The organism is Chitinophaga filiformis (assembly GCF_900102545.1).
In the GTDB taxonomy this organism is placed as follows: domain Bacteria; phylum Bacteroidota; class Bacteroidia; order Chitinophagales; family Chitinophagaceae; genus Chitinophaga; species Chitinophaga filiformis.
On the sequence record NZ_FNBN01000003.1, the window covers coordinates 891,160 to 948,830 of the forward strand.

The 57,671-nt window shown below is 44.9% G+C and carries 48 protein-coding genes; 24 read left to right on the forward strand and 24 right to left on the reverse strand.

Translation table 11 applies throughout. From position 1 onward, the window contains the following. The first annotated feature begins 63 nt into the window (after positions 1 to 63). Positions 64 to 768: a hypothetical protein gene (locus BLR32_RS15810; RefSeq protein ID WP_089833424.1), complete on the forward strand. Its 705-nt coding sequence runs from the start codon at positions 64 to 66 to the stop codon at positions 766 to 768. A 17-nt stretch (positions 769 to 785) separates the two neighbouring features. Further along, entirely contained in the window at positions 786 to 1,706 is a 921-nt protein-coding gene (locus BLR32_RS15815) for a c-type cytochrome (protein ID WP_089833426.1), read from the forward strand. 4 nt (positions 1,707 to 1,710) lie between these two features. On the opposite strand, the gene BLR32_RS33790 is transcribed toward BLR32_RS15815, so the two are convergent. Further along, a complete protein-coding gene (locus BLR32_RS33790; RefSeq protein WP_143011485.1) occupies positions 1,711 to 1,935 on the reverse strand; it encodes a hypothetical protein in 225 nt (74 codons plus the stop codon). A 790-nt stretch (positions 1,936 to 2,725) separates the two neighbouring features. Between BLR32_RS33790 and BLR32_RS15825 the strand changes: the two genes are divergently transcribed. The 3 genes from BLR32_RS15825 (at position 2,726) to BLR32_RS15835 (ending at position 5,734) form a co-directional block, all read left to right on the forward strand. Further along, positions 2,726 to 3,622: a glycerophosphodiester phosphodiesterase gene (locus BLR32_RS15825; protein ID WP_089834180.1), complete on the forward strand. Its 897-nt coding sequence runs from the start codon at positions 2,726 to 2,728 to the stop codon at positions 3,620 to 3,622. Between the two features lie 213 nt (positions 3,623 to 3,835). Continuing rightward, complete coding sequence (locus tag BLR32_RS15830; protein WP_089833430.1) at positions 3,836 to 4,330, forward strand: hypothetical protein; 495 nt, start codon at positions 3,836 to 3,838, stop codon at positions 4,328 to 4,330. Positions 4,331 to 4,393: 63 nt separating this feature from the next. Further along, the gene (locus BLR32_RS15835; protein WP_089833432.1) at positions 4,394 to 5,734 is read left to right on the forward strand and encodes a DEAD/DEAH box helicase; all 1,341 of its coding nucleotides are present in this window, start codon (positions 4,394 to 4,396) and stop codon (positions 5,732 to 5,734) included. A gap of 53 nt (positions 5,735 to 5,787) precedes the next feature. Here BLR32_RS15835 and BLR32_RS15840 read toward each other — a convergent pair whose 3' ends face one another. From BLR32_RS15840 to BLR32_RS15860, 5 genes are all read right to left on the reverse strand, one after another. Next, positions 5,788 to 8,046: a sugar-binding domain-containing protein gene (locus BLR32_RS15840; protein ID WP_089833434.1), complete on the reverse strand. Its 2,259-nt coding sequence runs from the start codon at positions 8,044 to 8,046 to the stop codon at positions 5,788 to 5,790. Between the two features lie 178 nt (positions 8,047 to 8,224). Further along, complete coding sequence (locus BLR32_RS15845; RefSeq protein ID WP_089833436.1) at positions 8,225 to 9,559, reverse strand: MBL fold metallo-hydrolase; 1,335 nt, start codon at positions 9,557 to 9,559, stop codon at positions 8,225 to 8,227. Between the two features lie 20 nt (positions 9,560 to 9,579). Continuing rightward, positions 9,580 to 9,996: a DUF6691 family protein gene (locus BLR32_RS15850; protein WP_089833438.1), complete on the reverse strand. Its 417-nt coding sequence runs from the start codon at positions 9,994 to 9,996 to the stop codon at positions 9,580 to 9,582. 1 nt (position 9,997) lies between these two features. Then, positions 9,998 to 10,561, reverse strand: a complete 564-nt coding sequence (locus tag BLR32_RS15855) for a YeeE/YedE family protein (protein ID WP_089833440.1) — start codon at positions 10,559 to 10,561, stop codon at positions 9,998 to 10,000. A gap of 64 nt (positions 10,562 to 10,625) precedes the next feature. Continuing rightward, positions 10,626 to 11,264, reverse strand: a complete 639-nt coding sequence (locus BLR32_RS15860; protein ID WP_089833442.1) for a Crp/Fnr family transcriptional regulator — start codon at positions 11,262 to 11,264, stop codon at positions 10,626 to 10,628. 95 nt (positions 11,265 to 11,359) lie between these two features. Between BLR32_RS15860 and BLR32_RS15865 the strand changes: the two genes are divergently transcribed. The 4 genes from BLR32_RS15865 to BLR32_RS15880 all read left to right on the forward strand — a co-directional run bounded on the left by BLR32_RS15865 (position 11,360) and on the right by BLR32_RS15880 (position 15,230). Further along, on the forward strand, positions 11,360 to 12,208 hold the full coding sequence (locus BLR32_RS15865) for a hypothetical protein (RefSeq protein ID WP_143011486.1): 849 nt from the start codon (positions 11,360 to 11,362) through the stop codon (positions 12,206 to 12,208). Positions 12,209 to 12,236: 28 nt separating this feature from the next. Beyond that, complete coding sequence (locus BLR32_RS15870; protein ID WP_089833446.1) at positions 12,237 to 12,767, forward strand: isoprenylcysteine carboxyl methyltransferase family protein; 531 nt, start codon at positions 12,237 to 12,239, stop codon at positions 12,765 to 12,767. Between the two features lie 114 nt (positions 12,768 to 12,881). Then, on the forward strand, positions 12,882 to 14,201 hold the full coding sequence (locus tag BLR32_RS15875) for a cytochrome ubiquinol oxidase subunit I (protein WP_089833448.1): 1,320 nt from the start codon (positions 12,882 to 12,884) through the stop codon (positions 14,199 to 14,201). Positions 14,202 to 14,213: 12 nt separating this feature from the next. Continuing rightward, a complete protein-coding gene (locus tag BLR32_RS15880; protein ID WP_089833450.1) occupies positions 14,214 to 15,230 on the forward strand; it encodes a cytochrome d ubiquinol oxidase subunit II in 1,017 nt (338 codons plus the stop codon). 73 nt (positions 15,231 to 15,303) lie between these two features. On the opposite strand, the gene BLR32_RS15885 is transcribed toward BLR32_RS15880, so the two are convergent. After that, entirely contained in the window at positions 15,304 to 15,726 is a 423-nt protein-coding gene (locus BLR32_RS15885) for an immunity 22 family protein (protein ID WP_089833452.1), read from the reverse strand. 855 nt (positions 15,727 to 16,581) lie between these two features. Between BLR32_RS15885 and BLR32_RS15890 the strand changes: the two genes are divergently transcribed. Then, on the forward strand, positions 16,582 to 17,982 hold the full coding sequence (locus tag BLR32_RS15890; protein ID WP_089833454.1) for a right-handed parallel beta-helix repeat-containing protein: 1,401 nt from the start codon (positions 16,582 to 16,584) through the stop codon (positions 17,980 to 17,982). A 102-nt stretch (positions 17,983 to 18,084) separates the two neighbouring features. Here BLR32_RS15890 and BLR32_RS15895 read toward each other — a convergent pair whose 3' ends face one another. The 5 genes from BLR32_RS15895 to BLR32_RS15920 form a co-directional block, all read right to left on the reverse strand. Next, positions 18,085 to 19,434 carry a DNA/RNA non-specific endonuclease gene (locus BLR32_RS15895; protein ID WP_089834181.1) on the reverse strand — a complete coding sequence of 450 codons (1,350 nt, stop codon included), beginning with the start codon at positions 19,432 to 19,434 and terminating at the stop codon, positions 18,085 to 18,087. Between the two features lie 434 nt (positions 19,435 to 19,868). Further along, entirely contained in the window at positions 19,869 to 24,404 is a 4,536-nt protein-coding gene (locus BLR32_RS15905) for a TonB-dependent receptor plug domain-containing protein (protein ID WP_089833458.1), read from the reverse strand. A gap of 5 nt (positions 24,405 to 24,409) precedes the next feature. After that, positions 24,410 to 26,950 carry a TonB-dependent receptor gene (locus BLR32_RS15910; protein ID WP_089833459.1) on the reverse strand — a complete coding sequence of 847 codons (2,541 nt, stop codon included), beginning with the start codon at positions 26,948 to 26,950 and terminating at the stop codon, positions 24,410 to 24,412. Between the two features lie 245 nt (positions 26,951 to 27,195). Continuing rightward, positions 27,196 to 28,794, reverse strand: coding sequence for a c-type cytochrome (locus BLR32_RS15915; protein ID WP_089833461.1), 1,599 nt, complete (start codon positions 28,792 to 28,794; stop codon positions 27,196 to 27,198). A 130-nt stretch (positions 28,795 to 28,924) separates the two neighbouring features. Further along, a complete protein-coding gene (locus BLR32_RS15920; protein WP_089833464.1) occupies positions 28,925 to 29,779 on the reverse strand; it encodes a DUF4349 domain-containing protein in 855 nt (284 codons plus the stop codon). Positions 29,780 to 29,896: 117 nt separating this feature from the next. Between BLR32_RS15920 and BLR32_RS34055 the strand changes: the two genes are divergently transcribed. After that, on the forward strand, positions 29,897 to 30,070 hold the full coding sequence (locus BLR32_RS34055; protein ID WP_176842303.1) for a hypothetical protein: 174 nt from the start codon (positions 29,897 to 29,899) through the stop codon (positions 30,068 to 30,070). 1 nt (position 30,071) lies between these two features. Next, positions 30,072 to 30,353 (forward strand): hypothetical protein, encoded by a 282-nt coding sequence (locus BLR32_RS15925; protein WP_089833466.1) that lies wholly within the window; start codon positions 30,072 to 30,074, stop codon positions 30,351 to 30,353. A 1-nt stretch (position 30,354) separates the two neighbouring features. Here the strand turns inward: BLR32_RS15925 and BLR32_RS15930 are convergent, their stop codons facing one another. Next, a complete protein-coding gene (locus BLR32_RS15930; RefSeq protein WP_089833468.1) occupies positions 30,355 to 30,582 on the reverse strand; it encodes a hypothetical protein in 228 nt (75 codons plus the stop codon). Positions 30,583 to 30,649: 67 nt separating this feature from the next. On the opposite strand from BLR32_RS15930, the gene BLR32_RS15935 reads away from it, so the two are divergent. Next, positions 30,650 to 31,732 (forward strand): metallophosphoesterase, encoded by a 1,083-nt coding sequence (locus BLR32_RS15935; RefSeq protein WP_089833470.1) that lies wholly within the window; start codon positions 30,650 to 30,652, stop codon positions 31,730 to 31,732. A gap of 18 nt (positions 31,733 to 31,750) precedes the next feature. Here the strand turns inward: BLR32_RS15935 and BLR32_RS15940 are convergent, their stop codons facing one another. The 3 genes from BLR32_RS15940 to BLR32_RS15950 form a co-directional block, all read right to left on the reverse strand. Further along, the gene (locus BLR32_RS15940; RefSeq protein ID WP_089833472.1) at positions 31,751 to 32,734 is read right to left on the reverse strand and encodes an aldo/keto reductase; all 984 of its coding nucleotides are present in this window, start codon (positions 32,732 to 32,734) and stop codon (positions 31,751 to 31,753) included. A 92-nt stretch (positions 32,735 to 32,826) separates the two neighbouring features. Then, positions 32,827 to 34,992 carry an outer membrane beta-barrel protein gene (locus tag BLR32_RS15945; RefSeq protein WP_089833474.1) on the reverse strand — a complete coding sequence of 722 codons (2,166 nt, stop codon included), beginning with the start codon at positions 34,990 to 34,992 and terminating at the stop codon, positions 32,827 to 32,829. A 132-nt stretch (positions 34,993 to 35,124) separates the two neighbouring features. Beyond that, entirely contained in the window at positions 35,125 to 35,478 is a 354-nt protein-coding gene (locus BLR32_RS15950) for a hypothetical protein (RefSeq protein WP_089833476.1), read from the reverse strand. A gap of 100 nt (positions 35,479 to 35,578) precedes the next feature. Here BLR32_RS15950 and BLR32_RS15955 point away from each other — a divergent pair, with 100 nt between their 5' ends. From BLR32_RS15955 to BLR32_RS15965, 3 genes are all read left to right on the forward strand, one after another. After that, positions 35,579 to 36,136: an RNA polymerase sigma factor gene (locus tag BLR32_RS15955; RefSeq protein ID WP_089833478.1), complete on the forward strand. Its 558-nt coding sequence runs from the start codon at positions 35,579 to 35,581 to the stop codon at positions 36,134 to 36,136. Next, the gene (locus tag BLR32_RS15960) at positions 36,133 to 36,552 is read left to right on the forward strand and encodes a hypothetical protein (protein ID WP_089833480.1); all 420 of its coding nucleotides are present in this window, start codon (positions 36,133 to 36,135) and stop codon (positions 36,550 to 36,552) included. The genes BLR32_RS15955 and BLR32_RS15960 overlap by 4 nt, the downstream gene beginning before the upstream one ends. A gap of 198 nt (positions 36,553 to 36,750) precedes the next feature. Then, complete coding sequence (locus tag BLR32_RS15965; protein ID WP_089833482.1) at positions 36,751 to 37,770, forward strand: proline iminopeptidase-family hydrolase; 1,020 nt, start codon at positions 36,751 to 36,753, stop codon at positions 37,768 to 37,770. A 315-nt stretch (positions 37,771 to 38,085) separates the two neighbouring features. Here BLR32_RS15965 and BLR32_RS15970 read toward each other — a convergent pair whose 3' ends face one another. Further along, entirely contained in the window at positions 38,086 to 38,826 is a 741-nt protein-coding gene (locus BLR32_RS15970; protein WP_089833483.1) for a DUF4197 domain-containing protein, read from the reverse strand. A 257-nt stretch (positions 38,827 to 39,083) separates the two neighbouring features. Between BLR32_RS15970 and BLR32_RS15975 the strand changes: the two genes are divergently transcribed. Then, positions 39,084 to 39,923, forward strand: coding sequence for a DUF1266 domain-containing protein (locus tag BLR32_RS15975; RefSeq protein WP_089833485.1), 840 nt, complete (start codon positions 39,084 to 39,086; stop codon positions 39,921 to 39,923). A 69-nt stretch (positions 39,924 to 39,992) separates the two neighbouring features. Here BLR32_RS15975 and BLR32_RS15980 read toward each other — a convergent pair whose 3' ends face one another. After that, positions 39,993 to 41,966, reverse strand: a complete 1,974-nt coding sequence (locus BLR32_RS15980) for a heavy metal translocating P-type ATPase (RefSeq protein WP_089833487.1) — start codon at positions 41,964 to 41,966, stop codon at positions 39,993 to 39,995. Between the two features lie 98 nt (positions 41,967 to 42,064). Between BLR32_RS15980 and BLR32_RS15985 the strand changes: the two genes are divergently transcribed. The 3 genes from BLR32_RS15985 to BLR32_RS16000 all read left to right on the forward strand — a co-directional run bounded on the left by BLR32_RS15985 (position 42,065) and on the right by BLR32_RS16000 (position 43,997). Continuing rightward, a complete protein-coding gene (locus BLR32_RS15985) occupies positions 42,065 to 42,430 on the forward strand; it encodes a VOC family protein (RefSeq protein ID WP_089833489.1) in 366 nt (121 codons plus the stop codon). A gap of 73 nt (positions 42,431 to 42,503) precedes the next feature. Next, on the forward strand, positions 42,504 to 42,986 hold the full coding sequence (locus BLR32_RS15990) for a hypothetical protein (protein WP_089833491.1): 483 nt from the start codon (positions 42,504 to 42,506) through the stop codon (positions 42,984 to 42,986). A gap of 486 nt (positions 42,987 to 43,472) precedes the next feature. Next, complete coding sequence (locus tag BLR32_RS16000; RefSeq protein WP_143011487.1) at positions 43,473 to 43,997, forward strand: hypothetical protein; 525 nt, start codon at positions 43,473 to 43,475, stop codon at positions 43,995 to 43,997. On the opposite strand, the gene BLR32_RS16005 is transcribed toward BLR32_RS16000, so the two are convergent. The 5 genes from BLR32_RS16005 to BLR32_RS16025 all read right to left on the reverse strand — a co-directional run bounded on the left by BLR32_RS16005 (position 43,987) and on the right by BLR32_RS16025 (position 48,940). Continuing rightward, positions 43,987 to 44,667, reverse strand: a complete 681-nt coding sequence (locus tag BLR32_RS16005; RefSeq protein ID WP_089833497.1) for a helix-turn-helix domain-containing protein — start codon at positions 44,665 to 44,667, stop codon at positions 43,987 to 43,989. The two genes, BLR32_RS16000 and BLR32_RS16005, sit on opposite strands and share 11 nt — an antisense overlap. A gap of 66 nt (positions 44,668 to 44,733) precedes the next feature. Further along, positions 44,734 to 46,338 carry a T9SS type B sorting domain-containing protein gene (locus BLR32_RS16010; protein WP_089833499.1) on the reverse strand — a complete coding sequence of 535 codons (1,605 nt, stop codon included), beginning with the start codon at positions 46,336 to 46,338 and terminating at the stop codon, positions 44,734 to 44,736. 109 nt (positions 46,339 to 46,447) lie between these two features. After that, complete coding sequence (locus BLR32_RS16015; protein WP_089833501.1) at positions 46,448 to 47,203, reverse strand: class I SAM-dependent methyltransferase; 756 nt, start codon at positions 47,201 to 47,203, stop codon at positions 46,448 to 46,450. Between the two features lie 160 nt (positions 47,204 to 47,363). Next, positions 47,364 to 48,008, reverse strand: coding sequence for a PAQR family membrane homeostasis protein TrhA (gene trhA, locus BLR32_RS16020; RefSeq protein WP_089833503.1), 645 nt, complete (start codon positions 48,006 to 48,008; stop codon positions 47,364 to 47,366). Positions 48,009 to 48,160: 152 nt separating this feature from the next. Further along, positions 48,161 to 48,940 (reverse strand): M15 family metallopeptidase, encoded by a 780-nt coding sequence (locus BLR32_RS16025; protein WP_089833505.1) that lies wholly within the window; start codon positions 48,938 to 48,940, stop codon positions 48,161 to 48,163. 226 nt (positions 48,941 to 49,166) lie between these two features. Here BLR32_RS16025 and BLR32_RS16030 point away from each other — a divergent pair, with 226 nt between their 5' ends. The 3 genes from BLR32_RS16030 (at position 49,167) to BLR32_RS16040 (ending at position 53,717) form a co-directional block, all read left to right on the forward strand. Beyond that, complete coding sequence (locus BLR32_RS16030) at positions 49,167 to 50,513, forward strand: vanadium-dependent haloperoxidase (RefSeq protein ID WP_089833507.1); 1,347 nt, start codon at positions 49,167 to 49,169, stop codon at positions 50,511 to 50,513. A 358-nt stretch (positions 50,514 to 50,871) separates the two neighbouring features. Next, positions 50,872 to 51,912 (forward strand): Nif3-like dinuclear metal center hexameric protein, encoded by a 1,041-nt coding sequence (locus BLR32_RS16035; protein WP_089833509.1) that lies wholly within the window; start codon positions 50,872 to 50,874, stop codon positions 51,910 to 51,912. A 203-nt stretch (positions 51,913 to 52,115) separates the two neighbouring features. Beyond that, positions 52,116 to 53,717, forward strand: a complete 1,602-nt coding sequence (locus tag BLR32_RS16040) for a glycoside hydrolase family 99 protein (protein ID WP_089833511.1) — start codon at positions 52,116 to 52,118, stop codon at positions 53,715 to 53,717. Between the two features lie 136 nt (positions 53,718 to 53,853). Here BLR32_RS16040 and BLR32_RS16045 read toward each other — a convergent pair whose 3' ends face one another. Then, positions 53,854 to 56,265: an ABC transporter permease gene (locus tag BLR32_RS16045; RefSeq protein ID WP_089833513.1), complete on the reverse strand. Its 2,412-nt coding sequence runs from the start codon at positions 56,263 to 56,265 to the stop codon at positions 53,854 to 53,856. A 263-nt stretch (positions 56,266 to 56,528) separates the two neighbouring features. Between BLR32_RS16045 and BLR32_RS16050 the strand changes: the two genes are divergently transcribed. Continuing rightward, positions 56,529 to 57,650 carry a Gfo/Idh/MocA family protein gene (locus tag BLR32_RS16050; RefSeq protein WP_089834182.1) on the forward strand — a complete coding sequence of 374 codons (1,122 nt, stop codon included), beginning with the start codon at positions 56,529 to 56,531 and terminating at the stop codon, positions 57,648 to 57,650. Positions 57,651 to 57,671: the final 21 nt, after the last annotated feature.

Sequence of the window (57,671 nt, forward strand, 5' to 3'; positions counted from 1 at the left end):
CTGTTCCCCAAAGCAGCTATGTTATCCTTTTGCCGCAACAGGAGTTATCTAAATACTGCTGATATGGAAAATACAGACAAAGAGCTGTTCACGAACCGCCGTGACTTTTTGGGTAAGATGATGCTGGGTGCAACTGCACTTAGTTTACCCTCATTCGGAGCGTTGCCGCTGTACGCTGCAACGCCAGCTGCCACTGTTACTTCAGGTAGTGACGATCCTGAGGCCTGGATCAACAAGATCAAGGGAAAACACCGCCTCGTGCTGGATGTGCCTGAGCCGCATGAAATATTTCCATTTGCATGGGCGAAAGTCTTCCTGTTGACGAATGAGGCGACGGGTGTGCCTGAAAAAGACTGTGGTGTGGTTGTCGTATTACGGCACGATGCTATTCCTTATGCCATGAAAGATGAGCTATGGGCGAAGTATAAGTTTGGCGAGGTATTCAAAGCAAATGATCCTCTTACAAAAGCTCCTGCAACAAGGAATCCTTTCTGGCAGCCGAAAGCGGGCGATTTTAGTGTTCCGGGCATAGGTAATGTGGCTATTGGCATCAACGAACTGCAGGACAGTGGCGTCATGTTCTGTGTCTGTAATATGGCACTGACAGTCTATAGCGCTATTGTAGCCCAGCAGATGGGGACACAGGCTGAAGATGTTAAAAAAGAATGGATCGCCGGATTGTTACCTGGTATACAGATAGTACCCTCCGGTATATGGGCCATCAGTCGTGCACAGGAGAAGAACTGCGCTTATTGTTTCGCCGGTTGATCCGTTAATCATCACCTATGCGACTTCTTGTGATGATGCTGTTCGCCCTCTGGACAGTAAGTGTGATTGTCATGCCCGTGGCCTGCAGGAAGGGGAAGGCGTATTGGATACCCCCTGATACCGCTGATATTCCAGCTACTGCAGCCGGTGAACTGATCTTATATGGCCGGGAACTGATAGTGCATACCGCCGTTTACCTTGGACCATCCGGAAAGGTGGCCAATATCAGTAATGGCATGAATTGCCAGAATTGTCATCTTGAAGCGGGGACGAAATTCATGGGAAATAATTATGCTGCTGCGGCAGCAAACTTTCCCCGTTTCAGGGAACGCAGCGGGACTATAGAGTCGCTGGAAAAAAAGGTCAATGATTGTCTCGTCAGAAGTCTGAATGGCAGTCCGCTGGATAGCAGCAGCCGGGAAATGAGTGCAATGATAGCCTATATCAAATGGCTGGGAAAAGATGTAGCTAAGGGATATAGACCTCCCGGTAGCGGTATTAAAGAATTGCCTTACCTGGAAAGAGCGGCTGATACACTAAAGGGCAGGATAGTCTTTGAGCGTGAATGTGTGCAGTGTCATGCTCGTGACGGAAATGGGAAATATGATTCCTCGGGAATAAATTATTTATATCCGCCTTTATGGGGACCGCATAGTTATAATTCTGGCGCTGGCATTTTCAGATTGACGAAGTTAGCGGGGTATGTAAAAGCGAATATGCCTTTCGGTAACGCATATCTAAGTGAAGAAGAAGCGTGGGATGTTGCAGCGTTTGTCAATTCCCAGTCAAGACCTGTTAAAGTGTTTGAAGGTGACTGGCCTTTGTTATCCACCAAACCTGTGGATGTGGCGACAGGGCCTTTCCCTGATACGTTCTCTGTTTTGCAGCATAAGTACGGGCCATTTGGCCCGATCGTACAGAGTAGGAAAAAGAAATAACCGTTTAGGTACGGTTATTTCTTTTTCGTTCTTCCTGTTGCTCGAGTAAAATATCAATGATTGGTTTGGGTTGAAATTTATCCTCTACAACTCCCCATAGATACATTTTTCCTCGTATGCCCTCTACGGGGATCATATCTCTGGCATGCACGCCTCCTGGATAACCGTATTTCAAATGGTCGACCAGGTCATCATCGATCTCTTTGTATTTTGGTTTCTTCCACCACATATATGATTGGTTTTAGTAAAACTACTTAAATTATTAACTGCTTCTTTTTTAAGGATGATCTTTTTTTCGAAATTTATTTCCTGCCAAATGCAGTATAGATAGGGAATGCAAGCTATGATTGCAAAACGAAAAGCGCGATTGTAAAATAACATTTTGCGGTTTAGTTTCAACTTATTCGTAGAGATAGCTTTTTCAAGTTCTGTAATGTAATAGTTTTTAATCAAGGCATCAGATTGGGCGGGTGGAATACCTCCTGCTTCAAAGAATTGCTTGATCCTCCTATAATATACATTAGGTGCGACTAGGATATGTAATGCTCCTGGTGATAGAAGCATGATTGAATTGACAATAGAAACGATGAAAAGAATACAAAACAAATAGAATGAACAATAGTATGACCAGTGGCATAGCTTTGTACCAAAAAACAATGTCTGAACGAGTGGTATCAGAAAAATGCAGAATGCAGAATATATTACCAGTAATGTCGTAAACCGCTCGACACTCTTCTGATGAAGATTTGCATACTGCTCCAACCGTTGTTCGTTGATCTCAATAATGTAATCAAGATTATAAAATGATTTATTCCCCATAATTAATAATTAACAAACCAATAAATAAAATTCAGGGGAATTGAAGCGAAGGTGTACGCCGTAAACAGCAGTCTCAAAAATAAGGACATTTTGTACACCAAAATGAACTTACAGAAAACTATCTGAGAATTCTCTTAACATTTATATAATTTTAGTTTTCTCCTTTTAAATACCAACTTGCTTTGCATAACAGGATTATGATGAAACGTACTTTTCTTTTAGCAGCAATGATAGCAGCAACCGCACATGCTTCCGCCCAACAGAAAACAGATGTACAGGCACATCGTGGGGGAAGAGGGCTAATGCCGGAAAACACTATTCCAGTCATGTTACATGCCATTGATCTTGGTGTCAGAACATTGGAGCTGGATTGTGTGATCTCTTCAGACAATAAGGTAGTAGTGTCGCACGATGTATTTATGTCCTCAGCATTTGTCCGGAAACCTGACGGCTCAGATATTAAAAAAGAAGAGGAGAAACAGTACGCATTGTACACAATGACCTACGACAGCATCCGTAAATATGACGTAGGGACGAAACCGCATCCGCAATTTCCGGAGCAGGTGAAAATGAAAGCATATAAACCCCTGCTGGCAGATCTGATCGATAGCGTGGAAGCCTATGTGAAAAAGCATCATCTGAAGCCGGTATATTATAACATCGAGACGAAATGTTCTCCTGACGGAGATAATAAATACCATCCAAAGCCAGACGTGTTTGCCAAAATGGTCATGGATGTGATAAAGAAAAAGAAGATCGCTGACAGGGTCACCATACAGTCTTTCGACGTACGTACATTGCAGATAATCCACAAAACGGATCCTAAGCAAACGCTGGCGCTGCTAATCATGAATAAGGAAACTTTTGCCACTAATCTGGAAACGCTTGGATTCACACCTGCTATTTATAGTCCTTACTATTTAATGGTGACACCGGAACTTGTAAAGGAAGCACATGATAAAAAAGTACAGGTGCTACCGTGGACTGTGAATGAGGTGAGTGACATGGAGAAGATGATGTCTCTCCATGTAGATGGGATTATTACAGATTATCCGGACAGACTGGTAAAGGTAGCTGGAAGCTATCAGGGGAAATAAGAAGCTATCGGCAACAACAGGAAAGGGGGCTTTTAAAGCCCCTTTTTGATGTAGATAAGTTGTTCAAATGATTGATTTTCATAGATGATTCGGTGTTTCGGAGAGACTGTTAGCCCCCAAATGGACGATCGGGATAAGTTCTGTATAACTAAACGAGGGGTGGGAGTAATATATATCTTTAAGTTTATATATTTGTCATTAAATATTTCTTTAATGGCATTCCGTGGGTTTCTTCCTTATATCGGCATTGTTGTGGGGTTTGGTGTAATCTACTGGTTAACAATGATGATACCCAACAATATCTTATACCTTGGTTTCAAGAGCAGTCTGCTGGAGGCAGACAGGAAGACTATTTACCAGGAACACATTTTTACTTATGGCCTTAGCCTGGTCTTGATGTTACTGAATCTCGTGGAACTGTTATCCTCTAAAGAAGACCATTACTGGTTACGGATCATAAAATCCCTGCTGACAGTGATCTTCGCCTATGTGGCAGGGGCGGTGGTTTTTTTGTTGATGAATACACAGGAATGGAATATGTACCTGTATGCCAGGGAGATCCCCGCCTGGATATTCTGTTGCATTAGCCTGGCCATGACCATTGGAATCCTGTTGGTTTTGCAGCTATTGAGCCCCATACTCCGGGCAAAGGCCGGTACGGCTTTCCTGGAAGCTTATCTCCCTTCCTGGCTCCGTTTTGACAGATAATGCCCGCCCAATAATGAATGTGCAGGATTAGCAGTACCTTTGCCGTTCATTTTTATCTGAATTATGACTTTTGAAGAATTAAACCTGAGCAGGCCTTTATTGAATGCATTGAGTGATCTGGGATATACGACGCCCACCGTCATTCAGCAGAAGGTATTCTCAGTGGTGATGTCGGGATCGGATGTATGCGGAATAGCCCAGACCGGTACAGGAAAAACTTTTGCTTACCTGCTGCCCTGTTTGCGACAGTTTAAATTTTCCAAAGAACGTTTTCCGCAACTCCTGATCGTCGTGCCTACCCGCGAACTGGTGGTACAGGTGGTGGATGCCGTAAAACAGTTAACGCCCTATATGAGCGTGGAAGTAGCCGGCTTTTATGGAGGTGTGAATATGAATCCGCAGATGGACATTGCGGCAGGTAAACTGGATGTGGTGGTAGCTACCCCAGGGCGTCTGGTGGATATTGTGTTAAGCGGTACCCTGAAACTGAAGGCCATCAAAAGAGTCGTGATAGATGAAATGGATGAGATGCTGAATCTTGGCTTCCGTCCACAGATCCAGCATATTCTTGACCTGCTGCCGGCAAGACGGCAGAATCTGCTTTTCTCCGCTACCATTACTGAAGAGGTGGAGCAACTGATAGAGACGCATTTTAATTTCCCCGTGACCGTGGAAGCGGCTCCTGTAGGAACGCCACTGAAAAACATCAGTCAGACTGGTTACCATGTCCCTAATTTTTATACAAAAGTGAACCTGCTGGAGTTGTTGCTGGAGAGGGACAGCTCCATGACGAAAGTCCTGATATTTGTGGCTACCAAAGAAATGGCCAACGAGCTATACGAACAATTGGAAGCTAAATATCCTGAAAAGGCAGGTGTGATCCACTCGAACAAAGAACAGAACCATCGTTTTAATACGGTGAAAAGGTTCAAAGATGGCACCTACCGGTTTATCATTGCTACAGATATTATCGCGAGAGGGCTTGACATTGCAGAAGTATCACACGTTATCAACTTTGATACACCGGAAGTGCCAGAAAACTATCTGCATCGTATAGGGAGAACAGGCCGTGCCGATAAAAATGGTAACTCAATTATCTTTATCGCAGACAGGGAGAGGGACCGTCAGGAAAAGATAGAGGCGCTGATGAACTATCAGATCCCTATATTGCCCCTGCCGGAAGACCTGGTGATCTCGGATGTATTGACAGATGATGAAAAGCCGGAAGTAAAGATGAAGAACTTCCTGATAAAATTACCTTCCAGGGAAGAAGCAGGGCCTGCATTCCATGAGAAATTGGCGAAAAATAAAAAGGTGAATGTGAAGATCTCTCACGCGGACAAGATGAAGAAGAAGTATGGCAAGCCCAAAACAAGAGGAGCGAAACCTAAAAGGAAAAAATAAAGAAAAGGCGTTCAGCATCAGCGAACGCCTTTTTTATTGTGAGCTAGTGTATGTTAGGGCCAGGTATTTTCGCCTTTCTGCATTTTATCCATCACCACCTGGTAATCGGGTTGTTCACTTTCAGGCGCCAGTACAACTGCCTTATCCATCCATTTCAAAGCCTCTTCTTTGTTTCCCAGTTTATATAACAGATTGGCATAAGTACTCATTGTAAAGGAGTTCCTTTCCATATCTACGGCCTTTTCCATCCATTTTAAAGCCTGATGCAGCAAAGTAGTGTCATTGGTGCCTTCAAAAACCTTCTTTGAAATGCTGCTGATCTTAGCCGGAGAGAAACTGGTACCACCGTTGCGGAGGTAATCCGTCAGGGTATCTGTTAGTATTTTATAGTTCCCTGTCTTCTTTACATCAGCATCCATTTCCAGCAATGCAAGGAACTGCCGGCGATGTGGATCGGGTATGGAAGTAGTATCCGCATTTTTTAATGCGAGAGTTGGTAACAGCATTTTACTGCGTTCTTGGGCGGTGAAAGGGGCATGGAGCCGGCGTAATGTTTCCAGCGGTACTTTTACGACTTCTCTGTCGTACGTAATAAGACCATTTTCTTCTATTTCCACATCAAATGGTTCGGTATAGATAGAACCTGATTGTCCTGCGGTTTCGTAGGTCTTCAGACGTTTTACCATAGAAGCGTATTTATCAATCATCTCGGAAGGTGTGATCTTGACATATCCCCATCCGGCAGCGGCATTCCATTGATGGCCTTTAACCGGTACGCCTACGCCTCCCCATTCTCCCAGTACCCTGGCTTTGCCGGGGAGGGCAGGAGCAATCCCTGGACCGGGGTAGTCGTGTATATCAGCAAGGTCGCTGTTAGCCCATTTGCCTGCAAGGTCCTGCGGACCATCCTTACCATAGTTTTCACCGGTATGACCATTGATGAGCCGCGTATGATCCCTTTGCTGTAACCATTGCGTAAGGCGGGGCTGATCGTACGTGTACCATCCTTCATTGAACAACACCCAGCAGATGATGGACGGATGATTATACAGCTGGTTAACATTGGCTTCATTCTCAACTTCAAAAGCTGCTTTGGCATCCGGTTCCAGGCTGGCGCAGGTGACCATGTCCTGCCATACCAGCATGCCCAGTTTGTCTGCATGATAGTACCAGCGGGCCGGTTCTATTTTGATATGCTTACGGATGGTATTGAAACCCATTCCTTTGATAGCCGCAATGTCGAACCGGAGTGCTTCATCGGTGGGAGCAGTATAGATACCATCCGGCCAGAATCCCTGGTCAAGCACACCGAGATTGTATGTGTATTTGTTATTGAGGAATATACGTTCCTGTCCCTGGTCGTCTTTCTTTACTTCTATTTTCCGCATACCGAAATAAGACTTCACTTTATCCTTTACAGCACCGTTTTTTACCAGTCTGACAGAGAGGTCGTAAAGAAAAGGATCTTCGGGGCTCCAGAGATGGGCATTACGCAAGGGGAGTTTCAGTGGCTGATTGGCAGGACCTTTTACAGAACCTGCCATCTTACCGTTTGTACTGGCGATGGCTTCAATTGTATAATCTGTTTCACCTGAGGTATGAACCGTTAAAGACAGATGGTCTTCATCTACCTCAGGAGTGATCATCAGGTCTGTAATAGCGATAGCCGGAACAGTTTCTAACCATACGGTCTGCCAGATACCTGTAGTAGCGGTATAGCGGATCCCTTTGGGAGCAAGCACCTGTTTTCCATGTGGATTAGGCCCCTGATCGGTAGGATCATAGACATCGACTACCAGTTCATTCCGGCCGTTGACGAGGAGGGAAGTGATATCAAAAGAGAAGTTTTGATATCCACCTGCATGCTGGCCTGCTTCTTTACCGTTCACATATACCTTAGTTTGCCAGTCAACCGCGCCAAAGTGCAACAGTATCCTTTCGCCTTCTTTTGTAGCCGGACGGTCAAAGCTGCGTTTATACCAGAGCTGCTGGGTGGGTAGAACAGGCTTTTTGACACCTGACAGGGTCGACTCTACCGGGAATGGTACAAGGATCTCCCCATCAAAGGAAGAAGGCTGTTTTGCGTCTTTGTCAGTGATGGCATACTGCCATAGTCCGTTTAGATTGACCCATTGTTCACGTACCATTTGAGGACGTGGGTATTCAGGTAACACCCTGGCCGGATTGACCTGTTTCGCCCAGCGGGTCTGTATGGCTATAGGCTGCATCTTCCAGGAAGACTGGCTATGGCTGTCGGCGTAAAGCAAGCAGGAAAAGCCAGACAGCAAAAGGGTTTTTGCAAAACGTTTCATTATAAAGTGCAGGTGGTTTAAGTCTGGCAATATAACTGAGCATGCGGCAATACTGCCGCAGTGCAGAAGTTATATCGGCCGGTTGGGAAATATTCCGTGGTTGCACTGGTAATGAAATCGTAACATCATTTCTTCGAAAAGTATTGGTGTAATTCCACCTTAGTATATGACGGATTGGTTAGAAGGATTTGATATGTTCACCGATGTCAGTGATCTCCAGGTTATCCGGCAATGCTGCTTCGAGTATGCTGCTGGCGGCGGCGCTGCGATATCCTCCTGCACAGTGAACGGCGATAGGTTTATCCAGCGGTATCTCTTTAAGCCTTAGGCGTAGTTCTGACAGCGGAATACTGATGGCATGACGGAAGATCGGCTTCTTTTTTACTTCAGATGTATTGCGGACATCAACGATGGTATATTCGTCAGTGTGTTGCCCGAAGTAGTCTGCATCAAAAGGTGTCTGTTTTTCGGAGCCGGTCTGCATGACAAGTCCTGCTTTGATAAATGTCTCATAGCCGATCCTGGCTGTACGTTCCATTGCCTGTTGTAAAGAACGGGTATCCGCTGTCAGCAGGTAGAATGGTTCATGTGGTGGGAGTATGGCACCCAGCCAGGTCTCAAATTTTCCGTCAAGCATCAGGTTAAAGGAACCGGGCAGATGGCCTTCTTTAAAGTTCGCGGCAGGTCTTGTATCTATCACGATCTCTGAAGGGATAAAGTTTGCTGCCGGCTTTGTAATACGGATGCCCGATAAAGCAGCCTGCAAAGCAGGTGCTCCCTGGCGGTTAATCTCCACATCATAGGGGAAATACTGTGGAATAAATGGCTGATCTTCCAGTAATATGCTGACAAACTGGTCCAGCTCCATTTCCTGTACAGACCAGTTGTTTTTTCTTTCCTCGCCGATTGTAGACTGATTGGCATCGCGGAGGTCTTTACCGCATAAGGTGCCTGCACCATGGCCCGGATAAACAATCACATCATCTGCCAGTACCATCAGTTTCTCACGAAGAGAGTAGTACATCTGTCCGGCCAGTTCTTTGCGGAGCGCCTTAAGGTTACCTGAATTTTCCCGCAGGTCAGGTCTGCCACAGTCGCCGATAAAGAGCGTATCACCAGTGAATACAGCATGGTCTTCTCCATTATATGCAAGCAGAATAGAAATGCTGTCAGGCGAATGACCGGGCGTATTGAGCGCTTTAAAGGAGAGTGCTCCTGAAGTAATGGTTTGTCCTTCGTCAAAGGGCTGATGCGCATAAGCTGCGCCTGTTTGTGCCGAGCAATAAATGACAGCGCCGGTCAGCTCATGTAACTCCAGGTGACTACTGATAAAATCAGCATGTGGATGTGTTTCAATCACTGTGGTGATTTTCGCATTATTGGCCGTGGCATACTCTAAATAAGGACGGATATCCCTGGCCGGATCGATCAGGATGATGGCTGATTGATCTTCGTCGAGAATTGCATATGAATACTGTGAGAGTGCTTTATCTTCAAATTGTTGAACCTTCATGTTGTTGTTTTTAAATCCCTTTAATGAGGAAGACGATCTTTTATAACGCCATATGTATATGTACCCAGTAATGCACCTGCAATAACGAGCAGCATGACAGGAAAACCCTGGCCTAACAGTACAAATATTGGTCCGGGACAGGCGCCGGTAAGTGCCCAGCCTAATCCAAAGATGATGCCACCGGTGAAATAGCGTTTCCACTGCAAGGCTTTGTCCTGAAAGGTAATAGTGGTCCCATTGATATCTTTTAAACCGTAACGTTTGATCAGGAATATAGTAATGATCCCGGTGATAACGGCAGAGCCGATAATGCCATACATATGAAAGGACTGGAAGCGGAACATTTCCTGGATACGGTACCATGAAACCGCCTCGGATTTGCTCATAATAATGCCGAACAATATACCTGTGAGAATGTACCTGATACTTTTTATCATCTTAAAATATTAGCGGGTAAAAGAGATGCGTCATGATCAGTCCTCCGATGAAGAAACCGGTAACAGCAATCAGTGAAGGCAGCTGCAGGTTGGATAATCCACTGATGGCATGACCGGAAGTGCAGCCACCGGCGTAACGGGAGCCAAGCCCCACAAGAAATCCTCCGGCCACGGGAATAATCCAGCCTTTAGCGGTTAGCAGGACCCCGGAGCCAAATAACTGGGAAGGAGCAGTCAGGCCGTCAAAGTGGATGTGTAATGCCTGCAGGTCGCGGATAGTGGCAGCAGAAAGCTGTAATGCGCCGGGAGACGACAGCCAGTGGCTGGCAATGAACCCACCGGCGACAGCTCCTGCAAGGAAGAGCAGGTTCCAATACTGGGCTTTGTAGTCGAATTGAAAAAAGGGCACCTTTTTACCTGCTCCGGCCAGGCTGCATATTGTGCGGAAGTTGGATGAAACCCCGAATGATCTTCCGAAAAAGACCAGCAGCAGCATAATGGCTGCAATAGCGGGGCCGGAAGCATACCAGGGCCATGGTTGGCGAATGTAATCAAGGATTGTCATGAGCAACATTATATGTTTATAATGCAAAGCTCAGGGATCAATCAGACGATTTCGGTGACTAAGGTCACATAGGTAACATTTGTATATAATTTCTGTGCAATTGCAGTTTGTTTTGCTGCTCCATCTTCTTGAGCAGGCGGGATATCACTTCCCGGGAGGAATTCAGATCGATAGCAATCTCCTGATGGGTGATGAACAGTTTGTTGGTTTTCAGGGCCTTTTGCTGGTTGGCAAGGTAAACGACCAGTCTCTCATCCATGCCCTTGAATATGACCTGGTCTACTATACTTAGTAGTTCCTCAAAGCGGCTGCGGTAGGTTTCTACTACAAAGCTATACCAGCTTTTATACTCCTGCATCAGGTTTTCCATCATTTCCAGCGGTACCATGATGACAATACTGTCTTCTATGGCTTTGGCCATGATCTCGCTGGTCTGATGTGGCCTGGTGGCACACACCATAGACAGTGCACAGGCATCGCCGGGAAGCAGGTAATACATGAAGAACTCATGGCCTTCTTCGCCTTCGCGATATAACTTCAGGCGTCCATCCACTACCAACATGGTGGAGCGGAAATACTGGCCGGTCTGGATCATGGATTCACCTGCGGTGATTGATTTCGTAACACTGTTAGCTGCGATCTGTTCTTTTAATCCTTCTTCAAAGTGCGGAAAGTATTTGTCGAGATATGCCCTGGTATCCATGGTTGGTTGTTTACTGCAGGCAAGGTAAAGAATGTATTCAATAAGAGCTGGCTTATGGAGGAATTATATAATTTTGTGATATAAACAGGTAAGCAGTGAGACCCTTATTTTTTATTATTTGTTTAATACTGGCTGGTTGTCATGCGGGAATGCAGGCGGAACAGCAGAAAGATTCCCTGGCAACGACCAGACCCACAGATACGCTTTATGAAGACGCTAAGGGACCCGAGAACGTTGCTGAGAATGAGGGAGATCTGGATAATGATAGTATAATAAATATCGTTTGTTCAGAAGCATTAACGTATGCAGGCAAACATTTACAAGATGGCAATTATCATTACGAATTCGAACGCTTTTCAGTGAAAGCATCTATGGCTTTTGGACATCTGTTTGAAGCAGGCAAATCCCATTTGCATGTCAGGAGCAGTGCTGAAGGGGGAAATGTACTTGATAATGTTTATTTGCTGGAGAACAATAGCTTTAAATTAATTTCTACTGATACTATCGCATATCTGGAGTTTACATCAGATAGTATTGGGGATGTAAACGGGGATAAACTCAGGGATTATATGGTTGTAACCTATTCTTCTTCGGGATGTTGCCTACGATATGTATATAATGTGCGTACTTATGACGCTTCGACAGGCGGATTTAGCCATCTGTATAATTTCTACAATCCTGACTTTTTCCCGGAGGAAAAAGTAGTTCGTGGGGTGGGGTATGGCCATCCCGGCGAAGTAGAATTGTATAAATTCAAGTGGAATGATACCGTTTTGGAGACTATAGAACGTATTTATAGAGATCCGGAAAACAACAAGCAGTTTATCAGGATGCGTGGAGAAGATGGTGGTGAGCCTTCATCGCGAAACGGAGAAGTGTTGAAGGCAGTTCCTAAGGAATATCTTAATATCGATGGATACGACTGGTTTATGTATAAAGAATAGACTTTTCCAATAATATAATAATTACTCAATGAAGACCATTATCCTGACTGTATTTTTTCTAACTGTTCTGTTGCGTCTTATCAGCAGTGTCATTTCCGGTATCAACGAGCGTAAGCTTAAGAAAATGGGTGCCGTGGAGTATGGCAAGCGGAATTCCCTGCTGCTGATAGTTGCGCATGTACTGTTTTACCTGTCCTGTATTACAGAAGGCTCCATGAAAGGCGCTTTCTTTTACGACAATATCAGCTATACCGGATTGACGATCTTTGTGGCATCCGTTGCCATATTGTATTATGTGATCTATTCTTTACGGCATATCTGGACATTGAAACTGATCATTGCACCAATAGAATATCATACGATCAACAAATCCGCCTTATTCAGACTGGTTAAGCATCCTAACTATTATCTGAGTGTGCTGCCTGAACTGGTCGGATTTGCATTGTTCTTTCATGCCTGGATAACACTGGTAGCGGGAATGGCCATTTACCTGATCCCGCTGGTTACCCGGATAAGGGAAGAAGAAAAGGTCATGAAGTCGCAGTTTAACGATTATTAATATGAAGGCGCTAATACAAACAGCGCCTTTTTTATGCTTGTTTATGCCGAAATGATAATTGTCATAGTCGCCTGTTCTGTATTTAGTAGTTTTGAGGTGTAAATTGAATTTACGATGAATGATTTTATAGCCGCCAGGTCGCAGATGGCGCTGTCATTAGGGTTTCATATTGTATTCTCCTGTATAGGGATGGTGATGCCCTTTTTTATGGCGGTTGCGCACTTTTACTGGCTCAGGACAAATGATGTTGTATACAGGAATATTACCAAAGCGTGGAGCAAGGGAGTGGCCATCTTTTTTGCCACAGGAGCGGTATCAGGGACAGTGCTTTCTTTTGAGTTAGGGCTGCTGTGGCCGGAGTTCATGAAGCATGCGGGACCGATATTCGGTATGCCCTTTTCACTGGAAGGAACAGCATTTTTCATAGAGGCGATTGCGTTAGGATTCTTCCTGTATGGGTGGGGAAGGTTCAATAAATGGTTCCACTGGTTCACCGGTGTGGTAGTGGGTGTAAGCGGGCTGGTATCTGGTATACTGGTGGTTGCTGCCAATGCATGGATGAACAGTCCGGCAGGATTTGACTATGTGAATGGACAATACCTGAATATAGATCCTATAAAAGCCATGTTTAATGATGCCTGGTTCTCACAGGCGTTGCACATGTGTATTGCAGCTTTTGTAGCAACGGGATTTGCGGTGGCAGGTATTCATGCATTGATGATCCTCAGGAAAAAGAATGTGCGTTTTCATATGCAATCATTCAGAATAGCTGCTGTCTTTGCCTGTGTTGCGGCTTTGTTGCAACCGTTAAGCGGAGATATTTCTGCAAAGGATGTGGCCAAAAGACAGCCGGCAAAGCTGGCGGCTATGGAAGCGCATTTTCATACAGAAGCTGCTGCACCATTGATCGTAGGTGGTATACCTGATAGCAAGGCCAAGGAAGTAAAATATGCGCTTAAACTACCCGGTATGCTAAGCTTTATGGTGCATAGCGATTTCCAGACACCTGTGACGGGACTGGATAAAATACCTGAACAGGATCAGCCGCCGGTAGCAATCACACACTATGCTTTCCAGGTGATGGTAGGCTTAGGTATGCTGATGCTGGCGATTTCGCTGTGTTATTTTGTTGCCATCTGGAAGAAGCGAAGCTGGTTGCAGAACAACTGGTTGTTACGCTTATTTGTGCTGGCAACGCCAATGGGATTTATTGCTGTGGAGGCAGGATGGACGGTAACGGAAGTGGGGCGCCAGCCATGGATTATTAACGGCATTATGCGTACTGCAGATGCGGTTACGCCGATGCCGGGCATTGTGTATTCCTTCTATATTTTCACAGCAGTATATATTTCGCTGTCGCTGATAGTAACATTTCTGCTGTACCGGCAGATAAAAATGGTAGATAAATTATATGATGTTTCACCCTCCCTTTAAAATTTCAGTAGCATGATTTACGTAGTGATCGCATATTTATGGGCTGCCATTTTATTATATATACTGCTGGGCGGTGCAGATTTCGGGGCAGGGATCATAGAATTATTCACATCAAATAAGAATAAACAATATACACGTACCACGATGTACCAGGCAATTGGCCCGGTATGGGAGGCTAATCATATGTGGCTGATCATTGCAATAGTGGTGTTGTTTGTAGGTTTTCCGGAGATCTATACAACGGTATCCACGCATCTGCATATTCCGCTTGTGATCATGTTATTTGGTATTATCGCCAGGGGAACAGCTTTTACCTTCCGGCATTATGATGCGGTGGTAGACAATATGCAGAAGGTCTATAACAAGATCTTTGTATACTCCAGTTTTGTGACGCCCTTCTTCCTGGGGGTGATTGCAGCAAGTGCAGTTTCCGGCAGGATAGATACCGGTGCGGGGGACTTCCTTACCGCCTATATCTTCAGTTGGCTAAACTGGTTTTCGATAATGGTTGGCTTTTTTACGGTAGCCATTTGTGGTTACCTGGCGGCTATCTTTATTATCGGAGAAACAAAAGAGGATGCCAGCCGTATCCGTTTTATACGTAAGGCCAAGCAGATGAATGTAGCGGCTGTGGTATTTGGTGCGCTGGTGTTCTGGGCTGCGCATTCGGAAGGAATTCCACTCGACGAATGGTTGTTTGACAACGCAGTAGGGGTGATTGCACTGATAGCGGCATTACTTTCACTGGTGTTGTTGTGGTACCTGCTGTTAAAGAAAGGAAAGGTCTATATTATCCGTGTGCTGGCAGGGTTCCAGGTAACGATGATCCTGTTGGCCATTACCTTGCGGCATTATCCTAATATAGTGATCCTGAAAGGTGGGCAGTATCTTTCCCTGATGGAACATGCGGGGCAGGAGAAAACGATCTGGTCCCTGGCTGTAGCTTTATTGTTAGGCAGCATTCTTATTCTGCCCGCTTTGTTTTACCTGATATATAGTTTCCAGAAGAATAAAGGACAATGGCATTAGTCTTCAGTCTTAAATAAACGAAGGTCTCACATATTGTGAGGCCTTCGTTGTTATTACCGTCTTTTACAACCGTTTACTGGTTTTCGATCTCAAATTTTATAGTACCAATAAAACTGAAGGGCAACTGCTGTTGGGGCATGTTGACCAGGGAGAATATATGCTCGTTGATAGCGCCGTATACATCCTGTTTGCCATACAGGAATATAATGGTATTGTGCGCGGATAATGAATCGTCATTGATCAATGGTGTAAGATGATGTTTAAAGTATTCACTAAAGGAAACACCATTGATAATCTCTTCAGGTTTCATTGCATTGTTAAAGGAAGCATATTCCAGAAAGTCGCTGTCAAAATGTTCCAGGCCTACAGCATCGCCGAAGCCGGACTGGCTGTTGCCATCTTCATCATACTTTACTTCCAGGTAATTACGCAGTTCTTTTTCATGGTTAAAATTTGCCAGCCAAACTGCGACAACATATTGTGCTTTCATCTTCATATTAGGTGTTTTGCCGATAAAGGTGTTTCAAAAATTAGCTTTCGCGCCGGTTTACTGTAGGGCTTGCAAAAACGGTTCCAGATGTGTTATTTGTTAGTTACCAGAGTGTTATATGCGGTTCAGAAGCTATACATTAATCTATTTTGGCAATAGCCGGGCTGAAGATTACACAAATTTTGTGTAATCATTGCGATTGGTTACTTCAGACAGTTGAGCAATCATTATCGGGAAAACTACGATAAGGCATATTTTCTCATTGAATACAATAATACGCGTCTTATTGTTTAGAACCTGCTGTGGTGACTGAAATAGCGGAGTGCCCCCTATAAGAAAATGAAGGAAATCTGAATCGTAACTTATGTATTATATATTTCTATTGTATATTCTTTACCGTTAGTAGAAAGATGATTAAGATGGATACTTCTCCGTTAGAAAAAGACTGATTTTTAATATATACTTTTCCGTTATAGACTAACCGGTCTTATTTAGCCCCTGCAGATTTATTTTATAATAAATTAACACATTAAGAAAATTTATGTATATTTATTTTGTATATTAGATATTGATAGTCTGGCTTTTGGAGCGAAAAAAAAGTTTTATTACACGTATAATATTTTAACTTCGCTCTCGTTTTGGAAAAAGTACTTTTGCTTGTTTTTTGAAAACTTTTAAAAGAAAAGGGGGTATTGTTATAAGTTAAATGCATTGCAGAGAAAAATTGCCAAATTTTAGAGAAAAATCAGTGTAAAACAACATTAGGGAAGATTTTAATATTTAAACCATATCGTTAGACCGCTTGCAGGGGGATATTGCAAGTATGACGGTCTGCATGAACCATAACATTATAGAAAAACCATGAAAATCAGACATGACTACCGCCGGCACGCGCTTATTGCCGCCGCAGCACTCCTTTCGTTTATTGTAGGATGTAAGAAAGAGGCAGACGAAAGTATCGATAAGACAATCGGGAATTCAGCGACAAGTGTCACTACGACAACAGGACGGACTTTTACATTAGTACCGGATGCATATGGAAGATTGGTTATTAACAATTCGGCCGGAACTTATAAACCAGGTGACATTATTAATTTGAAGGGGACCTTTAAAGCGGTTTTCATTTCTAACATGAGCGGAACAGCCACTGCTCCAATCATTTTCCAGAACCCATCAGGCTCCGTTTCCTATTTTGGGGATCCTGCCTGGGCAGGTGGAGGTTATCCATGTGCATTTGACTTTTCAAATTGCCATTACATTAAACTGGGTAGCCCGAATGGTAAAGCTTATATGGTAATCAATGGTTCTACCACGACTGCCAGAGAAGCGTATTTCAATATTCACCTCGGCAACCATACAGACAACTTCGAAATCTACAACCTGAGCATCAACAATGGTGGTACAGGTATCGTAGCGAAGACAGAACCTGTTAAAGGCGATGCAACTACTGCATATCCTAACTCTACTATGTACAACCTGAGTATCCATGGTATTTCCATCAACAACACCAGGAACGAAGCTATGTACTTAGGTCATACTGCCACCTACTGGGATCTCACAGCGGGAGTACCTTACTATGGTACTACAGCAGGTATGACTGCAGGTCACCAATATGTACAGCCAATCAAATGGAACGGTGTAAAGATTTACAGCAACATCGTATCTAACAGCGGTCTGGATGGTATTCAGACATCTGCAATGGATAACGTGGAAATCTACTCCAACACCGTGACCAATTGGGCTACACAACACAATTCCGCTCACAATGGCGGTATCCTGATCGGTGGACGTACAATGGGCACCAACACACACGACAACATCGTTCGTAATGGTTGGGGTGAACTGTGCCAGTTCTATGGATCAGGTACCAATCACATTATCAAGAACAACCTGTTCGCTGATAACGTGGGCGATGGTGTGAGCATGAGAGGTGCTGCCGGCGCTGCCGTACAGTTCCTGAACAATACTGTAGCTAATACAGGAGGTAACACTCTGCGTATCAATGGTTATACCGGTCAGACAGGTAAAAACATTGTAAATGGTAACGTTTTCATTGCTCCACTGAAAGGTGTGGGTACAATCTATCCTAAGTATTACATCTATCTTGAGAATGGTGCAATAGTATCTGAAGGTACAGGCTCACTGGCAAACTTTAAGTTCGCTACAGTAGCTGCTTCTGGTACCACTGCTACCAACTATTACCAGATCACCAATAAGACGCTTACAAGCGGTTACACATCCGGGTATGTGAAACTATACTAAGAGCGCAATAATTACGGATTAGCATCATGATTGAAATATTGCCGGAATCATGGCATTATGCAATTTATGATCCTAATCCGTAATTTTTTTTATCCGTTACTGTTACTGATTATCTACCTGTGCTTCCACAACCTGCTGGATGCTTGCAGGTACGTTAGATAACAGATCATAGCCGGTTGCGGCTTCTATCGCATCTACACTGGTGCGGTAACTTTTCCAGTCAGTTCCGATGCTGTTGATATTAGGCGTATTTACTGCAATCACACGTGTGGATGTGCTAATGCGGCTAAGGTCATTGTTACCATTAGATATAACAACAATTACTTTCCATACGTTGGATGGGACTGTTACATGACCATTGTCTATCGTAGTTGTAGTACCTCCATTGCTTCCGGTGCCTCCGGTACCATAGTTCCCCATTATTACATACACTTCGTTGCCTGCTGTAACAAGCGAGCGGGTATATATTTCCAGGTTATTCCATGTCTGTTGATTGTTCTGCGGAGCCTGCGGGATCATGTTGGTCATCAGGAAGGTGGAAGAATTGGCTGTAACGGTTGATGTCCTGTCGGCAGACGGACAGTTATGTCCGCGGTCGAAACCACTGCCGGAATAACTGGTAGCGCCTACCTGGTACCATCCCGAAGGCAGGCTGGTATTAGCTCTGAAGTCATCCTGACGTGCGGCGCTTCCGAGATCGGAGCTGCTGATATGCCAGCTTACCCAATTGGGTGTCCCTCTGACATTATTATAGGACTCCACATAATACGTCTGATCCATCAGGTAATTGGTAGGATAGGAGGTGCTGGCCACTGCTCCACTCGGATTACCGAGTAGTAGGTGACTGTCATCTCCCGGGGTACCACCACCGCCTGAAGTGCCGGTGCTGATGGTAATGTTGTCGATGTTAATACGGTTGCTGCCACCGGATATCTTACGGATAGACAAGCGGATGTTGCCTGTTACGCTGAGGGTGAAGGTGGCCGTTTGCAGGGTAGTAGACGAAGTGGTAACCGTACTACCGGTCTGGGTGTAGGTGCTGCCACCGTCGGTGGAGATCCAGAGCTGCCAGGTACTGCTGCCGTCAGAACCAAATACGCCGTGCGAAATGGTGATGGTGTTTGCACCGGTGGCATTGAAGTTCATGGTAACAGATCCTGTATTCCGGATACGGGCAGAGGCTGCGCCCGTTTTTCTATCTGTTGACAGATTGCCGATAAGTGCCTCATCGAAGTACCAGCTGCCACTGCCAAGTGTTACGTTAGCACCTGCGTAAGCAGTTTTAGTGCCCGATTCAAAATCTTCCGTCAGAGAGACCGCCGCCGCGGATACTTCGTTTACCATACCTTTTACGGGTGGTGTAGGTTGTGGCGTGATCTCTTCTTTTGTACAGGAAGCAATAGTGAAGGAAAGGACTGCTATCCAGATCAGTCTTGGGGAAAGGGTTTTCATGGTGTTTTGAGTTTTGACTGTTCTAAAGGTATGGATAGTGGCTGCAACAAGGAACAGTTTAGTATTAGTTTTCAATAAAATAACATTAGTTATAGAAATGCTAAAACCGTTTATCTCTCTTGTTTGAGAAAAAAATAGCTCATAACAAAAAATTTACATTTACCCCGAAAGCTTATGTGAGAAGTTATATGAATCATGTATATGTATAATGAGCACCGGAAGAAGACAAAATGTGTACGCTTCTCCGTCAGCTTTCATTTTCATGATCACTATTATGGAGTTTGCTAGCCTCAACTGTTCTTGCATATACGATTTAGCAGGCCGATGCACTAACGGAAATTGTTGAGCTTCGGGCATCGTGTTTGACATAAATAAAAAGAGGCTGTCCGCCAGAGCGGAACAGCCTCGTTGCCATCAATCATGCCAGATAGATATTATTGTGCTATTGTTATCTCGGTACCTGGATTCCAGTGTTTGTATTCAGGCATATAGTAGAGATAAGTAGTACTGGCTCTACCTCTGTATTTGCCTGCAATTTCTGCTTTCAGGTCAAGATTGACCTGCTTTGTTTCTCCTGCTGCAAATCCCATCCAGTATAACACCAGGTAGTTGTCAAAGATCTCGTAATAAGCCACCTGATTTTTTTCCATGATCTCTTTTAATTGCCATGGCTGCACGGTTAACCCGGCTGGTATCCCAATCTTGGCGATGCTCATGGGTTGTAAGTAATCTTTGATGTTCTTCACTTCTACCTGCAATCTCACTGTCTCACCCACTTTTGCAGTATTGGCAGAGAGATGGGTTGCCAACTTCAACTCTGCTTCGGGATTATCCGGTGGCAGTAAAGTATAATAGGCCAGTTCCAGCTGATAGGGTACACCATCTTTTTCGCTGGCGTATTTTACAGAGAAAGTATTGTCTCCTTCTTTGATGTTGGTGATGATATTCTTTCCTGCAAGTGTTGATTCGTTATTTACTTTTATTTCAATTTTTGATGCAGCGGCCATTTCGCCTGTAAGTTTTCTGTATTCAACGATGGCCTGTAATGCAAGTATAGTAGCCTGTGTAGACCCATATCCATAATAGGTCTTTTCACCAAGTATACGGGATATCACATTGGCAATAGCTGCCAGGTCCGGAGATTTTGCTCTTGTCAATGCAATGGCATACAGCGCCATTGTTTCTACTTTAAGAGATTGTGCCCTTGAGTTGGTTACGCTTGTTTCCGATTGCAGTTTCGTTTCCTGCAGGGCTGTCATCAGTTGGGCATAATCTTTTTCATTCTTCATATTGCTGGCAGCAATGGCCATCATCGCCTGCTGATATGCATCTTTGCTGTTCAATGCCTGTTTAACGGCAGTTTCATATTCCAGCTCTATTTCATTGCCAATACCTGCCTGTGTAAGCGCATATACGATATAGATGTTGGCAATCTTGTCAGGTACGGAAGCAAAGGCATCATAACCGTTTTTAACGATGTTAAATGTGCCTTTACCATCTCTGCGACTTAACAGGAACTCCTTCGTACGGTTTAGCATACGACTGTCGACATGAACGAATTCCTGCATGTCTGTGAACTCCAGCAGGCCATAGGCCGTAAGCGCTTCATGTGCAGGTGTCTTGCCAAACCATTCAAAACCGTTTTCAGCAGTTTCAAACCCGATCAGGCGTTGATAGCCGTCCCTGATATATTTCAATGCCTTTTTCTCAATGGCTGGATTGCTCTTATTAGCGGAACGAAGATATTTCAGGATGTAGATGTTAGGATAGGTGCTGGAGGATGTTTGCTCAAAGCAACCGTAAGGTTCTCTAAGCATGGATTCTATATCATTCAGCAGCTGTCCTTCGAGGTCGTTGAACACTTTCAGTTCTGTAGCCAGACTGCCTGCCATCATATTTCCTAAGGTAAAGCTGGTAGTGGCTGACTTATTACCGGAAATAGTCGTAATAACCGGGAACCCATTACTGTTCACGCTAATTGGCAGTGAGATCTTTTCTGTACCTGTCTCTGTGGACACAACAAATTTGATGTCACCTGTAACAGCAGCAGTGGCTTTTACTGGAATAAGCACCTGTGTAGCGCTGTCTGGCAATATGCTAACGGCGTTGTTATAGTTACCAACAACCATATTATCCGGCACTACTGCACTGATATCGGCAGACATAGCCCTACTGCTACTGTTCCTGATAACAAGCGGAATGAGTGCATTATCGCCAATAGTCATATAAGGCGGTATCTTGGCATCTATACTCATAGGCGGCTGTACGGCATAGGTCATTTCTGTTCTACCCAGTTTACCATTGTACCCGATGCCTTCGGCGATAGCGCGGAAAGTAGTAGTGGCGTCTGAGTTATAGAACTCAATCTCTGCATCTCCGTTTTTGTTAGTTTGTACTACCGGGTTCCAGTAGATCGTTTCCCTGAAGTCATCTCTTTCTTTCGTTTCAGGGGAATAATATTTTGGAGCGTAGAACCGCCTGGCTACTGTATAGGCATTATTCTTTGCCTGTACGGATTGTGAGGCATAGTAATAAGTACGGTCCAGGTTGATAACAGTTTTAGGCGTTTTTGCATCTCTGGTAGTAACAAGGATGACTCCATGTGCTCCTCTGCTGCCGTATATAGCGGTAGCATCAGCGCCCTTGAGAACATAAATACTTTCGATGTCATTTATATTAGTAATATCATCCAGATTCCTGATTGGAATACCATTTAGTACATACAAGGGTTGATCTGCTCCGGACACAGAGTTGATACCTCTGATCTTTATATTTGCCCCATTGGCCCCAGCTCCTGTGGCTGGCGTAATAGCTATACCGGCGACCCTGCCTTGCAGTTGTGTAAACGGATCAGCAGCAATAATCTGTTCCTGTTTCACCTGGGCAACAGCACCAGCCAGCACTTCTTTCTTTTGTGTTCCGAAGCCAATAACGACAACTTCCTGCAACCGTTTCTCGTCGCCATCAGGGAATGGCTTGTCAAATTTGTCCAGCTCTCTGTCCTTGGGAGTTTCTGCAGGTTTGGCTATTTCATTCAATGCCAGCAAGGGTGGAGGCAGGCGGTCATCATTATCAAACGGATCTCTTGTCTTTCTGGCCGGCATAGGTGCATAACCAGTACCCTGTTCCAGTATCCTGATGGTAACAGGTTCTTTTTTATGAGTGGCACGGGCAATGAGATGGTAGTTCAGGGCAGGAGTGATATCTGTGAAAAAGAAAAGGCCATCATCGCCCGTATTGTGCTGCACTGCATTTCCGCTGGTATAGATATGTGTGTCTGTACCGCTGATGAGGTATACTGTTGATTTTACCGGCTGGCCGTTTTTATCCAGTATAACACCGCTCAGCACATTATTGAGGTCGGGATTATATTTGGGCTTGCCTGTTTTTTCAATATAATCAATGTAATCAAAGTAACGGTAGCCATGTGTCAGCATGACCAGATCAAGGGACGGGATAGCTGCTTTTTCTTCCTGTTTGAAATAGAACTGGGGCTCCTCAATCTTTCCATGGAGCTCAGAGCTCATCAACAGCCAGGAGAGGATATGATCCTGCTTATCATCGGCGAGCGACCATAGTTTGTCATCTATTACTGATAATGAGAAGTTAGACGGTATCGGTTTTCCGTTTTCGTCCAGTGTTTTAAGATGAAGGGTTACCTTTTCACGAGGAAGGTATTGACTTTTATCGGCAGTTATTTTTACCTGTAATATCCTGTTGGGATGCAGGAATAGAATCCTTTCTGCAAGCGGGATACGCTGTTCATTGGTAATAGTGAACCGTGCGATACCAGCGGGGAAATCCGAAGGATCGACGTCAATCAGTTGTTCTCCTTTTTTAAGCGAAATCTCCTGCCGATAATACACGTCATCTTTGCTCCGGCCTGTCAGTCTTATCTTCATGTCCTGCGTAGCGCTTAATTTGAACTGCAACAGTTTTTCCTTTCTGTCAATGTTCATAACGATGCCCTTTTTTGCGGCAGCCGGCAGATCAAAAGGCTGTTTTATTCCCGAAGGGGAAATAATTCTCGCACTGTAAATTTTCCCTGCCTGCGGTGTGAAGGAGAATTGCCCCATACCGTCATGATAACTGGTAAAAGTGGCTGCTACATTTCCAAGATCGTCAAGTACTTCTCCATGAACGTCAGCAGGCTTACCGTATTCGTTAATGGCCTTAAATGCGATATTGGTAGGAATGTTCTCGATGAATGTACCTCCCTCTGGCATGAACTGCAGGTCGATCTTATTCAGTGCAATAGGGATACTTCTTGAAATAGCTTCTGTATAGGCGCCATAGTTGACGGTGATGTTCAGCATACCATCGTTTGTATTCAGATCGGCGGGTAGCTTGAAGCTGATATTGGCCTTGCCTTCCGCATCGGTTTTCGCCTTTGCATTTTCAATGCTTTTCCCACCGAGAGACACTGTATATTTTATCTCATAGTTTGGAATGGCTTTGTTAGACAGATCACGGATGGAATAGGCAGCTATTACTTCATCTCCCGGGCCATAACCTTTTCTGGGGAAGTCGAGTTTCATCATAACCCTGGGAGCGATCACCTTTTGCAGCGTGATCTCTTTGGTAAACCAGGTCGATTCTTTTTCGTTCCTCATCCAGGTGGTATAAGCTCTTATTTTATATAAGCCACCGGTAGCTGACTGGCCAAATTCATAATGTCCTTCAGCATATCCGTCGTCAATCCTGTAATTCAATTTCGCTAATACGCTACCTGAAGGACCAACTATCTCTACATACACAACACTACTGATCACAGAGGCCAGCTGGTTCTTCGCGTTTACCAGATAAACTTTAAAGAACAGGTCATCGCCGGGTTTAAAAAATACGTGATTGGTCTGTATGTAGATCTTTTCTTTATTATCGTTGTATGCTGCCAGCTGTGCAGTTCCTTTACCTGTGAAGGCAAGCAGGAACATAACCAGTAAGGCGTAAGCTTTTATATAGTGCTTCATGGGTCTTAGAATTGGAATGAGACATTAAATCCATAGGTCTTTGCAGCAGGCAGATTAAAGAAGTCAAGGCCTGTCGTATTAGGCTGATCAAACAACAGCTGATCAGGGTCTGCTCCTTTGTAGGCCGACCATAACAGGATATTGTTCACATATGTGGACAGGGTGAGCACCTCTTTATTACGATTCAGGTTGAATCTATGGCTTAGATTGACATTGTTCAACCTGAGATAATCTGTTTTTTGCACATATGCTGCTGCCACGCCTGATAAGCCGTACCTGGTCCAGCGGTTCTTTTCCACCGGCTGAGCAGGATCGTAAAAACTGACGGGTTTATCATTTACATGACCATCCTGACGTACGCCGTTAAATACATAGTTGGCAGTATTTCGTTGTGCACCTGTAAGTGCAGATCTCCCATAGTAATCGAGTGCTGCCTGCGTACCATTCCAGGTCTCGCCGCCTTTCTTCCATTCCCAGTTGGCCTGTAGTGTTAGTTTCTTCCACATAATAATATTGTTAAACTTTACTACAAAGTCCGGTATGGAATTACCAATGATCTGTGGGGTGGGATTTACCAGGGGAAATCCATCATCACCAATCACTGTTTTGCCGGAAGCGTCTTTCAGATAAGTGTTACCAACGATCACACCCAATGGGTGTCCCTGTACAAGTGCCTTGTGAACATTACTGAATCCCGCAATTGGTGTAAAATTGTCCCCTTCATTCACCCGTGTTACAGTAGTGTTGTACTTAAAAAAAGAAAGCGTACCGGAAAGGTTAACAGCTCTTCCTCGATTGTTATTGGAGGCTTGTAAGGATAGTTCAATCCCTTTATTCCTTAGGTCTGCTATGTTCTTCAGGAGTAGCGTTCCATTACTGTAAACAGGGAAAACATCATTACGGGTATTCTTAATATAGACGTTGGCATTGAATTGTAACGTATATGCATACGATAGGCTTAACGCTCCATTCCATTCTCTTTGATTGACAGGTGTCAGACCTTTGTAGCCGGCGGCCTCTATAACAGGACGATAGCTGAATGCCTGTTCCGTGGAGTATTGGAGCAGATTGGTATATGCCAGTGATTTGTCAATAGCCAGTTCGCTGCTGACTTCGTGATAGGAGGATGATATGTTCAATTCAAGGCTGGGAAGTAAGCCTCCTATTTTTAGTGCAGCGTCGAAAGCCGGTAGGATAAAGTCATTCTTTGATGCCGTATTGGAAAGATAGAATTTATTCCCGGCGTTTACTTTTAATTCAATATTTCCTTCGTGATAGGTATTGTTAAGCGTAAGGAAAGCGTCATGTGATGAACGCTGATAATTATACCGGCTTTCATCTGGTCTGTACCTTACGCGGGTGTTTGCATTGCCGTAGGTGTAGTATGCTCCCAGCTGGGAGTTAAAGTGATAATCATAATATTGAATATTGTAGAGTCCCTGTAATTGTAGCAGGTAGTCAAGATCTCTTTTATTCCTGTCAGTATACATACCATTGACCCAGCTCACCGTACCAGGCTTATAGCTTTCCACGGTGTTTTCCAGTACATATTGAAGCGACTGGGTAAGTTTAATATCAAAATCGGACCTTTTAAAGGCTAAAACAAGCGATGCATTCTGTTCTGTAAAGCGGTAACGATTGTTGTTGTCTTTCAGCAGGAACCATGGATTATCAGCCGTATTACTATAACTGCGTTGTGCATCTCCGATCATCGTGCCTTGTATGTTGCTGAAAGATGTTGGTGTAAGCAGCGCATTCTGGTAAGCCCTGTTCAGAAACCCTGTTCTGTTACCATTGGAAAGCTGGTCATGGTTGTACAGATACGAGCCCTTGATGGACAACCATTTGATGCTGGTGCCAAGGTCAACACCCAGTATTTGTGAGATGCTGTTGTTCTCCCTAATGATCGTATGTTCATTACGCTGTCCCAGTTTTAATCCAAAGTTCCAGGTACGTTTACCATATCTGAAAAGTTCTCCTGATAGTTTCAGTTGATGGGAATGGGCCACGGCAGTCCTGAAAATACTGTTATCATATGCAGTGGCGGTTTTTCCGATCCCGGTTCCCAGTGGAACCAGCCTCCCGTTCTGATCGTATGGATAGTTATTGCCATCAAATTCCAGCGAATGTATATTAGGCCCATAACTAAACATTTCCCCGGTTTCAGGACCTCTCCAGGCAGGAGCGCCGTTCACACCGCGGCCCTGTACAAAGTCTGTTTGGAGTTCCGGTAGCCGGTTATGGGTTTTGACCTCTACACTTCCGTTATAAGACGTAGAAAGGCTCAGGTATCGGGTATACTGGGGGGATATCTGGATACTATTGTCCGATACTTTTACACGCCTGATAGAAAAGTCAGGATGGAACTGACCTTTCAGCTTCAGGTATATATTTCTGTTATTACTGACAGAATCTACGGGGTCGATGCTACCTCTAAGCTTTCTTACCTGCTCCATATAGTCCTCGGAGACGATGGGCTCCACACTGCTACGTACCTGTGCGGCTGCGAGGGCGGGAAGTAAGAGAAGGAGTAAAGTAAATTTCAAGGTATCAGATTTTAGGTGATATAAATATAGTGATTCCGGTGGTCCATGTTCCGGCTGTATGATGCAGGGGGTAACAGGATTCCATAAAATGGGGAAGAAAAATATAAGAAGCTGGTTATTATGAGGTTTTGGGAGAGTGATCCGGCTGAAAACTGATATGCTTTCAGCCGGGGTATAGGATATTTAAAATCTGCTGAGAGGTATTGTGCCTGCCGTCATTATCAATTCTTTCAATATCTCCGCCATCACTTTGCATGAGTAACACAGTTACAGTATTCCTTCATGGCTTGTACCCGTTGTGCTTCCTGTAACAGTGCCTGTTTTTGAGGGGAAGGCTCTTTTTTATTAATCCTGGTAAAGAAGTCTGGCAGTTGCAGGCCGGCAATCTGTTTTTGGATGTCGATTGCTGAAATAGTGTCCATTGTGAGGGTGATAGCCTGGCTTTCTGCCGTGATAAAGCTGGCACTACCAAAGTACAACTGTGGATTATTCTTATTTTCTCCGATAGCTACAATATATGCTTTGACACCTTGTGGAAGAGGAATGGTTCCATCTTCCTCATAAAATCCGTAGAGATTACTGTCTTTCAGATATCCTCCTTCCGTCATTATTTTGTGTGAGGGAATTACCAGGAATACCGAAATGCTTTGGTCTTCTTTTTCAGCAATGCTGACAGTCAGTTTAGCTGGGCTAAGGTCACTGGCGGTTTTCAATGCCATATCTATATTATACCACCCGAAAGTATTGATATCTACTGTATAGTAAAATGATCTGTTGTATTTCGGGCTTATCAGGTTTTTGTATACTATAGCTGGTAAGGTATCTGGTATAACATCGCCTGTTAAAAGCTGATTGCCGGCATTCAATATCGTATCCGTTATTTTGATGAAGTTATCATCATTATCCGCTTCGCTGGCCAGATCAAATATGATATTGTAATACTCACAGCTATCGGGCTGGATAGAGGCATTTTGGGAAGAGTCACATGATGAATCAGAAATATCATCTTTTCTAATGTACGCCAGGATATCACTGATATCCTCGTTGGTCAGGATTGTGAATGCAGGCATTGCCTGCTTATTATATTGGTTAAACAGGTTAACAGAGTACCTGTGCCCACTGGCAATCAACTCACCACTGTTACGAACAAAGCGAAATAGTGCGGTCGTATCATTATTCCACCGTTGCATTACACCACGCAAAGCAGGGCCCGTAAGTTTTACATGTGGATGATGGCACGAAGCGCAGTTTTGTCGAAATAGTGTTCCGCCGTGCTGACTATCATCAAAATTTGAAGTTTCATCTATCTCTATCGCGTCCGTAGGGGATGTGACCGCAAGATCAGCGGGAGAGGAACCAGACGTGTCCTGTTTTGTAGATAGCGGTTGCGGATCAACCCAGTTAATGCCATTCTTTTCGGTTTCTCCCTTGTAAAGCTGCATACCATCTACCATTTTACCAGTCGGAATCTGTATCTGCAATGGCTTCAATATGCTCACCTTTGCATCTTTAGCCGCATTAATATAGATCATACCACCACTCTGTAATGGTTTTCCATTACTCTGGGTACGAAGACCTGCTATCAGCATCTGTTCTATGGTAAGTGCCTCTTTTACTTCCAGCCGGGCGGTTTTACCATCGTCTGTCTTTAATGTATGTGCAGGAATAGTGATGATAGTACCCCCATTTAACGCCAATACAGTGTCCCTTTCTGTATTAACATCAAATAGTTGTGATGGAAGTTTGGAGGGATTAAGCATGGCTGGCAAAGGACGTATAGAGGATAACGAGTTACAGCTTGCTAACAGGATCAGCAAGGCACAGGCACGGAATAAATTGTTCATGGTAATAGTTTACATAGTATGAAAGTAAGATCGTACCAGATATCAGAATATGATGAAAGTCATCTTTGTAAATTATACGCGAAAAAGTGCCCTGTTGTTACAGGACACCCTTCAACAATCCGAAACAGCTTTAATTTTTTACAATCATTCTCCGGTAACCAAACCATCCTGCAACCAGTACTATAATAAACGGCCAGCAGGAAAGTAGGAATACAAAAAGATTACTGAGCGTTTCCGTACCTAATATCAGCGCTGTTAATGTTCTTGTACCAAAACCGGCACGGGTAACCTTATCAGGATTGACGATCACCTGTATGTCTGCCTGTTGTGGCTGAAACAGCTGAACAGAGAAAGTAGCATAATGCACATCATCCAGGATGGCCAGGTTAGCAATTCTGCGGTCTGTGCCTTCATCATATCGCTGGTCCTGGTAAGTGGCTACATCCAGCGCAGTACCTTTAGGTGTGGGTTTCAAAGCCGCGGATGCAGGTGCATCGTTCTTCAATGAATTGGAAAGATACAGTAGTGTTTTGTCCTCATCTTTCAATGTGCGGTAATCAATGAAAGTGGCCATAGACGTTAGTGTATGCACGACAGAATCAAGACTGGCCGCAGGTACACGCAAAGTGAGATTCGCCGTAGGTGTATACAGTTGTATACGCTTTAATGAATCTGCAGAATATGGTACATCCTGCGTCATAGCCACATCATTGTGCATCGTGCTTTCTGCAATCATTCCATTTACGCCGATAACGGTATGTTCCAGCACTGACAATGAATTGAATACATTGCTGACACGGCATCGCACATCGGCTGTACGCACCCTTTTACGGGAAGGGGAATTCAGCGCAGTAATGTCATTGGCTAGACCTGTGGAATCAGCCGTAGCTACATAAGCATCTTCCTCTTTAGAAAGACTTGATGGCGCGCTTGAACATGCGGCAGCCAGCAGCACTGGTGCCATTAAATATAGGGGAATACGCATAAATGGTGTTTACATTTTATACTGCAAACAGGCAAAAGGTAACCCTTAAAAGAAATGTTAAAATGAAGGATGAATTGGAACCGTTTTTGTGATGACTACCGCATTAAACTTTATAAGATGGCAGAGAATAAACCAAAACAGGACGATCAGCAACCTGTGGAAGAGCACACGGGGGAACAAAAGCCCATCGACGAAAAGGCGGAGAAATATATTAAAGAAGCAGGCAGTATTGAAGATGTACCGAATGCTGAAGAACAAAAGGAAGCAGAAGATAAAATGAAAAAAGACTAGTATGGTAAGAGTATACTTTAATCCTGACTATACCCTGGACTCTCCATTGACAGATGATGACGTGAAGATCGAAAATCTACAGCATATCGCTGATGTGGATGTAAACGATCTGCGTGAGGCATTTGAGCTTTGTCAGAATACGGACCAACCGTGGACGAGCAGAAGTGAGGTGAGACCTGATGCCGTTGTAGCAGATGGTACCCGGTCTGTAGCGCCGGGAGATGTGCTGGAGTTTGAAGGAGAATGGTACTTGGTAGGAGCGGCCGACTTCCAGCGGATCTGAATCACATGGTTTCAAGCTCAATTAATTCTCCGATCTCTTTAGCCCGGGGCGTAAGCTGTTCCCCCTCATACCAGTTCTCGTTGCCATTCTCATCTGTCTTGATACTGATGTTCAGATGCCCGTCTTCTCCGGTTACATATACAAGGAATGTCCGCTTCCCATTGGTGTCCTCAACGTCTACCCGGGTATCCTCCCCGTTATAGGGGATATAAAATGTTTTGCGGTTCATTGTTTTATGTTTTACTTAGATGCCTGAAAAACTATGCCAGAACGGTAAGCAATCTTAGCTATTAGGTATGAAGAAATTTATAAGGAACATTATAGTACGGATGTCAAACTCGGTATCTTCCAAACCGGACAAACAATTGGTATTCGATTCATTGTCGCAGCTATATAAACAGATATGTGATGGAAAGAAGGACAAGGGACTTGTATTAACATGCGATTATGAAAAAACTTCTATTATCATTTTTTCTGATCAGCATAAAGGAGGTAAAGATGGTTCGGACGATTTTATACTGGCAGAAGCCTCCTATCTTACTGCTTTACGTTACTACTACGAGAAAGGATTTACATTGGTAAACCTGGGCGATTGTGAAGAGCTGTGGGAGAATAAGCCATCTGCAGTCGTGGAAAAGAACAGGGTATCCCTGCTGGAGGAAGCCCGCTTCCTGCAACAGAACCGGTATTACAGGATAGTGGGTAACCATGACCTGGAATGGAATTATCAGGTGCCGAGAGACATGTATCTGAAACCTTTGTTTGGAAAGGAGCTTAAGATCTATGAAGGCCTGGTGCTGAAGATGAAGTATAAAGACGCTGATGAGACCATCTTTTTAGCACATGGTCATCAGGGAGATCTTAGAAGCGACGGCAATGCCTTCAGTAAATGGTTTGTAGCGGCTATCTGGACACCTGTACAGCGTTGGTTTGATGTCAGACTGGACACCCTTTCTGATAATTTTGACCTGGTGGATGAACATAATATTATCATGTATGAGTGGAGCCAGCAGTATAAGAAAACACTATTGATATCAGGGCATACACATAAGCCGGTATTTGCTTCTATGGATCATATTGACCGGCTCTCCAAGCAGCTGATAAAGGCAACTGAAAAGAAGGATGAGGAACGTATAAAGATCTTACAGGAGGCATTGGAAAAGAGAAAGGCAGAATATGCCGGCAAACATTTCGTAAAGACAATGCTAAGCCCCAGTTATTTTAATACCGGTTGTTGCTGTTTCAGTGATGGAGATATTACGGGTATAGAGATTGCCGAAGGGTTTATCCGACTTATCAAGTGGGAGCAGGAGGGAAAGAATATCAACAGGATAGTACTGGAAGAAGCGCCGCTGGATTACCTGTTTGACCAGTTATAAGCAGCGGCGCCCGTTTGTTTAATCCTTATCCAGGAATGATTTGTGTGTTTCGTTGTACCTGTCGCCTACATTCGGATATTTTGCCAGCAGGTCTTCGATTGCCTGTTTATCAGCAGATGAAAGGGTGATATTCACCGCTGCCGCATTTTCTTCCAGGTATTTTCTTCGTTTGGTGCCAGGGATCGGGATAATATCTTCTCCCTGGTTCAGTACCCAGGCCAGCGCCAGTTGTGCAGCTGTACAATGTTTAGCGGCTGCCAGTTCTCCAAATGCCTCTGCCAGGTTCCTGTTGTTCTCAGCATACTCGCCCTGGTACCGCGGTAATGATTTTCTGAAGTCATTTTCTTTCAGTGTGTTTACATCCAGTGTGTTGGTTACAAGGCCACGTGCCAGCGGACTGAATGGAACGAAAGAGATCTTTAACTCATGGCAGAGCGGAAGGATCTGATCTTCTACGTCTCTTGTCAGCAGAGAGTACTCACTTTGTAAGGCTGAAATAGGATGTACGGCATGTGCCTTACGGATAGAGTTTACCCCAGCTTCAGATAAACCCAGGTACCGCACCTTTCCTTCCTTTACCAGGTCGGCCATCGCTCCCACTGTTTCTTCAATGGGTACTTTCGGATCAACACGATGTACATAATAAAGATCGATCACGTCTGTCTGTAATCTTCTGAGGCTGTCTGTTACTGCCTTTTTCATATAAGCAGGTGATCCGTCGAAGCCTGAAGGTTGGCCATCAGCGAAGGTAAAGCCGAATTTGGTAGCGAGGAATATTTTTGACCGGTTCGGCTTTAATACTTTGGCTACCAGTTCCTCATTTTTACCGTTGGCATAAACATCCGCTGTATCCCAGAAATTGATGCCCAGTTCAATGGCCCTTTCCAATGTAGCGATGGATTCAACATCGTTTGCTTCACCATAAGCATGGTTCATGCCCATGCATCCCAGCCCTATTGCAGACAATAGGACGTCTGTGTTACCTAGTTTCCTGAATTTCATGAGACCGTCGTTTGGGTTAATGTTTTTCTGTTTAGTCGTTCTCTAAAGATACAAACTAATGTGCAGATCGGTCTAACGGAATCTTCAGGTAACTAGTTGCCGTCGTCATTTTTAATGCCGCGTTTATTCTTTTGAATACCCTGCCTGAGTTTGCCGAAATTATAATTGAGGCTCATATTCACAGTACGGAAATATTCCTGTGTACGGGTGTCTTGTGTGAACAGGATACCGTTTGTTGTTATACGGTTATCACGGTATTGTGTAAACGGATTATTAATAGCGGCCGAACAGGATAACCTGTCTTTTATCAGCTCTTTATTAAACCCGAAAGAGGAGCTGACCATCGCATTCGCATAAGCCTGTAATGACACCTGGTTACGACCGATGACATTCAGCGATGCATTCAGTCGCCATCCTTTGTCCAAACGTGCGGCAATAGCGGTGTTCACCATATGTATCCATGTGTTCAGTTTAACAGCTGTTGCATTTTGCTCTCCTTTAACAGAGATATAGACGGTATTACCGTTGATGTTAAGGTTTAGCCAACGCAGGATAGGATAGTTGATACTGTAGTTGAGTGCAAGGCCGCCTCCTTTCACATTATTTTCAATAGTTGAGCGGGTGATATAACGGGCCGTATCAAAAGCGGCTATTTCCATGAACATGTTATTGTTGTAGGAATAGCTGATGCCGGCATTGACAGACATCTTTCCTGACCAGCTGTAGCTGAGCTGGAAATCGGTGATAGACGTAGGCTGCAGCGCGGGATTACCTGTTGATTCACTCGAAGGATTAGACTTATCTGTGAATGGATTGAGCCGGTAGATATTGGGCCGTTTCAGGCGTTTGGTAATACCCAGGTTCAACGAGCTGTTATTGGTCAGTTTCCGGTTGATGAGGAGGGAAGGAAGCACATTCAGGAACTGCTTGTGCACATGCATTGAGTCACTCTGAAATGCAGCGCTCATGAACGTCTGCTCAACACGTACACCCCCTTTTACATCCCATTTTTTTGTGGAGAAGGTGTAAGCATTATATGCACTGAAAACGTCCTGGTTGCCATTGAAACGGTTCGAGGAGGGATCAGGCTCAAACTTCCCTGAAGAGGGTTGATAATATTCATAGCTGTAGTCGCTGGTATTAGTGCGCCATATTCCTTTCACACCTGCTTCCATACTGAACTTCCTGAAGCTACGGACATAATCTATCTGAGCGGCGTGCTCGCGGAAGGTTTCGTTGTCATACTGCCGGTAACCGGGATTGAAATAATTGATGGTGTCAGTAAAGGTTTGCTGGTAATCCTGGTCCTTGCCGTTGGTGGCATAACGGTAGGAAAAGGTGAGGAGATTGTTCTTATTCTTCCTGGAAGTGATCTGGTAGTTAATACCGGCATCCATGCTGTTACCTTTACCCTCGTCGTTATTGTTAAGATAATAATGTTGAAGGGTAGTATGACTGTTGCTGAGATCAGAAAGCAGATATCCTTTGCCATCGGAATTGTCGCCGCTGATGTTGAACTGCGCAGTAAGCAGGTGCAGACTATCGGCCTCAAAACTGATCTCTGTGCCTAAATAGGCTGATTTACGCCCCGAACGCCTGTCGCCTTCCTGTTCCAGGTAGGCCGGTGATTCTCCGCCTGAATGGCGCTGCATATCGTTTCTTGCATGTGGACGGTCGGATTTGCTGGCGCCGCCAAAAGCAGAGATACCCAGTTTCCCGCTTTTAAGGGCGAAGGATGCGCCTGCTCCCGGTCCATTGGCAGGGAACTTTTCGCTGAGATTAATAGTGCCATTGTAACCATCTGCTTTTCTTTTAATGGTGACAATGTTAATGATGCCACTAAGTCCTTCGCCATCATATTTGGACGGTGGCGTGGTAATGACCTCTATCTGCTGGATGGTAGATGCGGGAACGGTACGGAGTAACTGGGAAGGATCTCTTTCCAGCAGGGCAGAAGGCTTGCCGTTGACCAGGATGCGGAAGCTGGTATTGCCCTTCAGAAGAATATTGCCCGACACGTCTACGGATAGGTAAGGCACTTTACGCATGATCTCCAGTACGTTACTGCCTTTACTGTCAGGATCGGCCTGCATGTCATAAATGAGACGGTCGATTTCCCGGCGGATAATCGGCTTTTGCGCCGTGACAGTAACCGTCTTTAACCCTTTTATATGGGATGAATCCGGCGCCTGTGCCATGGCTGTCAGACTGCCCGCAAGCAGGAAGACTGTGTATACTGGTCGTAGTTGTTTTTTCATGGTAACGATTTTTTATGGCATGGCAATTCCCCTTAAAGCATTGGAAGCTTTAAAAAACAGGGATTGCAATATGTGAATGATAATAGCCGGGCAGGTATAGGCGAGCGGTTAGTTCCGGTGAAGAAGAGGGGATTAGTCCTGGTGAGATTTGTTCTTTACCATGTAGAAGTATACAAGGAATCCGATGGCGATGAATACCGTTTCAACACCATAGGGAAGTGGTGAATGTTCTACATTGTACGGAATGAACTCCAGGACAATCAGACCCAGGCCGGCAAAAAGGAGAATGACACCCCATTTTAGCATTTCGGTATTCATCCGGGAGATGGCTGGTACCAGTTTCAGCGAGTTTTCGTCTACCGGACCGTTGTCGAGAATGCGTTTTTTCAGGCGGTAATTGAGAAAAGCGCTAATGACAGCCGCGATGATAGCAAAAACGGAGACGATCATAATAAAACTCCCAAGTGTTTCGACAATAGCAAACATAATAAGTGGTTTTTCTCAGTAGACAAGACGAATTCCGGAAATGTTGCAAATCTCTCATAATTTTTGCAACATTTATTGCCAAACCGTTGTCTAATCTGACATGATTGATGAAAAGGAACTGCTCCCGCGTATCCTGCATGGAGACCTTAAGGCCTTTGAGGTATTGGTAAAACAATACCAGGGATTGGTGTTCCATGTAGTGAACAGGATCATCAATACAAAGGAAGATAAGGAGGATATCTGCCAGGAGGTGTTTATAAAGGTGCATCAGCACCTGCACCGGTTTGAGTATAAGTCGAGATTGTCTACCTGGATTGCCCGTATTGCCTATGTAACAGCTATCAATTACGGGAAAAAGTACAACAATGAGCATACTATAGCCCATCCTGCCGACATTGAAAATTATAGCTTTGCAGAAGAAAACCCGGGAAAGCTGCTGGACAAAAAAGACGTAACGGCGTATATTAACAGGCTGATTGCACAGATGCCGGAACAATACAGGACGTTATTGACATTATTCCATTTAAACGAGTTCTCGTACCAGGAGATAGAAGAAATAACCGGGATGCCGGAAGGAACAGTGAAAAGCTACCTGTTCCGCGGCAGGAAGCTATTGAAGGAGAAATTAAGTGTTTATCTTAAAAATGAGCTGTCATGAAAGAGATGGATGATAAAAAGCTGCAGGAATTACTGGAAAAAGGACTGGCTGGTCAAAAGGCTGGTTTGTCGCCGGAGGAAGCAGAAGAACTGGAAGTATACAGCATGTTGTTTGAAGCATTGGGCAATGAGGCCGCACCCGATCTTCCCCGGGATTTTGCAGTAAAAGTGACTGCTAAACTGGAGAGGCGGAAGCAGCGGATGGCGGAAGCACGGTTTTATCTGATTGTTGTCTTTTGTTGCCTGTTCCTTGGTGGGAGTTCCTTTGCCGCATTGATGCATTTTGGTGGAGGAGCGGTGATCAGCAATTTCATTTCCCGCTATGGGACTATATTTATCCTTGGTATCATTCTCTTGCTGCTGATACAATATCTTGATCAGAAGTTGGTAAAACAGACATTCCTGAAGGAACGATAAATGCCTGTGGCAGCAGAAGTGTTATCCCGCCATTCCATAGTGTTTCTCACCTGTGTAACCTTTTGATGCAGTTTTTTGTTGGAAAATGGGTAGCAGTTGTCCCCTGATTTGGGGATATAGGCCCAGTGTATTTCAGTTTACTTTCGTGCTTTCCAAATACACAACTCTCAACCTCAACCTAAACCTAAACAGCATCAAATGAGAAATTTTATTTTTCTGCTAGTAGTGGTCTTTGCAGCATGTAATCAGGAACCGCATGGCGTCAGCTATCAACAGTATTTTATGCCACACGATTCAGGTGTGCAGACGGGTGGCGTTAAAATGGTAGAAATATCAACACCCAAAGGTAAATTTCATGTATGGACCAAACGAATTGGCAATAACCCGAAGATGAAACTGTTGCTGTTGCATGGAGGCCCCGGTGCAACGCATGAATTCTTTGAATGTTTCGAAAGCTTTTTGCCTCAGGAAGGTATTGAGCTGATCGAATACGACCAGCTGGAGTCTTATTACAGTGAACAACCCAATGACAGCAGTCTTTGGACGATGGAGCATTATGTGGAAGAAGTAGAGCAGGTACGTCAGGCATTAGGACTTGACAGTACAAACTTTTATCTGCTGGGGCACAGCTGGGGCGGTATGCTTGCTATAGATTATGCATTGAAATACCAGCAGCATATAAAAGGGCTCATTATTTCTGATATGATGTCCAGCATGAACAGTTATGCTGCGTACAATAAAGTGTTGCGGGGACAAATGAGAAAGTCGCTGGTCGATTCACTGGAAACATATGAAAACAATAACCAGTACGGCGACAGCACCTATCAGGCACTCGTGATGAATGAGTACTATAAAAAGCATATCTGCGTATTACCTGAATGGCCGGAAGCAGCTAACAGAACTTTCAAACATCTGAATGCAGCGGTATATGTTACCATGCAGGGGCCCAGTGAATTCAAACCGGGTGGTCGTCTCATTAACTGGGACCGCAGCGGTGATCTTCCCAGGATTAAGGTACCCACGTTGACGATAGGAGCAAAGTTTGATACAATGGACCCGGAGCATATGAAGTGGATGAGTACACAGGTACAAAATGGAAGTAATGTATACTGTCCCGAAGGCAGCCATTTCAGTTGCTGGGATGATCAGAAGCATTATTTTCCCGGGCTTATTGCGTTTATGAAGCGTGTAGACCAGGGCACTTTCAGAAAGGGATAAAGGCAGGTGTCCATCTCATACTGACCATAAGAAACGAGGGGGAGAAGTATAATGCGCCCATTTAGGGTGACTCAAAGTGATATTATTTTGTCATGGAGATATATGGGTGGAGTCTTACAGGGGGGAAACCAGCCTTTCCCCAGTCTTATACATGCTTTTGCCATGCCTTTGATATGGAGTTGAGGTGGACTTAAGTTGGACTTGAAATAAACCTGAGGGGGGTAATATTATATTAGATGGGCTGACCAATGAGCAGAAGATGCTTCATTGGTCAGCCCTTTATGTTACAAAGATCGTTAAATATTCCGATGATTGTTATTTTGCCTGTTGCTGTGCCTGCGCGCTTCCAAACACTGTTTTCAGCAGGTCGGTAACACGGGCGGCAGGGTCCTGCCTGATCTTCTGCTCTTCAACTGCTACTTCCTGGAAGATACCGGCAATCGCTTTTTCGGTTACGTAAGCGGTAAGGTCGGTATTTACCGGTGTGGAAGAGAACTTGTTATATACGGAAAACAGGTCTGACCAGTATTTGGTAGCATCCACTTTCTTCAGGGCATCGCCGATAACCGGTTTGAACGCACTGGTAAGTGCTGCCGTGGTTTTATCCTTGAAGTAGTTGGTAGCGGCTGAGTTACCTCCTTTCAGGATGCCCAGGGCATCAGTGATCGTCATTTGTTTGATGGCGTTTACGAAGATAGGAGCGGCAGATTTTGCTGCTTCTTCCGCACCTCTGTTCATAGACAGGATGGCTTTATCCACAACACTACCCAGGCCTACATTACGCAGGGTGCTTTCTACCTTCTGAGCCTCAGGAGGCATCAATATTTTAAGTGCGGCATTAGCAAAGAAACCGTTGGCAGCAGAAAGCTTATTTGCACTGTTCTGGGTACCGATAGTGAGTGCTTCTTTCAGCGCGGCAGCAATCTGTGCAGAACTCAGACCACCGGAAGTGGGCAGATTGGCTGGCAGGTTATTCAGGATCTGTTGTGAAGTTTCACAACCAGTGATCGTCAATAGGAGTGCGGCTAAAATACATGCAAAAAAGCCTTGTTTCATAATAGATTGTATTACATTGATAAATGTTAGCGATCGCAAAGATAGATTTTTCTTTTTAATAGAATATTCCCTTTAAAATGCGATATTGCATAAGGAGAAAAACATCAATTCCTTACCGTCAGGAATACTGCAAAAACTATACAACGGAGCATAAATTCCAAAGCCAGAAAGAGGAAAAACAGCTTTTTAATCTGAGTCAGTAACCGAGCGCGCATGCTGGATTTTTATTTTCAGTAGGCGAGATTTAAAGATTCCACATGAAAACGATCATCATTATCGTAGGGGTAACAGCCCTTTACATTCTATTTGTTATTTTCAAACTGATCAAACTGAATCGCAGGGCGAAAGAGATTGCTCTCAGAGCCAAACAGGACCGTGCCATGCAACCTGAAGCGGAGGAAGAAGATGCGCCCTTGCATGAAGATGGAACACTGTCCCTGCATGACAGACAATATATCGCCTGTGGCGCCAACCTGGCCTACCTGCATGGCGACCGTATGGATACCCTGGAAACGGATAGCGACCAGGAGGAGATCAGGGGCATGCTAAAAAGGGAGTGGCATATTAATACCAGGGACAAACTACTGAGCAATATCGACTGGCTGGTGAACCATGGCCATCGCGTTTACTTCAAGCCTATCTGGAATATACTTACCACCCTGCCTGTAAGGGAAAGGGCGGCAGAACTGGAGAAACTGCAACAGGAGTTTACTGCGAAAGGCGACGAAATATCGGTAGACCTGTATGCTTCCAATATTTCCGAAGGTTATAAGCATCTCCGTGAGGAAGCGGGTTGTTTTGAAGGCAAAAAGTGTAAACTGGACGCCCTGACCTGGGACCTTGGCCGCGCTATTAATCTTTGCCGCTGGGGATATGATGCCGGTTTCCTGTCGAGGGACGAGGCAATCGGACATATCCGGAAGTATGGCAAGGACTTACTGCACAATTATACTACCTGGACCAACCTGGGCGAAAATTACCTGATGGGATTTGCCATGTGGAGCGGTGATACCGAACAGTTAGATGAATTGTACGGCGCTCATTGCGATCTGTTGTCGGAAGACAGCAGTCCCTGGGTACAACTGGAAAGCCGTTAGGTGCAACGCAGCACCTGTTTTATAAGCAAATCCCGGGTATCACTGAGCGAACAGTGATACCCGGGATTTTTATTTTTTAGCGGTATGATCCTTAAAGACCAGTAGTCTTAATGCATTGAATACTACCAGTAGCGTGGAACCCTCATGCGCGATGATGGCCGGGCCAATAGACGCTATGCCCAGCATGGTAAGCGGAATTAGCAATACCACCATTCCCATACTGAATACAAGATTCTGACGGATGATACTTTTCGCCTGTCTGCTTAAGCGGATAGCAAAGGGTAGGAGGGATAGTTTATCTCCCATCAGGGCTATATCAGCCGTTTCAAGCGCTACGTCGCTGCCCGCAGCGCCCATGGCAATACCTACGGTGCTGTTGGCCATGGCAGGAGCATCATTTACCCCATCGCCGATCATCGCCACTTTGCTTTCGTCCTGTTTCAACTTTTTGATGGCATCCACTTTCTCTTCGGGAAGCAGATCTCCCCAGGCTTCTGTAAGTCCCGTTTGCCGGGCCACAGCATCTGCCACCGGTTGATTATCGCCCGTCAGCATGATCATTCTCCGGATACCTGCAGCACGCAGTGCCTGTAATGCCTGTCTGGCTTCTTCTCTTGGGGTATCCATAACAGATATGAGGCCAATGTAATCATTATTCTTTTTGATGATCATCGTCGTGTTGCCACTTTCCTGTTGTGTGGCAACTTTGTCTGCCAGCTCCTGTGGCAGTTGTTCTTTTTCAAATAAGGCGGGATTGCCTATCACTATCGTATCATCGCCAGCCCGGGCGCTGATGCCTTTCCCGGCTACAGATTTGAGATCGCTGACAGTAGGCAATGTGGCATTACCCAGCTTTGTTTTCCCGTCTTTGACAATCGCTTTTCCCAGGGGATGATCACTCAGTGATTCTACCGCCACCGTTAGTTGCAGCAGCACTTCTTCACTGGTACCATTGAGGGTAATGATATTGGTGAGTTTGGGTCTTCCTTCTGTGAGCGTGCCTGTTTTATCGAAGGCTAATGCTGTCAGCGTACCCAGGTCTTCCAGAGGCCTTCCTCCTTTGATCAGCACACCGGATCTGGCAGCCCTGGCCACGCCGCTTAATACGGCACTAGGAGTTGCTATTGCCAGCGCACAGGGGCTGGCTGCTACCAATACAGACATAGCGCGGTAAAAGCTCCTGCTGAACGGTTCGTCTATGATGAGAAAGGCGAAGCATAATAAAGTGACCAGTATTAACACTGCCGGTACGTAATAACGTTGTACCTTATCAGTGAAGCGCTGGGAGGGCGATTTCCCCGACTGGGCTTCGTTCACCAGCTTTATGAGCCGGGCAATGGTAGAGCCGGAAGATAAGCGCGAAACCTTTACTTCCAGTGAACCGTTGCCATTGATCGTACCTGCGAAGACCCTGTATTTCGCTTCCAGCTGGTCGGCTTTGTCAGGGCTGACTTCCTGATCAGCGATGGCCTGTTTCTCTACGGGTATACTCTCTCCGGTGATGGGTGCCTGATTGACGCTGCTGTTACCTGCTACTATGATACCATCCGCAGGAATCTTTGTATCTGGTTTTATAAGGATGATATCGCCTGTTTTCAGGGTTTCCACAGCAACTTCTTCACCCGACTTTAACAGCGCCGTTTTAGGCGTTAATTCGGCCAATGCAGCAATGGATTTCTTTGCCTTGCCCATTGCATAATGTTCCAGCGCATGGCCAAGACTAAACAGGAACAGTAGCAGGGAGCCCTCCGCCCAGTCGCCGAGTATAGCTGCTCCGGTAGCTGCGACCAGCATCAGGAAGTCAATTTCAAATTCACCCTTGCTGATTGCTTCAACGGCTTCCTTAGCAGTAAAAAATCCACCGAAAAAATAAGCCCCGATGTAAAACGCCAGGGGAATAACGGCTGGTAGTGTTGCTATAAAATGAAGTCCGAAACCTATGCCCAGGCAGATGCCGCAGAGAATGCTAAAGATCAGCTCTGTATTATGACCGAAAATACCTCCGTGCGCGTGAGCATGCTCGTGCTTTTCATGTTGTTCCATAGGCGATAAATTAAGAAAATGATTTGAAACAATGCTACTTTAGCGAAAAGGAATATTACCCCGTCTGCAACTATTACAAAAACAAAAACATAGGAAATATGGAACATCCCACTTACGGAAATGGCAAGATATGCTATCTCGAAATTCCTGCGAAAGATGTGAAAACGTCAGCCGCTTTCTATGAGAAAATATTTGGCTGGAAGATCAGAACACGCGGAGACGGTTCAAATGCTTTTGATGATGTTGTTGAAGAAGTGAGCGGTACTTTTGTAACCGGACGTGAACCACACAACGACAAAAGCCTTACTGTTTACCTGATGGTGTTTGATATGCGTGCTACCCTGAAACTGATCACTGAAAACGGCGGAAAGATCGTGGAAGATATGGATGATCAGGCCAGAGAAAAAACAGCAAAGTTCAGTGACCCTGCAGGCAATATATTCGGATTATATCAGGAGTCGTAACCTTAAGGCAGACGCATGTGTGAGCAGATGGCATGTTTTTTCGTCCCTTACAAAAGGACTAAAAAAATATCACATGAAAATCTGTTCACGTAAAAAGACTTCAGCTATGGCTGACTTAGGCACTGCCATAGGCGCAGGGCTGCTGGCCGGAGTAGCAGGAACGGCCGCTATCACTGTTTCACAGATGATTGAAATGAAGATCACGGGTCGCAAGCCCAGTAATGCCCCAGTGGAGGTGGTATCAAAAGTGCTGGATGTGACTGCTGTCAGCGAAGAGAAAAAGCCAAAAGTATCACAGGAAATACATTGGGCTTACGGTACCACATGGGGAATAGCACGAGGCATGCTTTCCCTCACCGGCCTGAAAGGATGGACCGCCGATCTTGCGCATTTTGCAGCTGTATGGGGAGCTGCACTCGTTATGTTGCCCAGCCTCAAGGTAGCTCCTCCGATCCAGGAAGAAGATCCCAAAACGATCGGCATTGATATACTACACCATGCGGTATATGCGCTTGCTGCAGGACTTGTCTATGATATGATTACCAGGAAGAAATAGCCGATCAGTATCTTTTCTTTTGTTGACCCGGCGCATAAGGCCTGGCCGATTTGGAGCCTGTTAATTTTTTAGCCTGTCCGGGTGGTAATCCATGAGGATTTCCGTGAGGCGGTGGTGGAACAACGCGGTAAGTTCTACATGCACTGATGGAACAGCAAATGAAAAAGGAAAATAGCAGCGACAGTATGAGTATCGGTCTTACGAACATGAAATAAATACTTTATGGTAAAGGAAAGACAAATATAATACCAGATTTTAATACCTGAGTATTAAGTACTGAATCAAAACAGTCAGAACCAGGTTAAATCTTGCTAAAGGAGGGACTTATTAATGATATTCTAAATTTTCATATGTATATTTGGGTTGTTAGAGCGGGGGATTTTGTCGCTTGAGAGATGCCTATGATGATGATGCTTGTGCCAACGAATGAAGCAGGCGGGTTGCAGCAGCTGCAACGATATTTGTGTATCCCTTTCAAATTGTCATATGAAACAGCATTCAGGAAGGTTATTGTTGACGTTATTCTTTTTGTCATTCTCAATGACCGTTCTTTCCTGCGGAAAGATCAAAGGTAAAGGCCATAAGGTAATCGGTAGATCTAAAGAAGTAGTAACAGATCAGACAGAAAGAGTGTTTCCCACGTATAATGCTGACACTGCCGATACAAAAGATAATCAAAACCGTTTTAAGGAACATCTGCAGATTGAGCTGACAAGTGACGTGAAAGATCTCTATACCTACGGAGACTTCATGGCCATTGATTATTCTGTGCTGATGTCTTTTAGTTGTGATCAGTCAACGATCGATAAGATCATTGAAAAGAACGGGCTGCAATTGTCAACAGAGGACAATATGCGTGCTATTTCCTTTCCCGGAAAATTTAACTGGTGGAAACAGGAAACAATTGATCAGCTGATCCCCTACAGAGCAGGAGAGGAAGATGAATTCTGGCAGTTCCTGTGGTATAATCCCGCTACTAAGCAGGCTTTCTACGAGGAGTTCAGTATGTAGGCCTTTTGGGGGCTGTAATCTTTTTCCGGAGTTCTGTGGGGTAAATACCGTACATGTTCTTAAACGTACGGGAGAAATTATAATCGTTACTATATCCTAATTCTTCTGCGATATCTGCTACAGTCCTTTGGGTATTTTCCAGCAGGTATCTGGCCCGCTGCATCACCTGTTCCAGTATAAAATCACTGATCTTTACCCCGAATGTTTTTGTAAATGCCCTGCTCAGCGTTTTTTCGTTAATAAAGTGTTTTTTGGCAAGTACCCGCAGGCTGTGTTCGTGAATGTTGGGGTTGAGCATGACCTCATTGCGTATGAGCATCATGGTCGTTGACAGGGCGGTTTCTGTATGTACCTGGAGCGCCTGTTTTTCCTGGTATTCTGTCAGCAGTTCCACCGTAATATTCCCCAGCTCATAACCGTTTGTGCCGTTTTCCTGCATGGTGCCCGACAGGTGATCGAGGTAACGTGTCATATTCGAGCTGACGGTTACCGGTGGCAACTGCGGGGGAGATGAGCTCCCTGCATGGATCTGTAAGGGCTGTACCCCCGTACCTTGCTGTGATTTGATGAGGTCAAGCAATACCTGTAAAGGGGGACTACCCGATGCTGTTTCCCCGGCAGACCGGGCATTTAGCTCGAAATGAAGTGCTACGAATACAACCAGTTCCATTGCTAAGAGATTAACTCTTATCAAGTTACGCTATTTCACTGCAATCCGGTGCACAACCGGTCTATTTTATCTGAACATGGTAATAGTGCCCTGCTGGCGCATAGGTTGTTTTTTACTGTCAGTATAGATGGCCACCCATATATAAGTGCCCGGAGGCAGGTCCAGTCCTTTTTGCTTTCCATCCCATCCTGTCTCAGGGTCTGTAGTTTCGAAAATAAGCTGTCCCCAGCGGCCGTAAACAGACAATCTGTACTCAGTGATATCATCCTGTAGCCTCGCCTTAAAAACGTCGTTTTTGCCGTCTCCGTTAGGGCTGAATGCTGTAGGCAGATATATGGCACAATCCCTCCACTCTTTTTCTATCGTTGCATCTCCTTCCAGTGAACAGTTATGAGCGTCCACGACAGTATAATGATAGTTACCGGCATCCAGGTGACGGAACCTGTTTTCCATCTGGAGCGTATCTGAAAGTCTGTAGAAATAAGGTGCCGTACCTCCGGCAGGTGTGAATGTGAGCTGACCGTCTTTTACGCTGCTGCAGGATACTGGTCTGGCCAGGACATTCTTCATCTGTAAAAGCTGCGGACTGATAATACTGATCCCCTGCATTTTGTAACAGCCCATACTATCTGTTACCTTCAGCGTATAATAATTCGCTGCAAGGTCATAGAAGCCGGGTGTATCCTGGTCAGGGAGTTGGTCTACCAGCGCATATTTATAGGGACTTAAACTGCCACTTGCGTTTACATAGATGCTTGCATCTGATTCACCAAAACAACTGATGCCTGTTACTGTCGGATCGATCTTTATATCCCACTGTTTTACCTGTATGCTTTCCGATCGTGAGTTGCCTTTATTGTTGCTTGTTACGGTGACAGTGTATTTACCTGCCGGCAGATGCGCTACTTCAGGTGTGGTATAACCGCCCGGTTCCCAGCGGAAGCTGTAGGTGTCTTTATCGAGGCTGTGCATAGTAACTGCTACCTTACCATTGTTCTCACCATAACATGTATTTTCTGCACTTACGTCAAAGTTGAGCGTTTCTTCGATCATCGAAATATTGTCGAGGAATGTGACCACATAACAAGTGTCGTCATAGTCTGTAACGTAGGGCTCAAAACGAAGGTGGGTGTAGTTCTTTTTGGGTTTTAACACAGCGGTGAAACGGTTCCATTTTCTTTCGTAATAGATATCCGAGTACCAGATCCTTTCTCCTATATCCGCTTCCGAAGTACTTCCGAGGATAGCTAATGCAGTAGATGTTGCAGCTGTATTATCACTGTGGTCTTCTTCCGGCATCAGCGCCATATCAAAGGAGATCAGGTATGCCCTGCCTGCTTCGATCGGCATTGATAGTTTCTGTCCGATAGATGTCCATACGGCATGTCCTGCAGATGTATTGTTTTCAGAAGCAGCGAGTAATGCGGCATATGTTTTTCCATCTGACGGGGCTATCTCGTTCGTACTGCCAAGTGGTAACGTATATGCAATCAGATTGACAGATCGCTGATACCATGGGGCCGGAATTCCATTCATTGTTGGCTGTCCTTCAAATGATGGATTTTCAAGATAGATAGGTATCGTTTGTGACCTGGCTGTGAAAGGAAGCATGATCAATAAGGATACGGTCGTGGTTTTCAGTATGTTGAATAGTACACTGAAGGTTTTCATAGATTATATTACGGGTATAGGTAATACAAAGCTACGTAAATACCATGAGAATACAGCCTGATCAGGGTATAAATCGGGGGTTTTTCAGCAATAAAATAGTATGTTTTTTTTATGGGTTCTTTTCCCATACAGTCACAAAACTTCCAGTCAGTTGATAAGGAAGGACTTCCGCAATGGCGCCATCCCACTTCTGCAGAATTTTAATCTTTTTAGTGAAGAAAGAAAATGGAAAAACATCGTCAATAAAGTTCGTTTTTCCGAAACGGATGATCTTAAACCGTGTTTTGTTGGCTAATCTTTCAAGAGAATGTTTGCTGAAGAACTGAACATGCGTCAGATCATCTGCATCTGATTGAACAGTAGTGCCTTTATAGCCAAGCATGAATTTTATTTTCAGTATAGTGCGCCATACCCAGTTGTCTTTCTTTTGCAGGGCAATAACAGGCTTTGTGATCAGCACTTCCCTGGGCCCCATACCGTTAGGTACGGTAACGATCAATACGCCATCGTCGGCGAGTGACTGATACAATACATTCAGCAGCTTCTCCGGTTGATTAAGATGCTCCAGTACTTCGCTGCAAATGATAGCATGATACTTCCTGCCATCAGCCACGAGTTCTTCCGCACTGATCACATCAAAGCTGACGTTTGGCATGTTAGTGAGTGCCCTTGCTTTTTCGATTGTTTTCGCGCTGATATCAATGCCATATACATTGAATCCTTCGCTACCAAGATGACGGGCAATAATACCATTACCACAACCCACGTCAAGTACAACGGCGCCGGTAGGGAGGTGTTTCTTTAAACTGTCAATGATAAATTGTAAACGCTTGATGTCAGCGATCCTGTTGTATTCCATCTGCATAGTGCTTAGTGATTATAAGTTCGCATACTGGGGGGAAGTGTTGAGGCATTAATTTTACTGGTATCTAATTTCGTATCAGGACAGTAAACTACCACCTCATTTACGGAAATACTAACCCTCATTTGCGGACAAAATATCTCTGCACCAGGCAACGGATGAGCTACATCGATAACAGGATGGCCACAAAGTGACAGATAGCGGCTGCGAGTACACAGGAATGCCATACCGCATGTGCAAAGGTGCGCCTGTCCCTGATATAGAAATACACACCGAAGGTATATAAGGCGCCACCAATACAAAGCAGTATCAGTACAGATAAAGGTAATTCGGTAAAGAACCTGCGTCCACCTACTACCAGTATCCAGCCCATCAGTAGATAAATGATGGTAGATATAATCTCATATTTTCCCGTGAACCATGTCTTGAAAAAGATGCCCACTATTGTCAGTCCCCATAGTACAGACAGCAATGTGATACCAAATGCATTGTTCATATACACCAGCAGGAATGGTGTATATGTTCCCGCTATCAGGAAATAGATGCTGATATGATCAAGAATGAGAAATAAGCGCCTGATAGCTGGTTCGAGTGAGATGTGATATATTGTAGAGCAGGTAAACAACAGCAGGAAGCAGAAACTGTAGATAGCTGCACCTACAATACCTGCTGTATTATTATGTGTTGCTGCGATACCTGTCAGCATAGGCAGTGCGCTGATACCAAACAGTATGCCTGCGCCGTGAATTACTCCGTTAACGATTTCCTGTCTGCGGTTGTATTTTGACTGTATTACCTCTGATGCCATCTGTTTACGTTTGACATAAAAGTAACTACAATCTATGGGTCGGATAAATCGAAAATCTCTATAATAGAAATTGTCTATAAGTGATAGAAAAAATGCGCTATAAATGATATGAATGCCGGACCATTCGCAGGAAACAGCCCGGCATGTTTCATCTATTTTATCTGTGCTACTTCAAAGTGCATTCCATCTTTACGGGAGAAATGTCCTCCCCAGTAAAAACCATTCAGATTAGCTATCTGCACAAGCTCTCTCACAGATCCTTTCTGACCTACCAATGCAGGTATTGCGCCAAGTGGATTCCATGCTACATTGATGTCGAATGCTGAACCAAAAGAATGATTACTTAATGTAGTGCGACTACCTCTGATGAACCTTGGAACATAAGAACCGCCCCAGGTTAATACCAATGGTAACAAGCCGGTATGTTCCCAGTCAGCCCACAGTTTCACAAGCTGGTCAGCTGCTTTTTTATGGAACTGTACCCTGTCTGATCCTTTGATGTGCACGAGCTGTGGGATCGTAGCTGTTACAATATTCTGGCTTACCCAATTGTCGGTAACCCTGATGTTTTCCGGATTGCCTGCAATGGGCTGGGATACATATGAAAACTTACCAAACACTCTGGCCCTTTCTTCATTGGATACCAATGGCTGAAATGAAGGTGGCTTGGGGTAGTCGGCTCCTGATTTGTCAGTCCGGTCATCAATGGTACCGTCAAATCCGAATTGCATGGCAACACCATATGTTTTGTTACCTACAACACCGTCAGGCTGGAGGTTATTTTTACGTTGGAATGCGATCGTTGCATCCTGTACTTCTCTTGAGAAAATGCCATCAGCGACGCCGTCGTACAAATGCTGACCGATTAAAAAGAATTGCCAGCTTATTACTAAAGGACCCTGGCTGTTGATCCTGATGAGTTTAAGTTCCATAAGTGCTTGGAAGGGTGATTTGGTTAAGTAATTGGGAGTTATGGGTTTTATTGAGATTCTTTAACATTCATGGGGGCTTGAGGTAATAAACAATGGCCCCGAAGATAATGCTTTTTCCTGTAAAGCCTATACCCGATAGCGGTGATTTTGGCAACTTTTCATGTAGATGACTGCGGGGGTATTGCTACCGGTCATGTTTATATTACTTCCTCTTAAACTCAATATTATGACCATTTACTCAGTACGTTCGTGGTGCATCTATCTCTTTATGATCCTTGTTATAGCCGCGTGTAGCAAGGAAGACCAGGCACCCCAAAAACCCACAATTGCTGCTGCCGAATTAACACCCCAAACGAATGCAGCTGCTGCTATACCAGTTTCATGGTATCAGCTTGAATTTAAATTAATCAGGGAGACACCGGGATTCAGTCCGCCGGTGGCTGCCAGAGCGCTTGCCTACACCGGTGTTGCGCTGCATGAAGCCGTGATATGGAGTGACAGATACGGTCATTCCCTTAGCGGTCAGCTCGATGGACTGAGCAATGTACCCCGCCCTGAATGGGGAAAAAGATATAACTGGGAGCTCGTTGCCAACAGTGCAATGGCAGACATCATCAAAAGTCTGTATCCCAATGCCAGCGCTGCTAACCTCGCGCTGATCGCGACGCTTGACAGTACCAACAAAGCTACGGTATCTGGTAGCTGTGGTGCTGATGAGATCAACCGCTCTGTTAATTTTGGTAAACAGGTAGCTGCTGCTATTTACACCTGGTCTACTACCGATGGTGGTAAAGACGGCTATCTGAATAACTTCCCTACCGATTATGTACCGCCGGTGGGTCCTGCTTTCTGGGTACCTACGCCGCCTGCCTTTCAGCGTGCTATGCTGCCTTACTGGGGCAATAACAGGTTAATGGTGAGGCCACGCCAACCGGAGACTGCTGGTATCGCACATCCTGCTTTCTCGACAGATACGGCTTCTGCGTTCTATAAGGCTGCTTATTTCGTTTATAACAAGGTAAATACGCTGACGCCTGAAGAGAATACTATTGCACGTTATTGGGCTGATGGCGGTGGTACTTTCACGCCGCCGGGCCACATGCTTGCGATCACTTCTCAGTTGGTTGTTGATAACGGGCTTAGTCTTACTGAGGCTGCGAAGCTATTTGCACAGGTGGGGATTGGTGAGAATGATGCGGCTATTGTGTGCTGGAAGTATAAGTACAAGTACAATCTGCTGCGGCCAATCACCTATATACAAACGTATATAGCGGCGGGTTGGACTTCGTTGATCGGTACGCCTCCTTTTCCTTCGTATACATCCGGGCATGCGACGTTTACGGGCGCTGCTGGTAGTATATTGGCGGATTATTTTGGGAGCGGGTTTGCGTTTACTGATAATCAGAAAGTGGCGGAAGGTTTTGCGCCGCGGACTTTTAATGGGTTTCAGCAGATGGTAGATGAGGCGTCGGTTTCGAGGGTTTATGGTGGGATTCATTATCAGTTTGATAGCCAGGTAGGGGCGCAGACGGGGCGTGATATTGCACTGCGTGTGCTTTCACTTCGATATTGATTCTTTTTATTAGTTAAAAAAGGGTGTGTTCTTTTGAATGCACCCTTTTTTTATGCTAAGTAGCGGAATGCTATCGGGCGTTGTCAATCGTATAGGATTTTTGAATATGGATTGGGCAGCATCGGTCGTATCCGGAGAGCCGAAGGCCCGCCATTCCCATCTGAAACCGGTGCTACTTCCGCTGTTCCTATAGTTGTTTGTAAGTCTGATTTATTCGGGCGTTGATGTGCTTTTGGTATAAGTGTAGATAATGGTTGTTTGTGACGGATTCTGCTGAAAAGCACTATTCTGCTGAAAAGCACTATATTTATTAGGTAATCAGGTAATCAGTCATTAGTCAATCAGTTAATCGGTTATTATGCCACGTGAGAATAATACGTCTACGTTTACTTCGACTTTAGCTTCAGCTTCCACTTCGGCTTCTACCTTCGCTTCGGGGTCTACCTCCGCTTCAGCATCTACTCCTACTTCCATTTCTATCAACAGAAGGAAATTCATTGCACAGGTAGCGGCAGCTGCGGGATCTGCTGTGGTGCTTGCATCTCCTTTAGCTGGTTTTGCTGCAGGATTTGCGCCTCTGACAGCGCCTAAGCCAAGGGCTGCGCAGGGAGGGATTACTGTGGGACAGATTATGGACCTGTTCATCAAAGAGGCGCCAGGTGCTCCTTTTTCCAGTACTATTGATACCTTGAAATCGGGGAACAGGGATGTTGTGGTGACGGGTATTGTAACTACGATGTTTGCTACGGTGGAGGTGATCAGAAAGGCGATTGCGCTGAATGCGAATTTTATTATTGCACATGAGCCTACGTTCTATAATCATACGGATGAAACGACATGGCTCGAAAAGGATGATGTATACCGTTATAAAGCTGATTTGCTGAAGAAGCATAATATTGTTGTGTGGCGTAACCATGATTACATACATAGTGTAAGGCCTGATGGTGTACGTAAAGGCCTGGTAGATCAGCTGGGGTGGCAGCAGTTTGAGGATAGTAGTCATGTGATCTACAATTTGCCGGCTGCTGTGACATTGAAGGCGCTGATTGAAGATTTGAAAAAGAAACTGAATATTGAAGCGGTGCGGTATGTTGGTGATCCGGAACAACAGTGTAAGAAAGTATTGTTATTGCCTGGTGCTTCCGGTGGTAGGAACCAGATTCAGCGTATTAGTAGTACGCAACCGGATGTGTTGGTATGTGGTGAGGTGGCAGAGTGGGAGACCGCTGAATATGTGAGGGATGCCCGGGCGGCTGGTAAACAGTTATCGTTGGTTGTACTTGGCCATATTGTGAGCGAGGAGCCGGGCTCTGAATTTATGGCGAAATGGTTACAGCAAAAATTCCCCGAAATCAAAACAACGCATATCCCAACAGGTAGTTCTCTCTCGTTTTTATAGCTGAAACGTCTATATTTTTTTAGATAGCGGCCCGGTGTGAGTGGGCTGATTATCATGTTGTTTATAGCTTTAAAGCCTCCTTTTTCTTCTATATTCTCATCATACTATTATGCGGGTTAGCTTGCGGTGATTATTTTCGACGCGGAAAAGCCATATCGCCATTCTCAAAAGAACCATTATTTATTCATCAAATCTCCCTCAAAATGAGAACTCTATTTTGGGCCTGTTGTGCCCTGTTCCTGTTCGCGTGTAACAAATCATCGCTGGAACCACAGGAACACCTGTCTGCTGACCTGCATACCAAAGCTGCGGTAGTGGTTAGCAAATCCACCGGCAAAAAGATCTTTATCCATTGGATGCCCTGGTTCGAAACACCGGCATCCAGGGGCGCATGGGGGTATCACTGGAAAATGAATACCCAGAACCCGGACATCATCGTCAACGGTAAAAGACAGATTGCTGCCTATTTTTATCCTAAAACAGGACCTTATGCTTCCGGTGACCCGGATATCATTGAGTACCAGTTGCTGCTGATGAAGTATGCTGGTGCAGATGGCGTATTCATTGACTGGCCAGGCACCAGGCAGCGGTATGACTATCCCGATAACCTGAGCAATTCCAATGCATTGATCAGTAAACTCAATGCTGTAGGATTACAATTCTCTATTGTACATGAAGACCGCAACTGGGACCCTGGTATGGCTTCCAGTGCTAATGGCGATTTTGTGTACATGCAGAACAACTACTTCAACCAGGGGAATTATCTGCGGAATGCTTCTAATGATCCTGTAGTGTTGAACTTCGGGCCCATCACTTTTCACACGCCTGCAGAGTGGAATACGATCCTGAATGGCATTAATCCACGTCCGAAGATCGTTCCGCTGTTTGGATTCACTAATGAAGTAGGCGCTAATAATGCCGGTGGTGAATTTCCATGGATCTACCAGGAACATCCGGGTGTGGTAGACCGCTACTATACACAGGCGGCCAGTTTCCCGCTGTCGATAGGTGTGGTTTATCCAGGTTTCAAATCCTTCTATGCAGCTGGTGGCGCCGATGGCCCTACCTGGGAGATCCCGTTTAATGGCACTTCCACTTTCTCTACCATGCTGGATAAAGCGCTCAACTCCAGCGTGAACATTATTCAGTTTGCCACCTGGAATGACTATGGAGAGGGGACTATCATTGAGCCTACCGATGAATATGGTTATTCCTTCCTGACCATTATGCAGCAGAAATTAGGTGTTCCCTACGGACAGCATGAACTGGAACTGGTAGCCCGTTTATACGGCTACAGAAAACAGTACGCTGGTAACAGTAGCGTACAGCAGCAGCTGAACCAGGTGTTCACTTATCTTGCTAATCTGCAGGTGAGCAATGCGGAGAATCTGTTAAACAGCATTGGTGGTCCGGTTAATCCGCCAACAGGAACCGGCGTATTGATCAAAAACAAGTGGTTGAATACTTACCTGTATGAAGAGAACGGACAGGTAAAATATAACGCTAACAACAGCGGTAATCAATACAGATGGGTACAGGAGCAGGTGAATGGTCATATCCGGTTTAAGAACGTGGCAACAGGCCATTACCTGAATATTGAGCACCTGTACAACTATGTGGAGAGTACAGATGTGCCTGATACTTTTTACAGCAGTTATTGGGTACTGGAAAGCTATAACGGTTATACCCGTTTGAAGAATGAGTGGCAGAATACTTATCTGAACCTGGAGAATCAGAGCGGACTGGCACAATGTACAAACGTGCCGGCTTTCTTTGAGAGCAGTCAGTGGATTTTACAGAATTAAGCACTCGTATATGGAAGTAACAGGGTGTATCGAAGTACGATACACCCTGTTTTTATTCGTATGCCTGATGGCGCCAGATAGTCATTAGACAATTCTCAACGCCTAATTTTACTTTTGAGTCTTCCTCTTTTTATTATCATTCAGATCTTAAGCTCTTTACAGGATTGACCAAAGCCGCTTTAATGGCTTTGAAGCTAATGGTCACCATCGTGATGAGGCCCATCAGGATAATCGATACTGCAAATACTATCCAGTTGATGTTAATACGGTAGGCGAAGTTCTCCAGCCACTTGTTCATGAGCAGCCAGGCCAGCGGTGTGGCTATGACCGCTGCCAGCGCGATCAGCTTCAGGAAATCTGCTGATAGCAGCGCCACAATACCCGATACAGATGCACCCAATACCTTGCGGATACCGATCTCTTTGGTACGTTGTTCCGCAGCATAGGTAATAAGACCAAACACGCCCAGGGAAGCGATCAGGATAGCCAATACAGCAAAGGAGATAAAGATCTTACCGGTACGTTCTTCTGCCTGGTATAACCTGTTAAAGTTATCATCCATGAAGGCATATCTGAAAGGCTGTCCCTGCATAGCTGGCCGTGCATGATACAGCTCACCGATCTTGCTGACGATCTGCTGAATATTCTTTGTATTGATGCGGAATGCCATCGTGCCGGTAAAGTTGCCTAATGTGAGTACAGCCGGTGGTGTTTTAGTGCGTAAAGAGCCTGAATTAAAATCTTTCACTATTCCGATGATCTTCATTTTTTGGTCGCCCCGGTAAAGATATTTGTCAGTGATATCTGTGAATCCAAGCAGGCGCGCGGCTGTTTCATTGATAATAAGCGATGATGAGGTATCAGTAGGCATATCTGCGGAGAAATTCCTACCCTTCGCCATCTGCATGCCAAGGGCGGGAATATAGTCGACGTCTACATACCATTCCGGAATACCTACCACCTGTCCGGGACTTCTCGCGGCATCCTTAGAGTAAATATTCGTGTTCATGTTAATGTCGGTAGGCAATGAATTTGTCATGGTACCTGCCGTAACTCCCGGGATCTTTAATACATCGTCTCTGAATCCTTTAGCATGTATCCAGAGAGCCTGTGTATTTTCTATGACCAGCACCTGTTGCCGGTTATATCCCAGTTTTTTATTGTGGATATAGTTCAGTTGATTGTATATAACCAGCGTGCCTACAATGAGCAGGATAGCAGCTGCAAACTGGAAGATGACCAGGCTGTTCCTGAGCCAGCTGCTTTTAAAACCGGTTGAGAGTTTGCCTTTCAGCACCTTTACCGGTTCAAAAGAGGAAAGGAAGAAGGCAGGGTAACTTCCGGCTAATAGTCCGACTATGACCACTATAATGAGCAATAAAGGCAGTATCCAGGCAAGAGATGCAAAAGTGATGCTGAGCGATTTTCCCGATAGTTCATTCAGGTAAGGTATTAGTAATGAGGTAATAACTATTGCAATGATCATTGCGCAACAGCTGGTGAGGACAGATTCAGCCAGGAACTGTATGATCAGGCTGCTTTTTTGTGAGCCCATCACTTTACGCAGTCCTACTTCTTTGGCCCTTCCGGCGGAGCGGGCAGTAGAAAGATTCATAAAGTTCACACAGGCGATCAGCAGTATGATGATAGCGGTGATGATGAAAATGTAGACGTATTGTATATTGCCTGAAGGTTCTGCTTCATTGGTCAGATCGGAGTAGAGGTGGATCTTTTTGAGCGGAATGGATAGATACCTGAAATGGCCTCCTTTTTTCTCCAGGTCTGAAAGATCGCTTCCTGTCATTTTCCTGAGGTCATTCTCCATGTATTTTTTAGTGGCCTGTTGCAGGTATCCGTCCAGTTGTGCCTGGGTGGTACCGGGACGTAACTGTACATATGTTACGAAATTATCGGCCATCCATTGTGCTTCCCTGCTTATGTCCACCTGTGACATCGCCCTGATGAAATCAAAGTGCAGATGGGATTGTGGCGGTACATCTTTAATCACTCCTGTAATAGTGTATTCGTTGATATTGTCAGTGTGTAAGGTTTTACCAACAACATCCACACTCTTGAAATACTTTCTAGCCATGCTTTCCGAAATAACCATGGAGAAAGGATTGCGCAAGGCAGTGAGCGGATTGCCGGCAATCATATGCAGGCTGAAGATGTCAAAAACGGTGGAATCAGCGAAGCAGACATTGTTCTCCAGCAGGGTTTCTTCTCCCTTTTTCACGAGTATATGTTCCTGTTGCAGAAAGCGGACATATTTTTCAACCTGCGGATAGTCCTGCTGTAGCATAGGTCCGAACAGGGCGGGTGTATTCCTTTCTTTAAATGTGCTGCCGTTCACCAGGAAGTCTGCATTGATACGATAGATACGGTCGGCCTTGCCATTGAAGTACTCATACCTCAACTCATCTGTTACAAATAGCGTGATTAATAAGCAGGTGGCCAGCCCTATGGCTAATCCAAAGATGGTGATGGCTGAAAAGCCTTTATTTCTCCAAAGGTTACGTATGGCAATCTTGTAGTAGTACCGGAACATTGAATGTAATTTAGGTCGGTGGCAATACGAAATATACGATAGTGCCGGTTCCAAGAGAATGCCAATTTGTAATTGTATTGGTAATGAGTTACTTAAAAGGATCTTTTTGATGTAAAGTGTCCGGTTTTGATATAGTGGTGTTCGCTTTTAGCTGGCGGTAAGGTATGAAAATTGCGGCACCACTTTTACATGGACGGGTTGCAGGAGCCCGTTTTTATGAATATCTTACCAGTACGCTCAAATTGTTGTATAAAACCCTTGTTATGAAGAATACCAGAAGACATTTTTTGCAAAACTTTACTGTTTCCGCATTGGCACTGACTGTTTTACCCCGGCTGGGAATGGCTGCTAAACCTGATTTCTATGAAAAGCCTTATGATGGTCCGGTATTACGGGTAGCTATCATGGGCCTGGGAAGTTATGGTTCCAGGGTGGCGGAAGCCATGCAGGCCTGTAAGAAAGCTAAGCTGGTAGGCGTCATCAGTGGTACGCCTTCCAAGATCAAAGACTGGCAGGGGAAATATAATATTCCGGAGAAGAACTGTTACAACTACGAAAACTTTGACAAGATCAAAGACAACCCGGATATTGATGCGGTATATGTGATCACGCCGAATGCGCTGCATCACGACCAGGTGATACGGGTAGCCAAAGCAGGCAAACATGTGATCTGTGAGAAGCCGATGGCCCTGAATGCGAAAGAGGGGCAGGAGATGGTGGATGCGTGTCGTAATGCGAAGGTGAAACTGCTGGTAGGCTACCGTATGCACTTTGAGCCGCATACACTGGAAGTGATCCGTATGCGGAATGCAGGAGAGTTTGGCAAGGTGCTCTTCTTCCAGGGCCTGTGCGGATTTAAGATCGGAGATCCTACACAATGGCGCCTGAACAAGCAACTGGCAGGAGGAGGTTCCCTGATGGATATCGGTATCTATGCGGTAAACGGTGCGCGTTATATGGTGGGAGAGGAGCCTGTATGGGTCACTGCACAGGAGACCAAGACAGATCATGAGAAGTTCAAACCAGGCGTAGATGAAACGATCGAGTTCCAGCTGGGCTTCCCCAGCGGCGCCGTAGCTTCCTGCCTGTCTACCTACAGCATGAATAACCTGGATAAGTTCTTCTTAAACGGAGAGAAAGGTTTTGCAGAGATGCAGCCGTCTACCGGATACGGGCCTATTAAAGGGCGTACGCATAAGGGAGAGCTGAACCAGCCTGTTGTGGTGCATCAGACATTGCAGATGGAGGAGATGTCGGATATTATCCTGAATGGTAAGCAACCTGTAGTGCCTGTGAATGGTGAGGAGGCTGTGAAGGATCTGAAGATCATGGATGGGATTTATCAGGCAGCGAAGACGGGGGGCAGGGTAAATCTGAAGCGCTGATTTTTTTACGCTAAAGGAGCT

Excerpts from the sequence above, each read along its gene's own strand:
- BLR32_RS15980 (WP_089833487.1), bottom strand. The coding sequence starts at position 41,966 with ATGGAACAACATGAAAAGCACGAGCATGCTCACGCGCACGGAGGTATT.
- BLR32_RS16040 (WP_089833511.1), top strand. The coding sequence starts at position 52,116 with ATGAGAACTCTATTTTGGGCCTGTTGTGCCCTGTTCCTGTTCGCGTGT.
- BLR32_RS15855 (WP_089833440.1), bottom strand. The coding sequence starts at position 10,561 with ATGACAATCCTTGATTACATTCGCCAACCATGGCCCTGGTATGCTTCC.
- BLR32_RS15990 (WP_089833491.1), top strand. The coding sequence starts at position 42,504 with ATGAAAATCTGTTCACGTAAAAAGACTTCAGCTATGGCTGACTTAGGC.
- BLR32_RS15920 (WP_089833464.1), bottom strand. The coding sequence starts at position 29,779 with ATGCGTATTCCCCTATATTTAATGGCACCAGTGCTGCTGGCTGCCGCA.
- BLR32_RS15825 (WP_089834180.1), top strand. The coding sequence starts at position 2,726 with ATGAAACGTACTTTTCTTTTAGCAGCAATGATAGCAGCAACCGCACAT.
- BLR32_RS15960 (WP_089833480.1), top strand. The coding sequence starts at position 36,133 with ATGAAAGAGATGGATGATAAAAAGCTGCAGGAATTACTGGAAAAAGGA.
- BLR32_RS15870 (WP_089833446.1), top strand. The coding sequence starts at position 12,237 with ATGAAGACCATTATCCTGACTGTATTTTTTCTAACTGTTCTGTTGCGT.
- BLR32_RS16010 (WP_089833499.1), bottom strand. The coding sequence starts at position 46,338 with ATGAAAACCTTCAGTGTACTATTCAACATACTGAAAACCACGACCGTA.
- BLR32_RS15945 (WP_089833474.1), bottom strand. The coding sequence starts at position 34,992 with ATGAAAAAACAACTACGACCAGTATACACAGTCTTCCTGCTTGCGGGC.
- BLR32_RS16030 (WP_089833507.1), top strand. The coding sequence starts at position 49,167 with ATGACCATTTACTCAGTACGTTCGTGGTGCATCTATCTCTTTATGATC.
- BLR32_RS15885 (WP_089833452.1), bottom strand. The coding sequence starts at position 15,726 with ATGAAGATGAAAGCACAATATGTTGTCGCAGTTTGGCTGGCAAATTTT.
- BLR32_RS15860 (WP_089833442.1), bottom strand. The coding sequence starts at position 11,264 with ATGGATACCAGGGCATATCTCGACAAATACTTTCCGCACTTTGAAGAA.
- BLR32_RS16025 (WP_089833505.1), bottom strand. The coding sequence starts at position 48,940 with ATGGAACTTAAACTCATCAGGATCAACAGCCAGGGTCCTTTAGTAATA.
- BLR32_RS15880 (WP_089833450.1), top strand. The coding sequence starts at position 14,214 with ATGATTTACGTAGTGATCGCATATTTATGGGCTGCCATTTTATTATAT.
- BLR32_RS15845 (WP_089833436.1), bottom strand. The coding sequence starts at position 9,559 with ATGAAGGTTCAACAATTTGAAGATAAAGCACTCTCACAGTATTCATAT.
- trhA (WP_089833503.1), bottom strand. The coding sequence starts at position 48,008 with ATGGCATCAGAGGTAATACAGTCAAAATACAACCGCAGACAGGAAATC.
- BLR32_RS16015 (WP_089833501.1), bottom strand. The coding sequence starts at position 47,203 with ATGCAGATGGAATACAACAGGATCGCTGACATCAAGCGTTTACAATTT.
- BLR32_RS34055 (WP_176842303.1), top strand. The coding sequence starts at position 29,897 with ATGGCAGAGAATAAACCAAAACAGGACGATCAGCAACCTGTGGAAGAG.
- BLR32_RS15940 (WP_089833472.1), bottom strand. The coding sequence starts at position 32,734 with ATGAAATTCAGGAAACTAGGTAACACAGACGTCCTATTGTCTGCAATA.
- BLR32_RS33790 (WP_143011485.1), bottom strand. The coding sequence starts at position 1,935 with ATGTGGTGGAAGAAACCAAAATACAAAGAGATCGATGATGACCTGGTC.
- BLR32_RS15850 (WP_089833438.1), bottom strand. The coding sequence starts at position 9,996 with ATGATAAAAAGTATCAGGTACATTCTCACAGGTATATTGTTCGGCATT.
- BLR32_RS15950 (WP_089833476.1), bottom strand. The coding sequence starts at position 35,478 with ATGTTTGCTATTGTCGAAACACTTGGGAGTTTTATTATGATCGTCTCC.
- BLR32_RS15810 (WP_089833424.1), top strand. The coding sequence starts at position 64 with ATGGAAAATACAGACAAAGAGCTGTTCACGAACCGCCGTGACTTTTTG.
- BLR32_RS15875 (WP_089833448.1), top strand. The coding sequence starts at position 12,882 with ATGAATGATTTTATAGCCGCCAGGTCGCAGATGGCGCTGTCATTAGGG.
- BLR32_RS15955 (WP_089833478.1), top strand. The coding sequence starts at position 35,579 with ATGATTGATGAAAAGGAACTGCTCCCGCGTATCCTGCATGGAGACCTT.
- BLR32_RS15895 (WP_089834181.1), bottom strand. The coding sequence starts at position 19,434 with ATGAAAACCCTTTCCCCAAGACTGATCTGGATAGCAGTCCTTTCCTTC.
- BLR32_RS15985 (WP_089833489.1), top strand. The coding sequence starts at position 42,065 with ATGGAACATCCCACTTACGGAAATGGCAAGATATGCTATCTCGAAATT.
- BLR32_RS16005 (WP_089833497.1), bottom strand. The coding sequence starts at position 44,667 with ATGGAACTGGTTGTATTCGTAGCACTTCATTTCGAGCTAAATGCCCGG.
- BLR32_RS15830 (WP_089833430.1), top strand. The coding sequence starts at position 3,836 with ATGGCATTCCGTGGGTTTCTTCCTTATATCGGCATTGTTGTGGGGTTT.
- BLR32_RS15840 (WP_089833434.1), bottom strand. The coding sequence starts at position 8,046 with ATGAAACGTTTTGCAAAAACCCTTTTGCTGTCTGGCTTTTCCTGCTTG.
- BLR32_RS15965 (WP_089833482.1), top strand. The coding sequence starts at position 36,751 with ATGAGAAATTTTATTTTTCTGCTAGTAGTGGTCTTTGCAGCATGTAAT.
- BLR32_RS15935 (WP_089833470.1), top strand. The coding sequence starts at position 30,650 with ATGAAGAAATTTATAAGGAACATTATAGTACGGATGTCAAACTCGGTA.
- BLR32_RS15975 (WP_089833485.1), top strand. The coding sequence starts at position 39,084 with ATGAAAACGATCATCATTATCGTAGGGGTAACAGCCCTTTACATTCTA.
- BLR32_RS16000 (WP_143011487.1), top strand. The coding sequence starts at position 43,473 with ATGAAACAGCATTCAGGAAGGTTATTGTTGACGTTATTCTTTTTGTCA.
- BLR32_RS15970 (WP_089833483.1), bottom strand. The coding sequence starts at position 38,826 with ATGAAACAAGGCTTTTTTGCATGTATTTTAGCCGCACTCCTATTGACG.
- BLR32_RS15890 (WP_089833454.1), top strand. The coding sequence starts at position 16,582 with ATGAAAATCAGACATGACTACCGCCGGCACGCGCTTATTGCCGCCGCA.
- BLR32_RS16050 (WP_089834182.1), top strand. The coding sequence starts at position 56,529 with ATGAAGAATACCAGAAGACATTTTTTGCAAAACTTTACTGTTTCCGCA.
- BLR32_RS15815 (WP_089833426.1), top strand. The coding sequence starts at position 786 with ATGCGACTTCTTGTGATGATGCTGTTCGCCCTCTGGACAGTAAGTGTG.
- BLR32_RS16045 (WP_089833513.1), bottom strand. The coding sequence starts at position 56,265 with ATGTTCCGGTACTACTACAAGATTGCCATACGTAACCTTTGGAGAAAT.
- BLR32_RS15925 (WP_089833466.1), top strand. The coding sequence starts at position 30,072 with ATGGTAAGAGTATACTTTAATCCTGACTATACCCTGGACTCTCCATTG.
- BLR32_RS15915 (WP_089833461.1), bottom strand. The coding sequence starts at position 28,794 with ATGAACAATTTATTCCGTGCCTGTGCCTTGCTGATCCTGTTAGCAAGC.
- BLR32_RS15835 (WP_089833432.1), top strand. The coding sequence starts at position 4,394 with ATGACTTTTGAAGAATTAAACCTGAGCAGGCCTTTATTGAATGCATTG.
- BLR32_RS15930 (WP_089833468.1), bottom strand. The coding sequence starts at position 30,582 with ATGAACCGCAAAACATTTTATATCCCCTATAACGGGGAGGATACCCGG.
- BLR32_RS15905 (WP_089833458.1), bottom strand. The coding sequence starts at position 24,404 with ATGAAGCACTATATAAAAGCTTACGCCTTACTGGTTATGTTCCTGCTT.
- BLR32_RS16035 (WP_089833509.1), top strand. The coding sequence starts at position 50,872 with ATGCCACGTGAGAATAATACGTCTACGTTTACTTCGACTTTAGCTTCA.